Genomic DNA, 57,671 nt, shown 5'->3' on the forward strand with positions numbered 1-57,671 from the left:
AACTAGCTTGGAAGGCTAGCACTCTACCATTGAGTTACACCCGCATGAAATTTGTCCATTCAATATTAAGTGATGCCGTTTTAACAACCATAAAATTAATTTAGCTTTGCCTGAAGTCAAAATTCATACACAGAGCATACTCAATCAATTGAATGGTCGGGGTGACAGGGCTTGAACCTGCGACCTCATGGTCCCAAACCACGCGCGCTCCCATCTGCGCTACACCCCGACAACTAGAAGCCTTTTCAAACTCTCGACAACATTAATTATTCTACACGATATATATGGATTCGTCAATACCCAATTGAAATTTTTTTCATTTTATTTACACTCTTTTGATCTCAGGAGTTATAATTCCATTTTCCAAACTTATTACCGCAACGCTGTTAAACCCATCTCTAGGTACAGATGGGCTCCCTGGATTGACAAACCATATACCACCTTCATGAATTATCGTGGATATATGTGTATGTCCAAATAAAACTACATCAGCTTCTTCTTCTAAAGCTTTATATTTCAACTTGGTAAGTTCATATTTGACATCATATCTGTGCCCATGGGTTATAAAGAATTTTTTGCCCTCCATGATTTCAACTCTTTCACTGGGGACACCTACGGAGAAATCACAATTTCCCTTCACATTAATCACAGGTTTCTTAAAAAATCTCTCAATCCGCAAAACATCCTGAACATTATCCCCCAGGTGAATGATAACATCCATATCGAAAAAAACATTTTTAACCCTGTCAACAAATTTTCTGTCTCTATGAGTATCACTTATTACTCCTATCTGCAAATCTCATACCTTCTTCTCAATGTATTTTCCCAATTCGATTTTCAATTTTTCCAGTGCTTTCGCCCTATGACTTATAGAATTCTTCAGTTTGGCAGGCATTTCTCCAAAGGTCATGCCATACTCCGGTACATAAAATAGAGGGTCATAGCCAAATTTATTGTTTCCTCTTTCCTCCTTGCAAATCACCCCTTTTATTTCTCCCTGCACTTCAATCATCTTATCAGTTTCCAGTATCAGAACCATGGCACATAAAAATTTTGCCATCCTGCTGTCCGTATTTTTATTTTTCAGGAGCCTCAGAAGTTTTTCGTTATTTTTTTCATCATTCCCATGTTCACCTGCAAATCTCGCAGAATGTACTCCCGGATCTCCATCCAGCCCTTTGACCATAAGGCCCGAATCATCCGCCAGTACCATAAATCTCCGCCCCAGAAAATCATATACCGACTTAGCTTTCTTATAGGCATTCTGCATAAATGTAGTTCCATCTTCATCGACATCTATATTCACCCCAATCTCACCCATAGACAAAATTCTCATAGGATATTGGGATAATATCTGTTTGATCTCCCTTATTTTATTAGGGTTATTACTTGCCACTATTAATTCTTTCACTATTCACCACCCGTTCCTATCCACAAGGAGTCCATCTTCAAACTGTTTTTTTGGGCTCGAATCATATTTCTTATGCCTTTCTCTCCCAATGCCATGAGCTCTTTCAAGTCTTCTTTCGTAAACGGGCTCCGTTCTCCAGTACCCTGTATCTCTACAATTTCATCAGAATCCGTCATTACTATGTTCATGTCCACCTTGGCCCTGGAATCTTCCAGATAACATAAATCCAGCATTTTCACATCATCTACAATTCCTACGCTTACGGCACTTACGAAATCTCTTATGGGGTAGATTTTAAAAGGTGATCTCCTGTGCAGTACATTTACAGCATCCACGAGCGACACAAATGCCCCGGATATAGAAGCCGTCCTGGTACCGCCGTCAGCCTGGATCACATCACAGTCAACCCATATGGTCTTTTCTCCTATAGCTTTCAAATCCACTACAGATCTCAGTGCCCTACCTATAAGTCTCTGTATTTCCATAGTCCTTCCGTCAATTTTACCTCTGGTTATGTCTCTTATCTTCCTAACCTGAGTGGCCCTGGGAAGCATATTGTATTCGCAAGTTATCCAGCCCTGACCCTTACCTTTCAGGAAAGGCGGAACCTTATCCTCTATGGATGCAGTACATATAACCTTTGTATCACCGGTTTCCATAAGTACAGAGCCTTCTGCATATTTTGTATATTTTCTCGTTATTTTTATAGGCCTAATTTGATCATATTTTCTACCATCGACTCTCATTTTTCTCCTCCAAAACCAAAACTGTATCTTCTTAGATCAATTATACATCAATTATTTTAATTTTTCTTCCAATACAAATAATTCATCACTCTGGGGGGGCTCCACCTGGTGCTGTACTCCGTCTCTGCCAACCATCATATATGAATTCCCGGTGATTTTACCTATAATGCTGGCCTTAATACCGCAGTTTTCCAGCATGTGAACCAGCTCCCTTCCTCTTTCGGTAGTAATGAGCATGCTGCCTGAAGAAATAAATCTAAGGGGATCTATGGAATATTTTTTGCATATTTTCAATGTGATTTCCCTTAGAGGTACCTTGTCTTCATATATTTTAAAACCAACCTCACTTGCTTTGGCAACCTCCCAGAGTGCACCTAAAAGTCCTCCTTCAGTTATATCATGCATGGAATTTACTCCGAATTTCCCGGACAATACTCCCTCTTTAACCACACTTATATAATTTATATAATTCTTAGCTTCATCTATTTCAGCGGACGTAAGTATGTTTTTAAGTTTCCCTTCAAAATCATTTGCCGCAATACTGGTACCCTCCAGGCACAAATATTTCGTTACAACTATATCGTCACCTTCCCTTGCTCCCGAGGTAGACACAGCTTTTCCCCTGTCTCCCCTTCCTATTACAGTGCAAGAAATAACCATTTTATTTACAGCTTTGGTTACCTCGGTATGTCCGCCCAATATTTCCACATCAAGTTTTCCTGCCTCACTGCTCATTTCTCTCATGATTTGCCTTATATCTTCCAGGCGGGAATCTTCAGGAGCCAGAATTGTAACTAGAATTCCTACCGGCTCCACGCCGCAGGAAGCTATATCATTGCAGTTTATATGTACTGCCAGTCTACCGCTGTTTAAACCGGCACCGGTAATGGGATCCGTTGAAACAATACATTCCTTGTCTCCAAAATTTACAACACTGCAGTCCTCTCCTATGCCGCTCCTTATCCTGACATCCTTCCTTTTAACCGCTCTGTTTTCATCTATTATGGATTTCAAATCCTTCCAATCCAATTTTCCAACTTTCATAAAATTTTCTTCCTTTCTAAAATAAACATTCACTATTTCAAACCTACTTTCATATTATCTATATAGGGATTAATTTATGGTAGGTGTAAATATTTTGAAATATATAGGACCCTTCTTAAAAATCAATAAAATAAAACCCACTAATGTCAAACAACAGCTGTTTTATTTTTCAAAAGAATCTTTAAAAGATATCGTACTACACTCAAAATGCGGAGTTCTCACTTCAGTTAAAGGAATTGCCTCCAATTTTGATATTAACACATTTAAAAATCTTTCTCCACTTTTATGTATTTATAGAAAGGCAAATCCTGTTCTCGTAAATATAAACGACAAGCTGTGTTGGAACGATGATAAATTCAAGAGGGAAATAAACATAGACAGCAATGCATTTATGACTTTATGTTTGATGGAGCTTTCAGATTACTACAATTCCTTTCACAATATAGATAAAAATAAATATAATTTGGGAAAACTCTATACTTCTCTGAGTAAAAAACAACTTGAATTCTATGCATCATATTTCAGAAACAGTGAAGGTATATTCGTAGATAAGAAATGCGAAAGCGGATCAAATCCGGGAGAGATCAAATTCATAGATAAACATAAGAAATTCAAATTTTCATCTCAAGCTCTATTAATGGCCGCATATTACAGGTGCAGCACTTTAATGGACGGTGAGGAAAAAGAGGATTTAAAAAATTTTTCCTTCGACATTCTAGATATGCTTATTGATTCAAGAAATGATCTATACGAATTATCCTTTGAAGAGCTTACAAAATTATGTTTTGCACTAAATATATTCTACGGGTATTCCAGAGACAATAGGTGCAAAGACTTGATACTTGACATATCAGAACTCATTTTTGAAAAATTTTACCACACAAATTCCCAGTCAGGCATGATAAAGGAAACAAATGTGGAAAATGACTCCCTGAATTATATAAATTTTATAATGATATACAAATATACGAATTTCATAAAGTACAAAGACAATGCAGATTTCATATTTGAAAAACTCTTAAAACTTTATGATTCGGAAAAAGGACTGTTTATAAAAAATACATCCAAAAAAAATACGGAATTTACATGTCTCGAGGTCATTCTGTACTTAATGGCTTTTCTGCTAAATGTAGACATATATAAAAATAGAAATAAAAACAGCCTGGTAGTACTGGATATATTCAAGCGCCAACTTATAGATTCAGGTATGATCTTAAGCTGGCCGGAGGCTCCCGACCTAAATAATGTAGAACGATATAGAAATTTTTCTCTCAAATCAGAAGATCTAATAGACGAGCAAAATTTCAGGACGTCTTCAGTTCCATCTCCCGAAGCTTGTGAAATAGCACCCGTTTTCTGCAAATACGTAACTTACAGTATGAAAAAGAAAAGATTCAAATCCATAAAAGTTTCATTTGACGCATATAAAAACATGTTCATATTTTTTACCGTGCTGCACTTTCTAAATCCCAGGATGAAACTTTCATTTTAAAATTCAGAAGGATAAATCTTTTACCTTTGGGATATAATAATATCACTCCAGTACAAGCCAGTTAAACTTAAAGGTTAACCTGATTCTTTATAAGGAAGGTGATAGGCAAATGATGAATATTAACTGCTCTGAAAAATGTATACACGAGAAAAACGGGAAATGTACTCTGAACCACATTACTTCTATTGAAGATATTCCATCCCAAAAGACAAATTGCATGTACTTTTCTCCAAAAGAATCAGGTAAAAAATAAAACAATGAAACTATTCTTAGGTTTAAGCGGAATAAAGAAATATCTTCCTTCACTTAAGCCTAAGAATTTCCATTTATGATAGGCCGGAATAATCAATGAACCAGATAAGCCCTATCCAACTTTATATTACCTAATTTATCCGCATAGACACCTGAGATGTAAGTTTTTGAAACGATAACCGTATTTTCAAAATACAGAGGCACCATCGGCATATCCTGGGCCAAGTCACTTTCTATATCTCTAAATATCTCTATTCTTTGAGAGTTATCTTTTTGGAATACTGCATCCATCAACTCATTATCTATCTTCTCATTTCTGTACCCACATAAACCATAGGCCGAAGAAGAACTCCACATATTCAAAAACGCCAGCGGATAATCATAGTCTCCCCTGTAGTCTATTTCTGCCATATCATAATATCCACCTTTCAACTGCTGATTAAACCTGGACGATTCATATCCACGGCAGTCCACAGTTATTCCAGAAGCCTTCTCAATATTTTCAGCTATGTTCTCACACACTTTTTTATTCTCTACACTATCCACATATATGAATACAAGATGTTTATTCTTGTCATAATTTAAATTCTTAATTGTCTCCACAGCACTTTCCCTCTGTGATGTATTCTGAAAAAACACCCTATTCATGAACCTGCCATTTAGTCCATCGCTTACATAATCCGGTATGTAGGAATCAGCTGCGGAGGCAGTATCATACAATATATTCTTTACTATATTACCCCTGTCAACCACCAGAGACACAAAATTTCTAAATTCAGCTTCCGACGTTACATTTTTCTTTTTCATATTGAATACTATGCCCTTTCCCTCCAGTCTAGGTGAAGTTATGTAATTTACTTTATTTTTTATATTTTTTATTTCACCTAAAGGAGGATTGGTAAACACATTTATCCTGTCCTTCTCGAAAGCCGCCAATGCACTTTCACTGGTATTTAATGATGTAAGCACTATTTTACTGCTCTTTACCCGGGATTTATTCCAGTAGCTGTTATTTTTCTTCAGAATAACACTGCCGTCCTGAGATATCCTATCTATTACAAAACTTCCGGAGTAAAGTATTGATTTATAATTTTTTTTCCAGTTCACAAGCTTGTAATCAATATTCCTGAGGGAATACACAGGTTGTGCAAGTATATTCAAAAAATAATTGCAGGGATAATTCAGCCTTATGCGCAGGGTCCTTGTATCCACGGCATTTACAGCAACATCTTCAAAATTGCATCTGCCCTGCCTGTATTTTTCCGCCCCAAATATACAATTCAACTGTTTGGCATATATATTGTCCATGTCCTTGTTTAATATACTGGAGAAAAAATCCACAAAGTCATGTGCGGTAATAGGGGAACCATCACTCCACCTGGCATCTTTTCTTATCTTAAAAGTATAGCTAGTTCCACTTTCATCTACACTCCAATCCTCTGCCAGTCCAGGAATTATTTTTCCATTTTCATCACTGTCCACAAGGCCTTCGAATGTATTTGCAAGTATATCTTTCTGCCTCACATTGCTGGAATTGAGCATTATCAAATTTTCAGGTAATTTGCCCATATTATATACCAGACTATCTTTATAGTCGCTGCTCCCGGCCTCCTGAACCCTTTTTTTCAGAGAGCCCCCTATCAGTGTTATGGAAATAATCGAAATTATTAATATAATGGACATTATACAGATAAGTTTCTTCATATATATCTCCTTACTTTAATGATAATGGAATACAGTTTAAATTATTGTCAGTTATTATAAAAATAATCAAATTGCATTATATATTTTTTTATATAAATTTTTTATGATATAATGTCTATGTATATTTTAGGCACTTTTATATCCTTGAGATTTTAATTATATGGAGGAGTGTAAAATGTTACTTGTAATAGAAATTTTCGGCATACTGACCATGTGTACCATCATATTCGTTTCAATCTGGGGATTTATAACTGTTAAGCAAGCTCTGTCACAGTTAAAATATAAAAATTACATTCTGGAAAAGCTGGCACAATATATACATATGATTTCAAAAAAATAAGGCAATCTTCCTAAGATTGTCTTATAACCATTTAGAAAACTTTCATATGCATAAAAAACATTGTTACACAGGCTATTACTATACAAGTTATAGGATATACTATATTTCTAAAATTAGTTCTAAAGACTATCATATTAACAGCCCATATTATCATAGTTCCAAATATGCTCCACTGCAGCGTATAATAATCATTAAAATACTTTACATATGTAAAATGATACGTAGTGAGGAGTGTTAATATCAATGCAACGATAGTAAATACAACACCTATCCATCCTAATAAACTTATAGCTTTTTTCATTTTTTCCTCCACAGATTTTACCTGAAGTTTAATTATCCAATATAACAAAACTATTTTTATAATAACTCACTTTAATTGTTTTGTAAATATTTATAGCATATTTTCAAACTGATTTTCATCAATTATCTTGACTCCCAGCTGGACTGCTTTTTCGTACTTGCTTCCAGGGGATTCACCTGCTATAACAAAATCCGTTTTTCTGCTGACACTTCCGGAAACTTTGGCTCCAAGTGATTCCAGTTTTGTCTTTATATCCAATCTTGTATAACCTTTCAAGCTCCCTGTAACCACCACAGTTTTTCCCTTAAATTCGTTTTCCCTTACAGCGGTCTTCTCAAAATGCGGCTTAACACCCAATTCCAATAATTCTTTTATATTCTTTATTATATTATCCTGTTTAAAAAATTCTATTATACCTTTTGCAACTGTTTCTCCTATGTCCTGAATTGACGTAAGATCCTCCAGTTCAGATTTTTGAATGTCTTCCAGCGTATTAAATTTTTTGCAGAGATCAGAAGCAGTTTTTTTGCCCACATTCGGTATTCCCAGGGCATATATAAAAGACGGCAGATCACAGTCCTTGCTCTTCTCTACGGCATCTATCAGATTTTGAGATTTTTTCTCTCCAAATTTATCCAGGGTCATCAAATCTTCTTTTCTAATCCTGTATAAGTCAGGTATGGATTTTATGTTTAATTTTTCAAAAAGCTGTTCCGCCGTTTTTTCACTAAACCCTTCTATATCCATTGCCTCCCTGCTCCCAAAATGGACTATGCTCTTTACCATCTGGGGCTTACAGGAAAGAGTGTTTTCACAAAAATAGTGAACTCCGTCCTTTATTAGCCTGCTGCCGCAATAAGGGCACTCTTCAGGGGCTTCTATCTCTTTAGTCTCATCCGGCTTGCCATCTTCCACTACTGCCGTGATCTCCGGAATTACATCATTTGATCTTCTTACAAACACCCTACAGCCTATTTTTATTCCCTTTCTTCTTATATCGTCCATGTTATTCAAAGTGGCCCTTTTCACTGTAGCCCCACCAAGTTCCACCGGTTTCAGAACAGCAGTAGGTGTCACCCTTCCGCTGCGGCCCACATTCCACTCCACACTTAAAAGCCGTGTAGTAATTTCTTCAGCTTCAAACTTATACGCTATGGCCCACTTTGGAAATTTGACGGTATATCCGAGAACTCTCCTTGTCCTTACATCGTTAATTACTATTACCACTCCATCTATATCGTACTGGAGTTCATCCCTTATACTGTGTATATATTCCAGTTCTTTTTTTATCTCATCCATATTTGTGCACACTTTGAGGTAATCATCCTGGGGCAGCCCCATTTTTCTTATAAAATTCATCATTCCCACATAACTCTTAAAAGGTTTGCCTTCATTATAACCTACGTCATAGAAAAATGCCGAAAGATTTCTCCTTGCAGTCTCTCTTATGTCCAGATTTCTGAGAGCCCCGGCAGCACCATTTCTGAGGTTTTTAAGAGGTACCTTGGCTTTCTCATTATAATGTTCAAAAGCCCTTTTAGTCATAACGGCCTCTCCGTGTATCTCAACCAAACTGTGATTATCTATCTTGAGGGGAAGGGATTTTATGGTTTTTACCTGTGCGGTTATATCTTCCCCTACAATGCCTGTACCTCTAGTTGCCGCTTTTATCAGCATCCCATTTTCATCATAAGTGCAATTTATCGTGAGTCCGTCAAACTTCTTGGTAAGCACATACTCAAGTTTGGGTAATTTATCTTCATGGGTCAAATTATAATTATTTACAATTCTCTCGTTTTTCCTGTGCCATTCCTCTATGGCACTTACACTCTGTGCCTTATCAAGACTCCACAACCTGCCTCTATGTACATACTTCTGGAATTGTGACAGTACCGTATCTCCCACTCTCTGTGTGGGAGAATAGGGGAAAACAATTCCTGTGTCCTTTTCCAGTTTCACAAGTTCGTCATACTTCATATCATATTCTTTGTCTGAAACACTCGGATCATCTTCAACATAGTATTCATAAGCATATTTGTTCAATTCTTTTATAATTTCATTTATCCTGCGTACAATGTCATCGCTCATCATATCACCTCATAAGTAAATTGGGAAAAATATATTTTCATACAGCTTCCAGTGGTACTATCCCGTACATCAAATTCTTTATTCCCATTTTGTCAAAAACTATGGTAAGTTTTATATCGCTCCCATTTCTTGACACGCTTACAATAGTTCCCACACCAAATTTACTGTGTCTAACTTTTATACCTTCTCTTATGCCATCAGGTTTCAAATACCTGTCACTGGAGATATCTTTTTCAGCAGAAACTCCTGAAGGTTCCGATAAATTCCTCGAATTTGATCTCTTCTTCCATAAAAAATCATTATTATTTAAAACATTATTCGGGAAGTTATTGATCCTGCTTTTTCCCACAGTATCATATTCTTTCAATTCTCTGGATATCTCGTCTATAAAATTAGACTGCTCATATGAAACCATTCTTCCAAATACCCGCCTTGTTTCAGCCGAAGTCATATAGAGCTGTTCCTTTGCCCTGGTTATGCCAACATAGCAGAGCCTCCTCGACTCCTCCATTTCCTTGGGATTATCCAGGGACTGCATTCCCGGAAATATGCCGTTTTCCATTCCTACCATGAACACTATCGGAAATTCAAGACCCTTAGCACTGTGCACGGTCATAAGCACAACGGAATCGGCATCTTCATCAAAATTATCTATATCCGAAACCAACGTTACCTTCTCCAAAAATGCAGAAAGGGAAGTGTCCTCGGAAACGGCTTCAAATTCAGATGCAGCCGATACAAGTTCCTTGAGGTTCTCCACCCTGCTTACATTATCCGCTTCCTCACTGTCTTTGAGTCCCTCCAAATATCCCGTTATATCCAATATCTCCTTTATAAGGCTCGAAACAGGCACCTTATCCCTGCTTTTAATAAAACTGTTTATTATACTCACAAATTTCTTTATGGAATTCACACTTCTCTTAGACAAACTAGATACTTCGTCCACGTCCAGAATCACATTGTACAGTGATTCTTCCATGGAGCTGGCAAAATTCTGTATTTTTTGGACTGTAGAATCTCCTATGCTCCTTTTGGGGACATTTATTATCCTCTTTAAGCTTATGTCATCCAGAGGATTATTTATAAATTTCAGGTATGCCATAATATCCTTTATTTCTTTTCTGTCATAGAATTTGAGACCCCCAATTATCCTGTAAGGTATATTGGCCTTCATAAAGGCATCCTCAAAAATACGGGACTGTGCATTTGTCCTGTACAGTACTGCAAAGTCCTTATACTGTTTCCCCTTATCTCTGGCTAATATATCCTTTATCTTGAAAGCCACATACCTTCCCTCGTCCATGTCAGAATAAGCCCTGTATAATTTTATTTTGTCCCCGTTTTCATTTTCAGTCCTAAGCACTTTTTTCTTTCTGTAGGTATTGTTGCTTATAACATCATTGGCCGCTCTCAATATATTGCCCTTTGATCTATAATTCTGCTCTAATTTTATCACCTTTGCATTTGGATAATCCTTCTCAAAATCCAATATATTTTTCACATCCGCCCCTCTCCAGGCGTAGATGCACTGGTCGTCATCTCCAACTACACATATATTCTTATAACCCTGAGCCAGCAACCTGATAAACTCGTACTGAGATCTATTGGTATCCTGGTATTCATCTACCATTATATATTTGAATTTTCTCTGGTAAAACCCCAGCACCTCCGGATAATCCTTAAAAAGCTGGACAGTTTTATATATAAGATCATCAAAGTCCAGGGCATTATTGTCCTTTAATTTTTTTTGATACAACAAATAGACGTCTGCAATCCTATTAGTTCTAAAATTTCCCTCATTTTCCTTTTTGAACTGCTCCGGAGATACAAGAATATCCTTCTGCCCGCTGATTTTATTTATTATCTCTCTGTCCGTTATATCCTTGTCATTTATATCCAGTTCTTCCATACACTGTTTTACAAGTACCTTCTGATCATAACTGTCGTATATGGCAAAATTCTTATTATATCCGAGCTTATCTATTTCTCTCCTCAATATTCTCACACAACTCGAATGAAATGTGGATATCCACATCCCTTCCACTTCATTTCCAACAAGTCCCCTTATCCTGTCCTTCATTTCTCCGGCCGCCTTGTTGGTAAAGGTTATGGCCAGTATCTCCGAGGGATATATGCCTAAATCCTCAATCATGTGAGCTACCCTGTAAGTGAGAACTCTCGTCTTTCCAGATCCCGCCCCAGCTAAAATAAGCAATGGACCATCTATTGTCGTTGCTGCCTCATACTGTTCCCGGTTTAAAAGACTTTTCAAATCCATAAAATTCACTCCTATTTATTGTATTTATACAAAGTACAATAAGCAATTTGCAGTTTAAAATGCACAGCCCGAAATTTATGCCGCTTGCCATGCAGCATACAAACCCGGAGCGCACAAACATATCTGCTTCATGTCTAATATTATAACATTTTAGCGGTACTTTAATCATATAAGGCACAAAAAATGTGCTGAGACAACTTATCAACACATTCAAATTTAACTTATAACGGAAATATTTTATTTTAATCTTCCCAATACTATTTTGTATCCATCGCTTCCATAATTGAGGCATCTATTGACTCTGCTTATAGTAGCCGTACTGGCTCCCGTTGCAGCCGCAATATCCAGATATGTTTTTTTATTGTTCAACATTTTTGCAACCTGGAGCCTCTGTTCCAAAGATTTTATTTCATTTATGGTACATATATCATCAAAAAACCTGTAGCACTCTTCCTTTGTTTTCAAGCACAGTACCGCTTCGCATAAATAATCCATTTCTTTACTTTGTAATTTGGATTTATATTCTCCCATGAACGCCACTCCTTATTCATGTATGTTTATCTAGTGTTCTTATTTAATTTTATCACGTATTAAAACATTAATCCACAAAACTACAAATATTTTTGCAATATAGCATATTGAATTATATTCACTGGTAAAATAAATAAATTCCCCCAATATTGCCGAAATTAATTAAGGAAATTTCATATAAAAACACAATTATAAAATTAAAACAGTCCATTGGGGCATGGACTGTTTGCTCATAAATAAAAAGGGGGCTATTATTCCTTTTATTTATTGTTGCACTTTTATTATAGTAAAACTACAATAAAATATCAAGTTATGAATAAAAAAATTTTATATTTAAATTATCTTTATGCTTTCAATTTCATCTTTAGACAATTCTCTATATTCTCCTTCCTCTAAATTGTCCTCTAATTTTATCGGTCCAAATTGTATTCTTCTCAAATAAAGCACATTTTTTCCTAGAGAATCAAACATTTTTTTGATCTGATGAAATTTTCCTTCCTGTACGGTCACTTCTGCCCTGGAGCCATTTTCTGCAGATTCTATAATGTTCAATTCCGCAGGCATGCACTTATATCCGTCTTTTAACACTATTCCCTTTTTAAATTTATCAACATCAAATTTCCCCAGCGGTTTATCTACTTCGGCATAATATACCTTGTTCACATGATTTCTAGGGGATATAAGTCTGTGATTTAATTTTCCATCATTGGTAATCAAAAGCAGCCCCCTGGTGTCTTTATCCAGCCTTCCCACAGGAAATGGCTTAAAAACTTGATATCTGGGTTCCAAAATATCTATGACCGTCTCATCGAAATTGTCAAATGTTGCAGACACAACTCCACAGGGTTTGTTCATCAAGATGTATATATATTTCTTATATTCCACATCCTTACCTGCTATTTCTATTTTACAGCTGCAGGGATCTACCTTCTTTGAATTGTCTTTCACTGTTGTCCCATCTATTCTGACTCCCCCATTTTTTATTATGGATTTTACTTCCTTTCTCGTACCATATCCTAAATTAGACAGTATTTTATCCAATCTGTCCACTTTAATCCCCTCCTCTCTATATAATAATATAAGTATTTTTCCAGTTTAAATCAAATCATATACAATAAAAAACACCAAGCACAAAGCTTAGTGTTTTCAGTTTATAAATAAATATATAAGCTGAGTTCTGTATTTCACAATTATATAATTTCATTATCCATAGTACTGCATAACTTTCTGGACATAATTTCTCGTTTCATAAGGCAGTTTGGCAATATCCGAGCTGTTTTCCACTCCCCTGCTCTGTAAAGTTCCGGGTCCTGCGTTATATGCCGCAAGGGCAAGTTCTTTGGAATTTCCAAACATATTCAACATATCTTTCAGATATTCTGTTCCCCCATCTACATTCTGATCCACATCATAGGGATTTGTAACTCCCATCTGACTGGCCGTTCCAGGCATAAGCTGCATGAGTCCCATAGCGCCGGCAGAAGATTTGGCCTGCGGGTTGAAACCGGACTCCTGTTTTATAACTGCCATTATCAGGTTTTCATCAACACCGTATTTTCTTGAAGCCTTTTCCACTGCTTCGTCAATGCTTGAATTGCCGCTTTTCACATCGCTTTTCACACTATTGTATACGTTATTCAATCTTTCCCCCGCACCATATCCCAGTTTGCTCAGGTCCCCATCGTCCAGGGATAATTTAGACAGGTCTATGTTTCCGGTGCTGTCAGACAATGCCTTTGTCAGACTTTCCATAACAATTTGAAAGGAATCCTCATCTTTAAGAGCCTCTTTAAATATTTCCGTCATCATCTCCAGCTTCATGACTTTCTGGAGATCTCCATTTTGATTTACAGAATTTATGTTATCTACACCCATCATTATCACCACCTAAAAATATACTACCTTTTTTTTATCGTGATAAAATATTCAAACTTAAGGCTCCCCGCTTACAGTGCTGAAAGAAAATATGCTGTAGTCTTCATAAGGTGATTTATTAAGCTGACTTTTACAAAGAACCAGCACCTTATATTCTCCCTCGTTAAAAGGAATGTACGTATAGTAATTTTTTTTACTATACCCCTGAACCAGATTCCAGTCCCCCCTCTCCATAATATAAAATTCATACACCACATCTTTCCCGCCTTCACTGTGTGCTGTAAAAGTCACGGGCATGTTACACCTGAACTCCAAATTACTGCAGGTTACCCTCGTATCGGTTACAGGAAGTGCTTCCTTTACTTTTACAGAAACTTCCTTTTTACAGTCGAATTCTCTTTTACTTTTAACATTCCTTGCAAAAATTTCCACTTCATATGTGCCGCTGTATTTGGGAATAAATACGTACATTTTTTGAGAAATATAATCTGTTTCTTCTACTTCATGTCCATTTATATTGAGCACATATTTTACAACAACATTTTCAGTGTTTTGAATTATAGAATTCACGGTAATTCTATCGCCTACTAAAAAGAAGTCTTTCACAGGATACAATATGTAATCAATTACAGCAGGAATGTAGTCAAGCACTTCTATATTCCTTATTAGATGACAGTCATATTCTCTATCAGAGTAGCTGTCCTTCACTCTAGCCTCCAGCTCATATCTTCCACTTTTCTCCGGAATAAATTCCATGAAATTATCACTGCTGTAGTCCATAACTTTCAGTCTTGCTTTTTCTCTTCTTATTATAAATCCATACTTAAGATCTGACCCTCCAGAAGCGTTTACCTTCGCCTTAACAGTTTTTCCCCTAAGCACAGGGTTATCCCTATTTAAAATTATACCTTCAATTTTAACCGGTTCCCTACTTCTCTCGTCTATAACATAATTCAAATACTCTATTGCCTCATAATTCCCCTGAAAGGATCTGTCCTTTACCATCAGAATAAGCCTATATCTACCAGGTTGTTTACTTTTCCAGACATAATTGTCGCAGGTGGTATATCCCGAGTCTTCACTTAAAGTTCCCTCAATCACATACCTGTACAGAAGTTCCCTTCCGCCTATTACATCCGCTTTCAGGGTAATATCCACGCCGCACAGCTGTGGGTAATTCATATCCGTAGTAAAATTCTTTATATAGATCTTGTTATATTTTTTTACCTTAAAGTTTAAAACAGCCCTGTCGTCAAATTCATTCATGGAATACATATCCTTCGCAAAACACAAAAGTCTATATTCACCGCTTTGCGTTTCAACATAACTTACCGTCCTCTTAGTAGAGTAATTTTGGATACATTTCATTTCTCCCCTAGAATTTATCTTGAAAAATTTATAAAGTACCGTCCTGTCACTATCGTGCTCCGAATCCACCTGAAATATCAATTCCGAATCTTCTAAAAGATCCAATGTCAAACACCTGAAATCAGTTATTACAATATTCTTTGAAGAATATACATGAAATTCCACACTTTGAAAATCATCAAAATCATTTTTTGAATTGAGATCTTTACACTCTACCAATATTTCACCTTTTCCCTCATTTTTGACTGCCCAGGAAAGTACATTTTCTGCAGAATAATCCTTTACCATCTCCCACTCGTCTTTTATTCTTATCCAATATCTAAACAAAAGGGGAAATTTAGCAGCGTCAACCGTCACACTAAGCTTGTCCCCCAATTTTAACTTGTCCTTGTCCAGATAAACTCTATTTATTAATTTTTCCTCAGATTTTCCTATTATATAATCCATTTTAGATACATAATCAAAGCTCTTATCTCCATCTACCTTTTTACCCTGCACCATCAATATGTACTTTCCATCTTTTCCAGGAATCCATTCTGTCCTTTCATCTTCCGTAAAATCTTTTAAAACATCCCATACTCCGTTGCATCCCACCATATATTTATAAACAAGCTCCTGATTCAAGTTATTATTTACATTGATAATAACCTTTGATTTCTTTTCCTGCGGACTTTCCAAACTACAATTTATAGTCAATTCATTCATCTAAATCATCCCCTACGTAAAATAATTCTTCAGATTGGATTTGCTAATTTATATTATACTATAATTCCATATTTTGTAATAGCATTTTTACGCATTTTCACTATAATTGTAATAAAATCCACTATATCAATTTAAGCAAATTTTCTTCAAGCCTGCAGTCATCTTTTTTTGTCCTCTTTTTAGGATTGCAAGTCCTTCCCCCTGATCTCCTAACTTTGGAAGATATATGTCTTTCAAAAAGAAGTTTGTCTATGTTGCTGTCATCGTATATATAACCTTTGGGGCTTATTGCATAAGCGCCTTTGCCGAGAGCCATAGCCGCTACACCATAATCCTGGCTTACAACTATATCCCCTTTCCGGGTATCATTTATAAGCGACATATCCACACTTTGAAATCCACTGTCCACATATTCCACAGTACTGTAATCTGAATTTAGAACATGATTCAAATCACAGTACATTTTCACCGGGACGTTGTTTTTTTTAGCAACATCTTCTATTATGTCCTTAGCTGGACAAGCATCTGCATCCACCAATATCTTCATATTTGAAATTATTTATTATCTCCTTTTTTATTTTTTACTATTTTTTTTACGTTTTTTATTATCTTTCAACTTTCTCTTATTGCTCTTTAAAAAATTGATCTTGAGCAGGACGGTAAGTCCTGCAAGCGGCAGGGAACACAATATAGAAATGGCCAACATCTTCAATATTGACACAGCACTGTGGCTCGACATATTTAAATAATTCAGCAGGCAAAATAGTATCATAAATACTATTAATGACTTAACAAACATCTTCTTCATAAAATATCCTCCCAATAAGATTTAGTGGGGAAAATACTCCCCACAGGCAAATTCAAACTTAAGAATTGATCTATTTTATCTATTATAGGACATGATATGATTGACTGTCAACGCACCCTGCAAATGTCATAAAATATTGAGAATAGGACATATTAAGATAATTTTTCAGTTTAATATTTCTTCCAATTTCTTTTTTTTATATTCATATCCCGGTTTTCCAAGAAAGGCAAGCATATTTTTTTTGTAAGCTTCAACTCCAGGCTGATTGAATGGATTTATTCCCATCAAATAACCGCTGATTCCACAGGACTTTTCAAAAAAATATACCATATATCCAAAATAATAGGCAGTCAGCTCAGGTACATTCAAAATTATCACGGGAACATTTCCCTTATTATGGGCCAAAACAGCTCCTTTAAAAGCTTGATGGTTTATAAAATCCATAGATTTACCATCTAGAAAATCAATTCCGTCAGGATCTTCAATGTCCTTTTTTATGAGGATCTCTCTCCTGGGCTTCTCGACATTTATAAAGGTCTCGAACATTATTCTAAGGCCCTGCTGTATATACTGTCCCATCGAATGAAGATCCGTAGAAAAATCTACCGAGGCAGGGAATATGCCCTTGTTGTCCTTACCCTGGCTCTCTGCAAAGAGCTGCTTCCACCATTCACCAAAATAGTGTAGGCACGGTTCAAAATTCACTATCATTTCAATGACTTTTCCCTTCCTGTAGAGAATATTTCTAGCCGCTGCATATTGATAGGCAGGATTTTTCTGCAGATCTTCAACTTTATATTCCAAACATGCATCCTCTGCACCTCTCATCATCTCATCTATGTCTATACCTGCAGCTGATATGGGCAAAAGCCCGACCGATGTAAGTACGGAATATCTCCCTCCTACATCATCCGGTATGGAAAAAGTTTCATATTCCTCTCTATCGGCTATTTTTCTCAAGACTCCCTTTTTGCTGTCCGTGGTTACATATATCCTATTTCTGGCTTCTTCCTTCCCATATTTTTCTTCGAGTAATTTCTTGAATATCTTAAATGCAATAGCCGGTTCTGTAGTGGTGCCAGATTTTGAAATAACATTTATGGATAAATCCATTTCCTCCACAGTATGAACCAGATCGTACATATAGGTTGAACTCATGTTATTTCCCGCATAAAAAACAGCTAAATTTTTTCTCTTATCCTTCGACAGCACATTGTTGAAACTATGTGAGAGCATTTCTATAGCTGCCCTGGCTCCTAAATAGGAACCACCCACACCTATGACTATAAGTGCATCAGAATTTTCCTTTATCTTTTGTGCCGCAGCCTTTATTCTGTTAAATTCATCTCTGTCATAATATTTAGGTAGGTCGACCCATCCCAATAAATTATTTCCACTGCCATTTTTATTTTCTATCATGTCATGGGCTATTGAAAGATCGGGCTGCATATCCGCAATTTCCTTTTCCTGTATGTATGGAACAGCTTTGCTTAAATCCAATTTTATACCTCTATTCAACACAGTTGATTTTCCACCTCCAGAATCTATGACTTGGTCTAACAAAAATAATATAATTCCATTATTAAATTCATCTTAAAAATATTAATTTATAACTATAATTTACCCAATATCTTAACATATATTATAGCATTACTATAAGTAAAAAATGGATCCAATTACATCAATTGATAAGTGTTTCACACTTCCTGCTGTCCACCTGGCAAAGAGTGCAATTTATCAACTTTGGACAAAATCACTGCAACGAATATAATTATGCATCCAACAATCATTCTTTTTGTAAACACTTCACCCAGTAAAAGTACAGACAAAAAACATCCAAAAACTGATTCCAGGGACAATATTATGGAAGCATGGGTATCGGATGTATACTTCTGTGCTATATTCTGCACCAAAAATGCAATGGTAGTATTGAATATTACCAGGTACAATACTCCCATTATTCCCTTATTATCTACAGCATGTACCGGAGGTTCAAACATAAGCGCTCCCATAAATGTAAACACACCTGCCGACAATAGTTGTATCGTTGTTAAATGTATGGGGTTTATACCTTTCCTGCCATAAATTCCAATTAAAACTATTTGAAAAGAATACACCACTGTAAAAAGAAGTGTTAAACTGTCTCCAAAACTTATAGATATATTTTGCCGTAAACTTAAAAAACCTATTCCGATTAAAGTTAAAAATCCGGCCAGTACAGCATAAATATTAGGTGTTTTTTTATTTACCAGCCATGAGACAAAAGGAACTATTGCCGCATAGGAAGCAGTTAAAAATGCCTGTTTCCCGGCAGTTGTATATTTAAGTCCAACAGTCTGAAAAGTTTGTCCCGCAAACAAGACCAGTCCCAGGGTGATTCCGGCCACAAGGCTCTTTTTATCTATTCTCATCATCTTTTTAAAAAATATCAGATATAAAATAACTCCGGAACATAAAAATCTAAATGACAGCAGATAAAATGGAGTAATGCTCAGCAGGGCCACTTTAGCAGCTATAAAGCCTCCTCCCCATATCAGCGCAACCATTAGAAGGGAGATATCCGCAATCAGAGACTCTCTTCCCCTTATATTTTTCACCTTTATTATCCCCCTTCATAAAACATTATATTTATTATACAATAGAAAATGACCGTTTCACAGAATATGAAACAGCCATCTTCCTACCTTTATCTATTATTTCAAATACCATCTTGACGCATTAATTTTCATATTCAAATTACCGGCAGACGGCTCAAAACTTTTTATTACCTTATCTTCTTCTTGAAGTTCACATAAAGCGTCATAAATCAGAGAAGTATCCAATTTTAAAAGGAATTTTAAAGTAGCCACCGGACATTCGCTCAACTCACTTATGTAATTATGTTTTCTTAATATGTCTAATATTTGTTGCTTTAAATCTTCTTTATCCATAACATCATTTCCTCCTCAATTTTTATATCTATTAAATTTCTACAAATAATGATAATATCCTGCTGGAATAAGAATATGGTAATATTTACTGGTTGATAATTGTTTTTATAGACCTATTCATAATCCACACATTCCCGCAAAAAGACACCCGTATTCAACCGGCTGTCTTTAAATTGAAATAAAGGTATGTAGGTGAGCAATTACAGAGAAATTGTAAATTCACAAAATCATGTTATACGAGAAAGAACTTATATATAGACAAGCAACTTCTTCCAAAAATTACTTGTTATTTTCTTTTTCAGGTTTATCTATCTTAACTTTAACATCTGTCAAAATTTTGTCTTTTGAAATACCAGCCTTGCTTTCAAAAAACATTTTAAGCTTATCCTGTTTATAGCAGAAAATTGAGATGATGGATAAGCTCAATACTCCGGTAATTGAAAGCACTACAATACACAAAAAGAAAAAGTTCATTCACATTACCCCCTCCCATTGCGCCAATCTATCTTCCCTGTAATCACTCACAAAGTAATGATGGAAAGGGGAAATTCCATATAACATGGTCCATTACTATTAAATACATTATAGCATAATATTGGTAATATTTGAAAGATACCAAATTTACTTATTTTTTATATTTATGTTAACAAACTATACATATTGAATTAGGGTTATATGCAAGGACTATTTTTGTCTACCGGAAGGCAATCGGTGTGCAAAACCATTTATGCTTTCCTTTCGGTTAGTATATAACTATAATGTGTGTACTTGATTAAATTCGCATTTAAAATATAATTATAGTTACAGGTCAATATGTCAATTAAAAACATGAGACCTAAATTTAAAGGGAGGTAATTTTATGAAAAAAATTACACTTAATGCGGCATGCGAACTAACGTCGCCAAATCCGGTAACGCTTGTTTGTACCGAAAAACCAAACGGCAATACCAACCTGGCAACAGTAGCATGGTATACCTATCTGTCCTATGAGCCCCCAATGATTGGCTTTTCAATGGGAAAGAATTCTTATAGTGGTGAAATGGTACGAAAAAACAAAAAGGTAATTTTAGCAATGCCGAGTGCAGAAATTGCGAAAGCTGCTTTTTCCTGCGGCACAGCATCCGGACGTAATACAGATAAAGCAAAAGAGTTCGGTATTAAGCTGACAGATGTTGAAAATAGCAGCATAAAAATACCTGTTGGCACCTATCTTGCCATTGAAAGTACCCTAACTGAAACAGTAGATGTAGGCGGCAGCTATTTTTATGTCTGCACCGTGGATAACATATATGGTGACAACACCAAAGAAGCCATCTTTGCGTGGGATGGTTATAATACTTTACGGCCGGCAAAATAAATAGATCAACAAAAGAAAAAAACGGCGGTTCAACTTCAAAACCACCGCTTTTTCCGTTTAAACAATCAAATCCGATTTGCTGTTCCCCATGCACACATCATATCAAGAATCGGAATCAAGGATTTCCCACGTTCCGATAAACTGTATTCCACCTTAGGAGGAATTTGTGGATATTCATTTCTAATAATGAGCTGATCCGCCTCCATTTTTTTCAACGTACTACTTAATGTTTTGAACGAAATTGTACCCAAACAGCGCTTCAGTTCATTAAATCTCATTACCGGTTTATATTCCGCGAGCCAATACATTATAATCATCTTATACTTTCCATTAATTAGCGATAATGTATATCCAAATCCTGTCTGATTTATATCCACACCAGTAGGACTACAATTTTCTATTGACATTTTCACGCTCTCCTTAAGTTTGGTATATAACTAATATAACATTCTAGATTATAATTAAATAGAAGTCAATATTACATATTTACTCCCACTCTATGGTGGCAGGCGGTTTGCTCGTTATATCATATACAACTCTGTTTACACCCTTGACTTCATTTACTATTCTCCTGGACACTCTATCCAATACAGGATAGGGTATCTTTGCCCAGTCAGAGGTCATGGCATCTGTGGAAACAACAGCTCTAAGGGCAACAGTATAGCAGTAAGTCCTCTCGTCACCCATAACTCCCACAGAACGTATATTGGGAAGACATGCAAAATACTGCCATATGGATTCATCCAATCCTGCACTGGCTATCTCCTCCCTAAAGATGGCATCTGCTTCTCTGGTTATCTCAAGCTTTTCCTCAGTTACCTCTCCCAGAACCCTTATTGCAAGCCCGGGTCCGGGGAATGGCTGCCTCCATACTAATTTATGAGGTAAACCAAGCTTCTCCCCCACTGCCCTGACTTCATCTTTAAACAGCTCCCTTAAAGGTTCTATAAGCTTAAGGTTCATGTTCTTGGGAAGTCCACCTACATTGTGATGGCTTTTTATAGTCGCAGAAGTTCCAAGGCCGCTTTCAACCACATCGGGGTATATGGTTCCCTGAACCAAAAAACCTATCTCACCCAGTTTTTTAGCTTCTTCTTCAAATACCCTTATAAATTCCTCTCCTATTATCTTTCTCTTCTTTTCAGGATCAGATACTCCCTTTAATTTTCTCAGAAATCTGTCTCTGGCATTTACCCTTATAAAATTCATATCAAATTGTCTTTTAAACACATGTTCTACCTGATCTCCCTCGTCTTTTCGAAGAAGTCCGTGATCTACAAAAATACAGGTAAGTTTTTTACCAACAGCTTTATGTACAAGAACTGCTGCTACGGAAGAATCCACTCCGCCGGACATGGCACATATTACCTTTTTGTCCCCAACTTTTTTTCTGATAAGTTTAACTTTGTCTTCTACAAAAGAAGACATGGACCAATCTGCCTTTAAATTACAGATTTTAAATAAAAAATTTGCAATCATTTTTTTACCAAAAGGAGTATGTTGGACTTCGGGATGAAATTGGACCCCATATATTTTTCTGGAGTCATTTCCCACCGCCGCCACTGGACATTCATCCGTAGCAGCTATAATCTTAAAACCTTCCGGTGCACGGGACACCACATCCGTATGACTCATCCAGCAGCTCTGCTTCTCATCTATGCCACTGAACAATATACTGCTGCTGTCCAGAGTCACATCTGCTTTACCATATTCCCTAACCGGAGCACTTTTAACCTCTCCGCCAAGATTTGCACATATGAATTGATGCCCATAACATATTCCCAAAATGGGAATTCCCAGTTTGAAAATACTGCCGCTTATCTTAGGTGCACCTTTGCCATACACACTTTTAGGGCCTCCGGTAAATATTATGCCTCCGGGATTTTTATCTATTATATCCTTTAAAGGACAAGTATATGGAACTATCTCACAATACACATTATTTTCTCTAACTCTTCTGGCTATAAGCTGATTATACTGCCCCCCAAAATCCACTACAACAACTGTCTGCTTATCCATAGATATTTTAATTTCCTCCTAACCGCTTAAAATAATTATCAATATAAAATTATACCATTTAAAAACATATAATGTATATATAAATTCAGCAGGTTATTCCTGCCTTACACTATAGTTGGGTGCTTCTCTGGTCATGGATATATCATGGGGATGACTTTCCCTAAGCCCTGCAGAAGATTGAATTACAAAAGTAGCTTTTTCATACAGATCTTTTAAAGTAGGGGCTCCCAGATATCCCATTCCAGAACGTATTCCTCCTATAAGCTGAAAAATAGTATCTGCTACAGGTCCCTTACAAGGCACCCTACCTTCCACTCCTTCCGGAACCAATTTCTTGTTTCCCTCCTGAAAATATCTGTCTTTGCTTCCACAAGCCATTGCAGCTAATGAACCCATTCCTCTATAAACCTTATAGCTTCTTCCCTTATATATTTCAGTTTCACCTGGAGCTTCATCGCAGCCTGCAAACATAGAGCCCATCATAGCCACTTTTGCACCTGCGGCCAGTGCCTTTACTATGTCTCCTGAATATTTTATACCGCCGTCCGCAATTATAGGGATGCCAAATTTATTTGCTTCCTCCACACAGTCCATTATCGCCGTAAGCTGTGGTACTCCTACTCCCGATATCACTCTCGTGGTACATATGGAACCCGGTCCAATACCCACCTTTACTGAATCTGCTCCAGATTTTATCAGATCTCTAACTGCCTCACCAGTTGCAACATTTCCTGCAATAATCTGCAATTCCGGATATTTTTCCTTTATAGTTTTGACTGCATTTAAAACTCCTTTAGAGTGACCATGGGCCGTATCCACAGTTATGACATCCACCCCGGCCCTAACCAGCTCATCCACTCTATCCATCATGTCTTTGGTAACACCTACCGCCGCACCACAAAGGAGTCTGCCGCTGTCGTCCTTGGCACTTTGAGGAAATCTTTTGACTTTTTCTATGTCTTTTATAGTTATAAGTCCCCTCAGATTATTATTTTCATCCACTAAAGGCAATTTTTCTATTTTATGCGTCTTAAGTATTTTTTTAGCTTCTTCAATAGTAGTATCTTCCGGAGCTGTTATGAGTCCGCTGCTGGTCATAACCCGGGAAATTTTTTTCTCATAATCATCTTCAAAAACTATATCCCTGTTCGTAATTATTCCCACCAGTTTCCCATTTGTAGTTATGGGGATACCCGATATCCTGTATTTGCTCATAAGTGCCAGAGCATCATTTATGCTATTATCTGGCGAAAGATAAAATGGGTTTGTAATTACTCCGTTTTCCTGTCTCTTCACCTTGTCCACTTCTCCGGCCTGCTGCTCTATGGACATATTTTTATGTATTATCCCAATACCGCCTTCTCTTGCCATGGCAATCGCCATTTTTGAATCGGTAACAGTATCCATACTGGCACTCATAAGAGGTATATTCAATTTTATTTTTTTAGTTAAATTGGTCTTAACGGATACCTCTTTTGGTAAAACTTCAGATTTATTTGGTACTAAAAGTACATCGTCAAAAGTATAGGCCTTTTTTAAAATTTTTGCCACTTAAAATCACTCCTAAAATAAATAATATTATTGTTAAAATGCTTTAACAAAAAAGCCCTACTAAATTCACCTGCAATGAATATAATATGGCTTTATTATAACAACTCCATTCATAGTCGGAAATTTACGGCTTCCGGTAGATACTTCCTGCCATATTGAGGAAATATATGAAATGGATAAAAATTTATTCTTGTTACAAATTTAGATATATTTCTATCTGTCTTATTAACTATTTACACTATTTTATTCAATTTTTTCGTTTTTGTCAATATAAATTTGATGTCAAGTCAAAAACAGCATATAAAAAATAACCCCGTATCCAATGATAGGGGTTACTAAAATTCAACAGCCTGGAAATTAATACATTCCGTTCATTCCAGCTCCGCCTGCTCCAGGCGCACCCGGTGCTCCAGGAGTCTGATTATTCTTTTCCGGAATATCTGCTACTGCCGCTTCTGTAGTTAAGAAAGTACTTGCCACAGATGCCGCATTCTGAAGTGCAGATCTTGTAACTTTTGTAGGATCAACTATACCATTTTCTACCATATCTATATATTTATTTGTAAGCACATTATAGCCAATGCCAACTTTGCTGTTTTTAACTTTTTCAATTATTACAGAACCTTCAACACCGGCATTAGCTGCTATCTGTCTGATTGGCTCTTCCAATGCCTTTCTCACTATATCTATGCCAACTTTTACATCCGGTATATCTGAAGTTAATTTCTCAACTTCTGGAATTGCATTGATATAAGCTGTTCCACCGCCGGGGCCCATGCCTTCTTCAACTCCTGCCTTGGTAGCTGCCAGTGCATCTTCTATCCTCATTTTTTTCTCTTTCAGTTCAGTTTCAGTTGCCGCTCCAACATTTATTACAGCTACACCACCTGCAAGTTTTGCAAGTCTTTCCTGTAATTTTTCCTTGTCAAAATCAGAAGTAGTTTCATCTATCTGTACTCTAATCTGAGATACTCTGTCCTTAATAGCCTGTTTATCTCCTCTTCCGTTTACAATAGTGGTATTATCTTTATCTATTTTCACAGATTCAGCTCTTCCTAAATCGTCTAAATCAACGTTTTTCAAGTCTCTTCCAAGTTCTTCAGAAATCACGTGACCGCCCGTAAGTATTGCTATGTCCTGAAGCATTTCCTTTCTTCTGTCCCCAAATCCAGGTGCCTTTACAGCAACACAAGTAAATGTACCTTTCAGTTTATTTACAACCAATGTTGCAAGAGCTTCGCCCTCTACATCATCGGCAATTATAAGTAATTTTCTTCCCTGTTGAACTATCTTTTCAAGCAGTGGAAGTATTTCCTGAATATTCGATATCTTTTTATCAGTTATCAATATATAGGGATCATCTAATGAAGCTTCCATTTTTTCCGTATCCGTAACCATATATGCACTTAAATAGCCTCTGTCAAATTGCATTCCTTCAACTACACTCAGGTCAGTTCCCATAGTCTTAGATTCTTCAACAGTTATAACGCCCTCATGACCAACCTTTTCCATGGCATCAGCTATCAATTCACCTATTTTTTCATCAGAAGCCGATATAGATGCAATTCTTGCTATGTCTTCTTTACCCTTCACAGCTTTTGAAATCTTTTTTATTTCCTCTACAGCTTTATCTACAGCCATATTTATGCCCTGTCTTATAAGCATTGGATTTGCTCCGGCTGCAACATTTTTCAATCCTTCTCTTATTATAGCCTGGGCCAATAAAGTTGCTGTAGTAGTTCCATCACCTGCTACATCATTTGTCTTTGTAGCCACTTCCTTTACAAGCTGTGCTCCCATATTCTCGTAAGGATCTTCCAGTTCTATTTCCTTTGCTATAGTAACACCATCATTAGTAATAAGTGGTGAGCCAAATTTTTTATCAAGTACTACATTTCTTCCCTTGGGTCCAAGGGTAATTTTTACCGTGTCTGCTAATTTATTGACGCCGTCCTGCATTTTTGCCCTTGCGTCTTCACCGAATAAAATACTTTTTGCCATAAAAAAACCTCCCTACAACATACATTTTTATAATAAAAACTTTTTTGTTCTTGAATTTAATATTTTTACTCGATTACAGCCAATATGTCATCCTGTTTTAAGATAGTATAATCCTTATTGTCTATTTTTACTTCATTTCCGGCATATTTGGAAAATAATACTCTTTGCCCTACCTTAACCTCCATATTAACTTGTTTTCCATCAACCATTCCGCCAGGTCCTACTGCTACGATTTCAGCTTCTTGTGGTTTTTCCTTGGCAGTACCCGGTAAAACAATACCACTTTTAGTAGTTTCCTCCACTTCTATTTTTTTAATTACAACTCTGTCTCCAAGTGGTCTAATTTTCATCTAAACCCCTCCTTAAAATACTTTAGATTTATTTAAATTTAATTTTTAACTTTTTCTTGTTAGCACTCATTAATTATGAGTGCTAATACAATTATTATAATAATGAATACTATTTATATTATCAAATTTAAATTCAGTATATATTATACTAAATTTCCCAAAAAATGTTCAATATCCTTTAATTAAATAGATATTTCAGCTTATTTCTATCGATTTCACTAATATCCTATTATAAAAAGTAACGTGCAAAAGATACACTACTATTGTTTTCCAAATACATATATCTATATACAAAAAAAGTAATAAATAATATTTTAAACTTACTTATTACTTCCAGATTGAGAACCGCCTCTTACCATTTTGGATATTATCTTCTCCCCTTTGAGTACACCTACAACAAACAAAGAAATCATGAGAAGCGCTATGACTATAAGTTCTATCTTGTTCCCCGAATATATTTTTGATCCAAAATATGTGGAAATAACTATTCCAGGCAGTCTCCCCAATGTAGAATACATTATGAAATTTTTAAGGTTTATATCCGATATCCCACATATATAGGCCAGCACATCCTTCGGTATGCCCGGAATCAAATACAACAAAAACACTACAGAATTTATGCTTCCCAAACGCAATATTTTATCGAAAAATTTCAAATGCCTCTTGGATATCATTTTATTTACCAAAGGCTTGCCGTAAATTTGCGATATTCCATAACAAATTATACTCCCAACGGTTATACCTATAATGGACAGTATGCTTCCAAACACAGTGCCATATATATATCCACCTGACATCTGAACGATCTCCCCTGGTATAAAAAAAGCTATTACCTGTAAAATCTGAATGAGCAAAAATACCGAGACACCGTATTTCCCGTAAGAGGTTATTATATATCTTATTTTGTCAGGATCTCTAAATATATAAATATATCTGTGATAATATTCATAGGCTGCAACGAGCAGTACAAGTCCTATTACACTTAAGGCTATATAAGGTTTATATTCTATTAATTTTTTTTTAATTTTTTCTTTCAATGAAATCACCTTAAAATATACTTAACTTTAATATTAATTATATCCACTTAATTTTGCCATATACTTTTATTTTGGAACAAACATATCCGCTTATAAAGATTTTATCATAATAATAGCTGCAGATACATTAATTTTCGATTAAATTTTAAAATGCAAAGAGCCCCGACAATCCATGACAAATTATCGGGGTGTTTCATAATTATCTGCTCAAATTTACTTTTTTAAATTTTTCCAGATTTTCATTGGAAAGTACGGATTTTTTACTGGACTTTCTGCTGAATTTAATCAATTGGGGTCTGGATTTCATCAAGCTGACCATTGTACCAGGGCCTCCAATACAGCCTCCCTGACACATCATTCCCTCTATAAAATTTCCATGGAGTCTTTTTAATCTGGCAATAACCATGGCCTTTTTTATTTCGTCTCTTCCACTTGCCTTCACAGGTTTAAAATCAATTTTGTCCTTTTTATCACCTATGCAATTTTCTACAGCAGCTGTAAGGCCTCCCTGCTGGGCAAAGCCCCTTCCATAAAGAGAGGCATCATCCACAGGTATGTCATCACAACTTTCAGGTTTCACGCCAAATGCACCCATAAGTGCAAATATTTCCTCAAATGTCAGTACATAATCCACTGCACCTCTTACAGAATCCCTGTTAATTTCACTTTTTTTAGCGGTACAGGGTCCTACAAAAACTACCACTGCATTTTTATCCTCTTCTTTTATCATCCTGGCAACAGCAACCATAGGTGAAACGGTACTGGATATTTTAGAAACCTCACTTGGAAATTTAGTTTCAATATAACTTACAAATCCCGGGCAGCAGGAACTTGTCATGTATTTGTCCCCGGAATTCATTCTATTTACAAATTCATCGGATTCATTTACAGTAACTGCATCTGCGCCACAGGCAACTTCAACCATATTCTTAAAGCCAATTTTTTTAAATGCACTCTTAAGCTGCCCAACTGTGACTTTCGGTCCAAATTGCCCAGTTATAGCAGGAGCTGCCACAGCATATATGTCTTTTTTTTCACATAAGGCACCTGTAACTTCTGCAATATAACTTCTATCAGCTACAGCTCCAAATGGACATGCAGCCATGCAGGCACCGCAGTTGATGCATTTCTCCTTGTCTATCTGTGCTTTTTTACTATCCGGATTTATCTCCAGAGCCCCAGTAGGACAAGACTTTTTACAAGGTCTCATCACTTCCGCTATGGCATTATAGGGACATACTTTTTTACACATACCACATTCCTTACAGACATCATGATCTATGTGTGATCTCCCGTTAACTCTAGTTATGGCATTAGCAGGACACACTTCCATACATTTATGTTGTATGCATCCTCTGCAGGCTTCCGTTACACTGTATTTGTATATAGGACATCTATCGCAGGCAGCCGAAAGAACATACATCATATGATCCCTGTCATCAATTTTTTTTAAATCCAAAGTTATATTATCAGTAGGTATGAACCCAGATGCCAGTAAAGCTCTTTCATATAAAACCGCTCTTTCTTTGTACACACAGCACCTATATTCTGCCTTGTCCTTACCCTTAATTATCTTATAGGGTATTTTTATCAGCTCTTCCTTGTTCAATTTATTCTTCATGACCAGAGAAGCAACTTCCCTTAGAACCAAAAATTTCAATCTTTTTAATGGAGTCTCAAAATTCACCATTTTATCCATCCCCCATGACATCTAATAATATATCTTCCCTTGTTTAAATTATAACAGATTATAATTTTAATTGTAACAACTTTTATAAAATCAGAAAATATTTTTTGATTCCTTATTTAACAGTAATCTACAACCAATCAATTTTTAATCTAATCAGTATCAATTTGATCGTGAAAGTGGTACAGGGATTCTACAGTTGACAATGGACAATTGACAATGAATGATGGACAACATTTTCACTACTTTCCCAATGACACAATAAATCTGCCCAGACACATGACCATAAAAGCTATTATACAAACTGCAGCATACATTTTGGATTTATCTTTAAATGCGCTCATGCCGTTAAAAAGTACAAAAGGTGCCGCAAAGAAAAGTAAAAACAGCCCCCAATTGGGTATAAGTGCTATAGAACAAGTTACATAATAAGCTGCAGCAATTAACATTTTAGATTTTTCCCCTGTCCTAAATCCAGGTATGTACTTTAATATATTCTTCAATTTTTCTTCTCCCCTAACTTTCTATATCTTCACATTGTTTTCTCTTGCGTAGTAGAAGAGGTACTGCTGTGCAAACCCTGACAGCTGGCCAAACTTATTTATCCCAAAATCTCTTATTTTTTTCAAGGATACATCCGGTGCCAGATAAAAGTGCTCCATAGCCCTTTTAACCCAGACATCTACAGGAAATGCAGAATACTTCTGCATGGAAAAAAGCATGATGCAGTCAGCTACTTTTGGTCCTATACCCATAAACTTCTGCAGTCCTTTATGACATATTTCATCTTTCTGCATTTTAATCCAGTTTATATCATAGGATTTGTCATAATTTTGTCGATTCTCAATTCCCCTGTAATAAATTTTCCTTACAGTATCCATTATATATTTGTTCCTAAATCCGGTACCGCAGGATGCAAGTTCTTCCATAGTGGCATCCTTCAATTTTTCTATCTTTGGAAAAGCATAATAGGTTTCTCCTCTGTATTTTATAGGTTCACCCCATCTCTGGCTGATCTTTTTCAACGCCCTTTTTATCATAGGTATTCTGTTGTTTGCAGATATTATAAAAGAAACAATGAGTTCAAAAGGATCCTGTTTCAAGAGCCTTATTCCACTTCCAAATTCCACTGCCTTTTTTAAAATCGGGTCTTTCTTGAGAATCTTTTTTATTTCATCATAGTCCCTGTACAGATCAAAATAATCTGCCCATATCTCTTTAAAATCCTGGGGAGATGTATTGTACAGCAATACATCATTATCTCTTTTTTCCACCTCAATAACTCTCCTGAAAGCCACACCTATATAATTGCCATTTTCCTTCCTATCCCATCTGAAACATTGTCCGCAATCAAATATATGGGGCAGCTCAAAATTCCGCACATTTTTTATTACAATTCCACCTTCAAAACTTTCTATATAGTTAAAATCCATATATGTACTCCTTATTTTCATAATTTAAAAGGCTGTACCAGAACAACTCCAGTACAGTCTTTTCCCTATCATTTCTTTAGATATTCATCTATAGCCTTTGCCGCTCTTTTACCTGCCCCCATGGCAAGTATTACCGTGGCAGCTCCAGTAACTGCATCTCCTCCAGCGTATATTCCCTCTCTCGTAGTCAGTCCGGTATCATCCTGTACCACCAGGCATCTGCGCTTGTTAATTTCAAGTCCCTTCGTTGTAGAAGCTATAAGTGGATTCGGTGAAGTTCCAAGTGCCATAATAACTGTATCTACAGCCAGATCAAATTCCGAGCCCTCTATTTTAATAGGTCTTCTCCTGCCAGATTCATCCGGCTCGCCTAATTTCATCTTTACACATTTCATTCCCTTGACCCAACCTTTTTCATCTCCCAATATCTCTACAGGATTAGTCAAAAGATTGAATTTTATCCCCTCTTCCTCGGCATGATGAACTTCTTCAGCCCTTGCCGGAAGTTCCGCACGGGATCTTCTATACACTATACATACCTCTGCACCAAGTCTAAGTGCCGTCCTAGCAGAGTCCATTGCCACATTTCCTCCGCCTACTACGGCAACTTTTTTGCCAACTTTTATAGGCGTGTCGTAGTCCTTCTTAAACGCCTTCATGAGGTTATTTCTTGTTAAAAATTCATTGGCTGAAAATACTCCGTTTAAATTTTCCCCAGGTATTCCCATAAACCTTGGAAGACCTGCACCAGAACCTATGAATACTGCCTCAAAACCTTCCTTATCCAGGAGCTCATCTATGGTAATAGTTCTGCCTACTATCATATCAGTTTCTATCTTAACTCCTAATTTCTTCACATTTTCAACTTCATGCTGCACTACTTTCTCCTTCGGAAGCCTGAATTCAGGAATTCCATATACTAAAACTCCACCTGCCTTATGTAAAGCTTCAAATATGGTAACATCATACCCAAGTTTTGCCAAGTCTCCGGCACATGTGAGCCCTGAAGGTCCACTGCCGATTACAGCTACTTTTCTGCCGTTCTTGGGTGAAGTTTCAGACAAATCAATGTTATTTTCACGGGACCAATCCGCCACAAATCTCTCCAGCTTGCCTATGGCAACAGCATCCCCCTTTTTCCCAAGAACACATTTTCCTTCACACTGGTTTTCCTGAGGACACACCCTTCCGCAAACTGCAGGAAGTGCACTGGATTCAGCTATTATTCTGGCAGCTTTTTCAAAGTCTCTGTTTTTAACCTGTTCTATAAATTTGGGTATTCTTATAGAAACAGGGCATTGAGTCACACACATGGGTTTTTTACAATTCAGACATCTGGATGCTTCTTTCACAGCCTCATCTTCGGTATACCCAAGACACACCTCATCAAAATTAGTGGCCCTTACTTTAGGATCCTGTTCACTTATTGGGACTCTCCTCATCCTATTAAATTTTTCCTCTGCCCTACATTCACGGCCTTTTCTGTCAAAGGTATCCCCTTCTTCTTTTTTCAATATCTTTTTTCCCTCTTCAGTCTTGTACATGGCCTGTCTTCTCATAGCCTCGTCAAAATTTACAAGATGACCGTCAAACTCAGGTCCGTCCACACAGGCAAATTTAACTTTTCCACCTATGGTAACCCTGCAGGCTCCACACATTCCAGTACCATCTACCATTATCGGGTTCAAACTCACTATTGTCTTGATGCCGTATTTTTTAGTAAGCTGTGCTATGAATTTCATCATTATCATCGGCCCTATGGCAACTACATAATTATAGTCCTTATTAGTTTTCTTATCAATAAGTTCCTTCAAAAGGTCCGTAACAAAACCCTTATATCCATAACTGCCGTCATCAGTAGCTATATAAAGGTTATCACAAATGGGCTTTAATTCATCTTCAAAAAGAAGATAATTTTTAGATTTACATCCAACTATGACATCAGCCTTTATCCCATGGCTGTAAAGCCATTTTACCTGAGGGTAAACCGGTGCAGTGCCAACTCCTCCTGCTACAAATATTATATTTTTCCCCTTGAGTTCTTCCAAACTCATATTCATAAGATCGGAATGCTGTCCCAGTGGGCCAACAAAATCTTCAAAATAATCTCCTGTTTTATATTCAGCCATTCTCTTGGTTGAATCTCCTGATGTCTGAAATACTATTGTAACCGTGCCCGCTTTTGAATCATAATCACAGACAGTTAAAGGTATCCTCTCCCCTTTTTCATCCATTTTAACAATGACAAATTGACCAGGTAAGCAAGATGATGCAACTCTCGGTGCATCTATATCCATTAAAAAAATTTTGGGTGCCAGTTCTTTTTTTCGTACTATTTTATACATGATATCACGCCAATAAATGTTTTATTCCCTTTTCATAGTGCATATGGTCATTCACTCCAAGGGTGTAAATTCGGATAAAAATTACCCTATGCATAATTTTGACGATTTCAACTCCCCTCTATTTATACTTGACCCATAGTAATCCTTTATAATTATATCACATAATTACAAAAAGTGCATAATTTATTAATTAGCAAAAGGATCATCAAACCATATTTACAATTTGTTATAAAATGGTTTAATGATCCTTTAAAATTTTGATTTAATTCGAACAATTATTTTTTATAGTCATAGAATCCTTTTCCGGTCTTTCTTCCAAGCCACCCGGCTCTTACATATTTCCTGAGCAGCGGATGAGCCCTGTATTTGGAATCACCAGTCTCTGTATAAAGTACATCCATTACGGCAAGACATACATCAAGTCCTATAAGATCTCCCAATTCCAAAGGTCCCATCGGATGATTTGCACCTAACTTCATGGCCTTATCTATGTCTTCCTTCGAAGCTACACTTTCAGCCAGTATACCTACGCCTTCATTTATCATAGGTATTAATATCCTATTTACAATAAAGCCCGGAGCTTCAGCTACCTCTACAGGGTCTTTGCCTATGCTTATGGCAACTTTTTTAACCTCATCAAAAGTATCCTGTGACGTAGCCATTCCCTTTGTTATTTCAATCAATTTCATAACAGGTGCAGGGTTAAAGAAGTGCATACCTATAACCTTGTCAGGCCTGTTTGTAGCGGATGCTATTTCAGTTATAGATAATGAAGAAGTATTGGAAGCCAAAATGGTACTAGGCTTACATATTTTATCCAGTTCAGAAAAAATCTGCTTCTTTATTTCCATGTTCTCTACTGCCGCTTCTACTACTAGATCGCAATCAGCTGCCAGTTTAAGGTCAACTGTTCCTTTTATTCTAGAAAGTATGCCGTCAGCATCTGCCTGTGTCATCTTTCCCTTGGCCACTCTTTTTCCCAGGGTCTTTTTTATTCCTGAAATTCCTCTTTCAACAAATTCATCTTTTATATCTCTTACTATAACTTCCACACCTTTTGATGCAAAAGCCTGAGTTATGCCGGAACCCATTGTCCCTGCACCAAGAACACATACTTTTTTCATCTATATCCCTCCCCTAAATTTACCTGATCTATTTCATAGCTTTAATCTGGGATACCATTTCAGGTACAATCTTTCTGTAATCCCCAACTAAAGCAAGATCTGCTACTTTCATTATTGCAGCGCTTTCATCCTTATTTATAGCTACAATAAAATCACTATCCTGCATTCCTGCCAGATGCTGTATAGCTCCGGATATTCCACAAGCTATATACATTTTAGGCCTTACGGTCTTCCCCGTCTGTCCTACTTGATATGCCTTGTCTATCCATCCATTATCAACAGTTGCACGGGAACCTGCTATAGTTCCTCCCAGGAGATCCGCCAGTTCTTTCAGGACTTTGAAACCTTCCTGGCTGCCAAGTCCTCTTCCTCCAGACACTATGACATCTGCTTCCCCTATATCCATTACATTTTTTGCAACTTTTATCACCTGGTCTATCTTAATCTTAACATCAGAAGAGCTTACATCTGCCTTGAATTTATCTATGTCTGCAGTCCTGCTGTCATCTTTTCCAAGTTTTTCAAAAACTCCCGGCCTCACAGTTGACATCTGGGGCCTGTGATCGGCACACTCTATAGTTGCCATAAGATTTCCACCAAATGCCGGCCTCGTCATAAGCAAATTTTTTGACTCCATGTCAACATCAAGTCCCGTACAATCTGCCGTAAGTCCTGTTCTGAGTCTGGCCGCTATCCTCGGTCCCAGATCTCTTCCTATATATGTTGCACCTATGAGAAATACCTCTGGTTTTCTATCATTTATCAATTCACAGATGACTTTGGCATAAGCATCTGTGGTATAATGCCTCAAAAGCGGGCTGTCCGCATAGATCACCTTGTCAGCTCCATAAGCAACCAGCTCTTTAGCTGCATTGTCCATATCACTTCCAAGCAATACAGCAGTTAATTCAACCCCTAATTTGCCTGCCAGATCCTTGCCTTTTCCAAGCAATTCCAGTGCAACTTTCTGCAGCTCTCCGTCTCTCTGTTCTGCAAATACCCATACACCTTTGTAATCTGCTATGTTCATTATAAATCCCCCCTAATTAAATTAAGTGTTTTTCCTTTAATTTTGAAAGTGCATATGTTACAGCTTCCTTATATGGCTTATTAACTATTTCTCCTTTTCCTCTTGCCTCTTTCGTAGCAGTTCTTCTAACTCTTGTTGGAGAACCTGAAAGTCCAAGAAGGGATTTATCTACATCTATGTCGTCCGCATGCCATACCTTTATATCCTGCTTGAATATCTTAAATATGTTCTTCATATGCATATATCTAGGTTTATTCAGCTCTTTTATAGCTGTAAGAAGCACCGGAGTCTTCACGGTCACAGTCTCATAACCGTCCTCCAGGGCCTTTTTCACTTTTAACGTATTTTTGTCTTTAACTTCAACTTCTTCCACATAAGTCACCTGAGGTATGTGAAGAAATTCAGCTATCTCAGGACCAACCTGGGCGGTATCACCATCTATAGCCTGCCTGCCGGCAAATATAATATCATAGTCCAGCTTCTTCAGAGCACCCGACAGCGCATATCCTGTGGCACAGGTATCCGCACCTGCAAAAGCCCTGTCTGTTATAAGTATTGCATCGTCAGCACCCATTGCCAGGGCTTCCCTCAGTGCAACTTCTGCCTGGGGCGGTCCCATGCTTATTACTGTGACTTTTCCCCCTTCTTTTTCTTTTATAACCAGCGCCTCTTCGAGGGCATTTTTATCGTCCGGATTTATTATTGACGGAACACCTTCTCTTATCAATGTTCCTTTTTTAGGATCTATCTTAACTTCATTGGTATCTGGTACCTGTTTTAAACAAACAACTATATTCATTATAAGTTCCCCTCCTATCTAAATAACTTTCCTGAAATAACCATCTTCTGAACTTCTGAAGTTCCCTCGTATATTTCAGTTATTTTAGCATCTCTCATCATTCTCTCTACAGGATAGTCCTTAGTATATCCATATCCACCAAATATCTGAACCACTTTAGTAGTAACTTCCATGGCTACGTTGGCTGCTATCAGTTTAGCCCTTGCTGCATCCACGGTGTAATTAACTCCCCTGTCCTTATTTACAGCCGCCTTATAGACCAAAAATCTGGCAGCTTCTATCTCGGTATCCAAATCTGCTACTGTCCAGCCCAAACCCTGAAATTTAAAAAGCGGCCTTCCAAATTGTTTTCTCTCTTTCATGTATTCAATAGCTTCATCCAAAGCACCTTCTGCGATGCCGAGAGCCTGTGCGGCTATGCCGATTCTTCCACCGTCAAGAGTCTTCATTGCTATCGGGAAACCTCTTCCCTCTTTTCCTACCAGGTTCTCTTTTGGAATTATGCAGTCCTCAAATATCAACTCGGTAGTGGAAGAAGCTCTTATGCCCATCTTGTTTTCCCTTTTACCTATGGAAAAACCCGGTGTTCCCTTTTCAAGTATAAATGCAGATATTCCATGGGTGCCCTTGCTCCTATCCGTCATAGCAAATACTATGAAGGTATCTGCAACTCCTCCGTTTGTAATGAATATTTTTTGTCCGTTTAAAACATAATGATCTCCGTCAAGGATAGCCTGGCTTTGCTGGCCCGAGGCATCAGTACCTGCATTGGGCTCTGTCAAGCCGAAAGCGCCAAGTTTTTCTCCCTTTGCCAGAGGTACCAAATATTTTTGTTTTTGTTCTTCTGTACCAAATTGTTCAAGCAGTGAAGCACAAAGCGAAGTATGTCCTGACAATATGACTCCTGTAGTGGCACAAGCTTTGGAAACCTCTTCAACAGCCAATATATAAGACAGCGTATCTCCACCTGCTCCGCCATATTTAACTGGAAAAGGGATTCCCAGCATACCGTATTTAGCCATTTTATCCACTGTTTCCTGAGGAAATCTCTCGGTTTCATCTATTTCAGCAGCTATCGGCTTAACTTCGTTTTCGGTAAATTCATCTACCATCTGTTTTACAAATTGTTGTTCCCTTGTTAATGTAAAATCCATTTATTTTACCCCCTAATATAGTTTCATACTATAAAATATAGCCTCCAAATTATTTATTCTTAAAATTTTTCTCTCTTTTTTCTACAAAAGCCGTCATTCCCTCTTTTTGATCTTCTGTAGAAAAGCATTCACCAAATACTTCTGATTCGTAAGCTGTAGCTGTATCTATGTCACATTGAATTCCCCTATTTATGGCAACTTTGCTCATTCTAACAGCTATAGGTGCATTGGCCACTATTGTATTTGCCAGTTTTTTTGCTTCTTCCAGCAAATTTTCAGGTTCATATACACCGTTTACCAGACCTATTCTAAAAGCCTCATCAGCCTTTATCATTTTTGCAGTATATATGAGTTCTTTGGCCATGCCCAGTCCAACTACTCTTGCAAGCCTTTGAGTTCCTCCAAAACCCGGAGTAATTCCCAGTCCTACTTCTGGTTGTCCAAATTTAGCTTTTGTAGAAGCCAACCTTATATCGCAAGCCAAGGAAAGTTCACATCCACCGCCTAGAGCAAAACCATTTACCGCTGCTATAACGGGTTTTTCCAAATTCTCAAGTTTTCTGAAAACTTTATTGCCAAGTCTGCCGAATTTTCTTCCTTCAACAGAATTGAAATCTTTCATCTCAGTTATATCTGCCCCAGCTACAAAAGATTTCCCTGAACCAGTAACTATTACAGCCAGCACAGTATCATCTGCTGCAATCTCATCCAGAGCGCCATTTATTTCGGTTACTGTCTCCGAATTCAAAGCATTGAGTGCCTTAGGCCTATTTATTGTAAGCAGTGCCAGTTTCCCCTCTTTTTTCAGAATAATATTCTTATATTCCATATTGACCCTCCCCAAAGTTTTAATAATTTTAATAAATTTATGATAAAATTATATGATAAAATTAAATGTTTTATCGCAACAATTGTTAATAATATCACAAATATATGCAATAATAGTCAAAGTAAAATCCTTTGCTTTAACTATTATTATATACTTTGAAGTTACATATTTCAATATAAATAGTATAATTATTGCTACTTTTATCTAAAATTCAGAATTTTATACTGTACAGCTGTATTTGTTAAACAAATTTTTATTCCATATCATTTAACAGACAACTTAAAATCAGCAAGCTGTCACTTAAATGTACACCTTCTACTTTCACATCATCCGGAACTACCAGATCCACCGGCGCAAAATTCCAAATACCCTTTACTCCATTTTTTACCAGTATATCACAAACTTTCTGTGCATTAATGCTCGGAACACATATTATACCTATATCTATAGTATTCTCCTTTAAAAAATCAGGCAGATAGTCAATATCTTTTATTTCAATATCTCTTATCCTAAGGCCAATGAGTTTAGGGTTTACATCAAATATAGATTTTAATTCAAACCCCAATTTTTCAAAGCCGGTATAATTAGCTATAGCCTGACCTATATTCCCTGCACCTATTATCACTGTTTTATACAATTTCACAAGGCCAAGTATATTGCATATCTGGCTATATAATTCACTTACATTATACCCGTAACCCTGCTGTCCAAAATCTCCAAAACAATTCAAGTCCTGTCTTATTTGGGAGGCTGTAAACCCTATTTTTTCACTCAATTCTTTTGAAGATATTCTATCTACGTCGTTTTTCATCAGATCGCCTAAATATCTATGATATTTGGGCAATCTCCTTATCACAGCCATCGATATATTTTTTTTCTTATCCATAAAGCACCTCGTATTTATAAAATTTATTATCTTATCTATTATTATATTTATATAATTTATACTATTATTTAATTATATCATATGTCAATAGCTTCTTTTTCTATTATCTAATACAATATTTCAAATTAGGACTACAAAAAAGTTATCACCAATAGTAAAATATTAATGGTTAAGGAAGGTGTTATTTACTCATGGTAGTTTTAAGTTGTAAGAACATCCATAAAAGCTATGGAATAAAAGTTGTACTTGAAAATGTAACTTTCAATATAAATGAAGGAGACAAAATAGGTCTCATAGGTCCAAATGGAGCTGGTAAATCCACTTTATTCAATATTTTGACCAATAAATCCAGTTATGACAGCGGAGATCTATATATAGACAAATCAAAAAACCTGGGATACCTAACTCAGCATTTGTCTTTAAATTCCTCAAATACAATATATAAAGAAATGTACACTGTATTTAAGGATCTCGTAAATCTGGAAAAAAAATTGGGCAAACTGGAAACTCTGATGAGTGAGCCCTATGACTCACATAATGAAGAGTATCATAATAAATTGATAAATGATTACACTACTTTCTCTGAAATCTATAAAAACAGGGGAGGATATACCTACAAGGCAGAGATAAATAAAACTTTAAAGGGTCTGGGATTTTCCGAAGAAGAATACAGCACACCCATAGATGTACTGAGCGGCGGCAAAAAAACACGTGTTGCACTTTGTAAACTCCTTCTTATAAAACCAGACATACTCTTGCTTGACGAACCGACAAACCACCTGGATTTAGATGCCATAGAATGGCTCGAGGACTATTTAAAATCCTACAAAGGTACTGTAATATCAATATCCCACGACAGATACTTTTTAGATGCCATAACCAGTTCAACTATAGAGCTTATAAATGGCCATATAAATTGCTACAACGGCAATTATACCAAATACCTGGAGCTTAAAAAGAAAAATTATGAAGTCCAGCTAAAAGCATACAATATACAGCAGGAGGAAATAAAAAAGCAGGAGGAAATCATTAAAAAATACAGATCTTTCAACAGAGAAAAAAGTATAAAAGCAGCAGAAAGCAGGGAAAAAAGGTTAAACAAACTAAAAAGAATATCCCCTCCTGACAAAGATAAAAAAATAAAAAATGTTACATTTGAAACCCGGCTAAACAGCGGAAATGATGTACTACAAGTAGAAAATTTAAGCAAGGGTTTCGACAGCAATACTCTATTTCAAAATTTAAATTTTAAAATAGAAAGAGGTGAAAAAACAGCAATTATTGGTGAAAATGGCTGTGGAAAAACCACACTTTTTAAAATAATTATGGGAAAAATCAAACCTGATACAGGAAAATGTCTATTGGGCAAGAATGTAAAAATAGGGTATTATGATCAGGAACAGTCCGATTTGGATCCTGAAAACACAATTCTGGAAGAAGTATGGAATAAATTTCCCAAATTAACTGATACAGAAATACGAAATTCATTAGCAAGCTTTCTTTTCACCGGAGATACAGTATTTAAAAAAATTTCTTCTCTAAGCGGAGGTGAAAAATGCAGGATAAACCTACTAAAATTAATTTTATCTAAATCAAACTTTCTGCTTTTAGATGAACCTACAAACCATCTGGATATAAATTCAAGAGAAGCTCTGGAAAATGCACTGTTAAACTACAGCGGTACTTTGCTTGTAATTTCCCATGATAGATATTTTTTGAATAAATCTGTAAACAGGATATATGAATTAAGTAAAGATGGCATGAAAGAATATTTGGGAAATTACTCTTATTATGTCGAAAAGAAAAAAAACCCCTCGAGATTTGAAAATCAGGAAAAAATCAGCGGGAAAACCAAAACTCAGATGCAGCATGACAGAAGGAAGAAAAGGGATCTTGAAAAAAAACAGCATGAAAAAAAAGCTGAAATAGAAAATATCGAGCAGGAAATATCAACTTTAGAAAATTCTCTGACAGAGTTACAAAAAAAATTGTGCCTAAAAGAAATCTATTCCAACCCTAAAAAAAGCAGTGAAATAAACAAAAAAGTTTCAGACACACAACATAAAATAGATGGGTTATACAATAAGTGGGAAAAGATGCTGTAAACAAACGTGCGGCAGTATTTTTCCAAAGTCCTACCGCACTCAATACTATTTCCTATATTTTCCTATTTTTTCTTCCATGGTAATCCCGGAGGGCTTATAGTCTATTTTTACTACGGATGCCACTCTAGAGGCCCCGTATTTAACACATATATTCTGGGCCTTTTCCACTATTTTCAAAAGCCGGCTTAATTCCCCCTCCATCGTAGTCTCCATAGGTCCTACTTCATATTTAACTCCACAGGAATCTATGTACTCAATTACCTTATCAACTACTCCATAAAGCTCCTTTTCATCAACTAAAGGCAAAACCTGCAGACTCACGTTTGCCAGTGCCATAATATCAACCTCCTAACTACATTTTGAGAAGCTTCTTTAATTTTTTTACATTATTTCGGCTTATCGGCACCTCTGATTCTTCTTCATCATCCATAACCAACTTGTAAGTGCCGTTAAACCATGAATATAATTCTTTGATATTATCTATATTCACCAAAAAACTTCTATGAGATCTGAAAAAATTAGTTCTTTCTTCTATCTGGGCCAGGGTGTATCCTACCAGGTAACTGTCATCTTTCACCTTGACATACGTTTTATCATCTTTTATATAACAGTAATAGATATCATTCACATCTACCAGTATTATCTTTCCATGCCTTTCACAAGGTATTTTTTTTACAAGTTTCTTTTCTCTGTCCATCTTGTCTATCAATTCATTCAAAATATCCTTAGGTATTTTCTCATATTCCACATTCTTATTATTTTTTTGCATAAGCCTGTCTATAGTAACTGCTATTCTGCTTTCATCAAATGGCTTTAGCACATAATCCAGTGCATTTAGTTCAAATGCCTTTACTGCATGCTCTTCATAAGCAGTGACAAATATTATATCGATATTATCGTCAAACTTTTTGATATTTTTAGCTACTTCCATACCATTTTTTGCTGGCATATTTATATCTAAAAATACCGCATCAGGCTTTTTTGATTTTATAAGCTCCATGCCGGTTTTGCCGTCATATGCAATTCCCTCTACAGATATGCCTTCATGCTGTGATATTATATAGCTCAGTTCTTCTGCAGCAGGTATCTCATCTTCTACAATAACACATCTCAATTTATCCATCTACCGATGAAACCTCCCTCATTGATATTGAAAAACTAACCTTGGTTCCATTATTTACAGACGTCTTTATATCAAGTCCATGATCTTCCCCATACAATAGTTTCAATCTTTCATTTACATTCTTAAGCCCTATGCCCGGCCATTTAGTTAATACTTCCTTTAATCTCTTTTGATCCATTCCCACTCCCGTATCTCTTACGCAAAAACGTATTTCACCGTCTTCAAAAAATGCCTTGAGATACACCTCCCCGCCTTCCGGTTTAGGCAGTATGCCGTGCTTTACAGCGTTTTCAACAATGGGCTGAAGCACAAATACAGGTACTTTCTTATCCATCATTTCCTCCGGTACATCAATAATTAAACGAAGTCTGTCACCAAATCTGGCCGTTTCAATAGAAAGATAGGATTGGATAAATTCAATTTCATCTTTTAAATAGACAAAATCCTCCTGCCTTTTTAAAGTCTGTCTAAAATAATTAGATAAATCTATTATGAGTTCCCTAGCTTTTAGAGGATTTGTCCTGCAAAAAGATGCTATGGTATTTAGTGCGTTAAACAAAAAATGAGGTTCAATTTGAGCCCTTAAAGCCCTGAATTCTGCCGTAGATGCTTCTTTAGCCAATTTGTTTAACTTATACAACTCGATCTGGTTTGACAAGAGATCACTTAGTTCTTTCCCAAATTGCACGAAATAGGGATTGATGTTTTTCTTCGATCTCACCCCCAATCCAAGCACTCCTTCAAAACCTGAGTTAGGTATTTTAAAAGGGGCACATACAAAAAACATTGATCTGTCACTGTTTATCAATTCAATAACTCTGTAATCGGGCGACTTATTATAATTTTTTACCTCCTTTTTTAACTTGTCTTCACATATGTCAATTCCTGAATAGGCTAAGAATCCATTTTTATCTCCTATAAATATACCATCTGCATCAGTCATTTCATATATTATTTCAGAAACATTTTTTGCCGTCTTTCTGTCAAGTCCCTTTCTCATATAATTCATCGTTTTCTTTGCAATATTTAAAGCTCTCTGTGCCTCTATGGCACCAATTCTATTATATTCCTCCTTGGCACTTTTTATTATATTTATAAAAATCACCGATCCAAGTGAATTTATCAGTATCATAGGCACTGCTATGATATCCACCAGTTTAAGTGCAGCACTAAATGGCCTGGAAAGCAATAAAATTATAATCATCTGGCAGCATTCCGCCGATACTGCCCCTATAAATACGTGCTTTAAATTAAAATCTTCATCTTTTGAATACTTCTTTATAAGCCCTCCGATAAATCCCTCCGCCAAAGTGGCAACTCCACAGGAAAGGGCAGTAAATCCCCCTAAAAAATACCTATGGGTTCCAGCTATAATTCCAATTATTATTCCAAATATGGGTCCCCCTATATATCCTCCCACTATAGCTGCTATGGGACGGGTATTGGCTATGGCATCATGCAGCCCTATATAGCCTGCCTGAATGGAACCCATCGGCTTAATACTGTTCATGGCATATGGTTCCACATTCACACCTGTATAATTGCCTATAATGCCTAATATCCCAAAAAATGCTATAAGTGCAACCTTATCTATAAATTTCAGCTCACCCTTGATCATATTTTTCAAGACATGCGACTGGTTGTATATATATGCAGATATAGCTATAAGAGCCATGCTTTCAAGCAATTGAATATATATCAAAATTTACCACTCCTAGAAAAACCACTTTGCTTACTTTCTATCTCTATTAATAAATTATATAACATTATATAACAAAATTAAACTTATAACGAATAAAAAAATGTCAATTGGCCTTCTATTTTGACTTTTTAATGTACCTTTTCATCAATTCAGCGATTTTAGATAGAAAAATTAATACATTCATACTATCATTATGGATGTAAACCATTAAGTATCATATGTAAACCATTAAGCATTACTTGTATTTATTTATAAAATTTTAAGGGAGGTTGTTTTATGAACTCAATAGTGCTTGTAATTGTAGGAGCTCTTGTATTAGTTCTGGGTTACAGATTTTACGGCTCCTGGATTGCAGCTAAAGTACTGGTTTTAGACGAAACCAGAGAAGTTCCATCTAAAAAATTCGAGGATGGCCATGACTACGTTCCAACCAACAAATGGATACTTCTGGGCCATCACTTTGCCGCAATTGCAGGTGCAGGACCATTAATTGGACCTGTACTGGCAGCCCAATTTGGTTATCTACCAGGTGCACTGTGGATTTTAATAGGTGGTGTATTAGCTGGTGGAGTTCACGATATGGTAATTTTATTTGCTTCAGTCAGACAAGATGGACAATCCATTGCAGAGATCGCCAGAAAAAATTTAGGTGAAAAAATGGGTTTCATCACATCGATTTCAGTTATATTTATATTGATAATTACTATGGCAGGTCTTGGACTTCCAATAGTAAACTCACTCTACAACAGCCCCTGGGGTACTTTCACAGTTGGTTTTACCATTCCAGTAGCAATTTTTGTAGGTATTTATCTTAAATTCATAAGGCCTGGTAAAATAGCTGAAGGTACTGTCATAGGTATGGGACTCATCATTCTCGGAGTTGCCCTGGGACCTGTTATCCAGCACACGGCTATAGCTCCATATTTAACTTTCAATGTTAAACAGATGTCACTTATACTGGCTATATACGGTTTCTGCGCTGCGGTTCTTCCTGTATGGCTGCTGATGCTGCCAAGAGATTACTTAAGCACATATATGAAACTGGGTGTTATAGCACTGCTGGTAGTAGGTATCATATTGGTTAGGCCAACCCTTCAGATGCCGGCAATCACCAAATTTGTAGCAGGTGGAGGACCTATAGTTCCAGGCAAGGTGTTTCCGTTTGTATTCATAACCATAGCCTGTGGTGCACTGTCAGGTTTCCATTCATTAATCGGGTCAGGTACAACTCCTAAACTCATCGCAAATGAAAAGGACATACTGCCCATAGGTTTCGGTTCAATGCTTATAGAATCCTTTATAGCACTTATGGCACTGATAGCCGCAACCTGTCTTCCAACAGCCGATTACTTCGCCATAAACTCTGCACCAGCTGTATTTGCAAAACTTGGAATGATTCCAAAAGAGCTTCCCATGCTGTCACAGATGGTGGGTGAAAACCTGGCAGGCAGGCCTGGTGGAGGTGTATCCCTTGCAGTAGGTATGTCCTATGTATTTTATAAAATACCAGGCATGGAGGGACTGATGTCCTACTGGTATCATTTCTGCATAATGTTTGAAGCGCTGTTTATCTTGACTACAATAGATGCAGGCACCAGAATAGGAAGATACCTAATACAGGATTTGATAGGTAAAGTTTCCAAGCCTCTTGCAAAAAAGGATTCCTGGTTCAATATAGTTTTCTTCAGTTTTCTTATGTCATTTGCCTGGGGGTACTTGCTGTACACCGGTAATATATCAACCATCTGGCCGCTGTTTGGTGTAGCCAACCAGAGTTTGGCAGCCATAGCTTTTGCAATTGGTACTTCGGTTCTAATAAGAATGGGCAAGAAAAAATATATACCAATTACAGTAATACCTATGGTTTTCATAAGTGTGGCAACCTTAACGGCATCTGTTGAAAATATAACCGGAAACTACATTCCAAATCATAAGACTTTGCTTACAGTATTATCCGTCATATTGATAGTCATACTGGTAGTCATACTTTACGAAAGTATCAGACATTGGATTACAGATTTGAAATCCGGGAAATTTGATAAAGAAACAGAAAACAATGCCATTTAATAACAGTAAATACTTTTGATAAAAATTGCCTCAAAACATTTTGAGGCAATTTTTTTGTACTTTTTATTTATTGAATTCCATTTACATTTGAATTAATACCGTTTACATGTCATTTTTAACATTTCACATATTATTTGCTGAATTTAAAGAATATTCATGTTATAATGTCATTGACATATTATGTTAATAATTTATAGGGGGAATTCATATGAACTCATTAGTATTGGTAATCATAGGAGCTCTTGTATTAGTTCTGGGCTACAGATTTTACGGCTCCTGGATTGCGGCCAAAGTACTGGTTTTAGATGAAACCAGGGAAGTTCCGTCTAAAAAATTCGAGGACGGTCATGACTACGTTCCAACCAACAAATGGATACTTCTGGGCCATCACTTTGCCGCAATTGCAGGTGCAGGACCATTAATTGGGCCTGTACTGGCAGCCCAATTCGGCTACCTGCCCGGTGCACTGTGGATTTTAATAGGCGGTGTATTTGCTGGTGCCGTACACGATATGGTGATTCTATTTGCTTCAGTCAGACAAAACGGGGAATCCATTGCTGAAATTGCCAGAAAAAACCTGGGAAAAAGAATGGGTTTTATAACTTCTATTGCAGTCATATTTATACTTATAATAAGCTTGGCAGGTCTTGGACTCCCAGTTGTCAATTCACTCTACAACAGCCCCTGGGGTACTTTCACAGTTGGTTTTACCATTCCAGTAGCAATTTTCATAGGTATTTATCTTAGATTTATAAGGCCTGGTAAAATAGCTGAAGGTACCATTATAGGTATGGCACTCATCATTCTCGGAGTTGCCCTGGGACCTTTTATCCAGCACACGGCTATAGCTCCTTTCCTGACTTTCAACACCAAACAGATGTCAGTTATTCTAGCTGTATACGGTTTCTGCGCTGCAGTTCTTCCTGTATGGCTGCTGCTTCTCCCAAGAGATTACTTAAGCACATATATGAAACTGGGTGTTATAGCACTGCTGGTAGTAGGTATCATATTTGTCAGACCAACTCTCCAGATGCCGGCACTTACCAAATTCACAGCAGGCGGAGGACCTATTATTCCGGGGAAAGTGTTCCCATTCCTATTCATAACCATAGCCTGTGGTGCACTGTCGGGGTTCCATTCTCTCATAAGTTCCGGAACTACGCCCAAACTCATTTCAAATGAAAAGGATATACTGCCCATAGGTTTCGGTTCAATGCTCATAGAATCCTTTATAGCACTTATGGCACTGATAGCCGCAACCTGTCTTCCAACAGCCGATTACTTCGCCATAAACTCTGCACCAGCTGTATTGGCCAACCGTGGACTGATTCCAACAGAGCTACCCATGCTGTCACAGCTGGTGGGTGAAAACCTGGCAGGCACGCCTGCTGGGGACTTATCTCTTGCAGTAGGTATGTCCTATGTATTTTATAAAATACCAGGCATGGAGGGACTGATGTCCTACTGGTATCATTTCTGCATAATGTTTGAAGCGCTGTTCATCTTGACCACAATAGATGCAGGTACCAGAATAGGCAGATATCTGCTTCAGGATCTTTTCGGTAAAATATACAAGCCTTTCTCAAAGAGAAATTCCTGGGCAAATATAGTGTTTTTCAGCGTTCTTATGTCTTTTACCTGGGGATATTTGCTCTATACAGGCAATGTAAGCACCATCTGGCCAATGTTCGGCACTGCAAATCAGATGCTTGCAGCTATAGCTTTTGCTATTGGTACAACCATAATCATAAAAATGAAAAAACAAAAGTATGCTATGATAACCATAATACCTATGGTGGCCATATCCATAATAACCATTACAGCTGCTATCTCAAACGTATTTGGCAACTACCTGCCAAAAGGCGAGATGCTTTTAGCCGTACTTTCCATAGTACTTCTGGTACTGCTCGTAATCATAATATATGAGAGTGTCAAAGTGTGGATAAGGGATTTGAAGAATATAAAAGCTGCAAATAAAGACACTGTAATATAAAAATTAATCCACAATGTGGATAAGTTCTCTTCCGCATTGTGGATATTTATATCTGATTTATTCAAATAAATTCACTAAATTTTTGAACATGTTTTTGTTTCCCTTTATTTTCTGTTCATTGCCCAGAACACATATATTATTTTTACCCATTGCATCAGAAATAAGTTTTGAACATTTCCTTATATCCTCAACTTTGGTGTTTAGTATTTCTCTTCTCTCTTTTTGCAGATCTTCATAAGTTATGTGTTTTATATAATTCTCCACAGCACTTTCACCTTCCATGGAAGGTGAAAGTGGAAAATCCAAATTGGATATAGTTCCTATTATATATTTAACCATCTGTCTGTCATCTGCATTGAAATTTTCAAAGAATTTTCCAGCTTCATCATACACTTCAACGGTATTCTTCAAGTTTGGATCCCTATAGGATGTAAAAAACATATTTCCATTTCTCTGGAAGGAGGCAAAACTTCCATATGCACCGCCCTGAACTCTCACCTGATTCCACAGATATTCATAATTTGCTATGGATTTTAACACCTGCAAACATCCGCTGTAAGAATAACCAAGCTCTATATAATTATAAGCTTTAGCTACATATTGTATCTTGGAAGACGTCATAAGTCCTTCATTTTTAGCTTTCAAATCAAATTTATACGGGATTTTAGAAACACCGTTATTTTTAAATTCAGATAAAAGTTTCCCTGCACTGCTTTCAAAATTATCATAGTCATTTTTATCGCAAGTAACATTTAAAATCAAATTTTTACTGGTAAATATACTGCTGGCAACTTTTTCTAAATTTTGCCTTATTTCTTCCGTTTTACTTTCAAAATTATTTTCCAAATCAGATATGAATTTATAAAATTCCAGTCCGCTCAACATATCTTCATATTTACTTGCAGGTGAAAAATACGAGGATACGTGATTTGCAACCACTATATGACCTCTTTCAAAAATATTCATTTCAATTCTCGATTTAGTCTCTTGAATTATTTCCTTCAATCTCTTTTTTTCATCAAACCTGGTATAATTTATCACTTCATTTAATAAAGAAAGTAATTTTTCTAAATTATTTACAAGAACTTTTGACTTCACTATGAATTTAGGATAAAATTCCCTGCTGTCACCGTTCTTTGTAAAGGGCTGAGAATAATAATCTATTCCTCCAGTATATATATTTATTTCCTTTGACAGCTCATCATAATGATAATTCCTCGTACTTATTTTTCCGAGAACAGTACCTAAAAGTGATATATACGGAATAAGTTTCTCTTCTACTCCCCCCGTATCGAAATAAAGATTTATGTAATATATTCCATTGGTGGGCACAGGATAAAAGAGTGTCTTTATATTCTGTATCCTTTTCTCCACAAATTGAAGTTTTTTGGCATTGGGTTCTATATCCTCTATGGACAAAAGAGGTATCTTCATCAGATCCTCCCTGCTGTCTCGAGTCATCTGCCTTTTTTTCAACCTCGATGTATTTTGAATTATACCTTGAATTTCATCTTCTGAAAGACTGTTTTTAAAATTTCTCAGTTTTTTCTTCAATAATTCGTCTTTTTTTTCTTCAAGTCCTCTTTTAGGTTTAACTGTCAGTATGGAACTGTGACCATTTTTTAAAATATATCTGTCAATAAGGTTTTCAAAATAATTATTGTCCAGTTGAGATTTTATCTTGTTCAGTACGGGTTCATAGCCAAGATGAAGCCACGGCTTTCTGTCGTACAGCCATCCATCCATACATCTCATGCCATATATAAGCCCCTTTGGATATCCCTTATAATCCGCTTCTCTCAGCTGAAACTCCTTTATGTTTATGGATGCCTCCATCAACTCCCTGTCAACACCGTTATTTACAATATCTTTTAATGTATCTTCAACTATTTTTTGAAATCTGGCTTTTTCCCTTTCATTGGACCCTTTTACCACTATTCCAAACATGGGCTGAAGTATTCCGGATTCAAATACGCCAAATACATCTTTTCCTACCTTGGCATCAATCAAGGCCTTTTTAAGCGGGGAGTACGGAGTTTCCAAAAGCATATGCTCAAGTATATCAAAAGCCAGATACAATTCATTATCCACGGCTGTCCCAACAGAATAATTCAAACTTAAGAAGGTCTTATTTTCCTCTTTCTCAGCACTTGAAATAGGATATTCCGTTGTCACATCATTTCTATTCTGAAAGGGTCTTTGTTTCAGTACAGCAGAATCTATATATCTTTTAGTAAAATGACTCAAGTATTCACTATCCAAAAACTTAAGCTTTTCCTCTATATCCATATTACCATACAAATATATATAGCTGTTAGACGGATGATAATATTTACTGTGAAAATCCAGGAACTGCTGCTGGGTAAGCTGCGGTATTATATCCGGATCTCCCCCCGATTCCACTCCATATTGTGTATTCGGGTAAAGGGATTCAAGCATCTTTCTAAACAATATGGATTCCGGAGATGAGAAAGCTCCCTTCATTTCATTGTAAACCACACCTTTATAAGTTATATCATCCTCTTTACTGTTTAATTCATAGTGCCATCCTTCCTGCATCATTATTTCAGGATATTTATATATATTGGGATGAAAAACCGCATCAAGGTAAACATCCATAAGATTCTCGAAATCCCTGTCATTTACACTTGCAACCGGATACATGGTTTTATCAGGAAAAGTCATTGCATTCAAAAAAGTATTGAGAGAACCCTTTACCAATTCCACAAAGGGCTCTTTAACAGGAAATTTTTCCGAACCGCAGAGTACAGAATGTTCAAGTATATGGGGCACCCCCCTGCTGTCATCCGGCGGAGTCCTGAAACTTATAGAAAACACCTTGTTGTCGTCTTTATTTTTCAAGAAGAACAACCTCGCCCCGCTTTTTTCATGATAAAAAAGCATTCCAATAGAATTTATATCCTCCAATTTTTTCTGTTCCATCAACTTAAAGCCGCTGTAAGTTTTCCCTACTTGCATATAATTAATTCTCCTTTCTCTGTTTTTTAATCCAGCTTTCCAATTCATCATAACATCCAAGTGCTTCCCTATATCCTTGATTATACAATTCTATAAGCTTATACTTATTTTTTTCTATTCTTCTAACTCTCAAAGGCTTTTCAGGCCGGATTACAAAAGCATCTCCTTTTTTTCTGAGCCTCTCTATATAGCTTAAAGTAAGGTTATATCTTCTATACCTATTTATCATAGCTTCTACCAGCCCATTATATTCAGGATATATCTTTTTAGCCAGAAATTTCATTTTAAAAGGTTTTTTTATGTAATCTCTATTTCTAGTCAAAATAATTATATTTTTCCTATTACCATCCCTTATGGATTTTTTTATGGGAATAGGATCGGAAATCCCTCCATCAAGCAAATCCATCCCTTTAAATTTAACTATTGGAGCCATAAAAGGCAAACTGCTGGAAGCCCTTACCGCCTTAAATATTTCTTCTCCCCTGCATTTATCCTTTTCGAAATATACGGGTTTTCCACTGCGGCAATCCGTGGCACCAACTATGAACTTTTCTTTTGCATTGCTAAAAGCGTCTACGTCAAATATTTCTAATTTATTGGGTATTTCATTGAAGATAAAATCCGCCCCGAAAATTCCCTTTTTAAATATAAGATTTCTATAGCTCAAATACCTGGGATCATCTACATAGTTTATATTTATTTTCTTGTTTCTTCCCTTCTGTCTGGAAATATAGGAGCAAGCATTACAAGCCCCCATGGAAACTCCTATAATATAAGGTAAATATAAATTCTTTTCCATAAATAGATCAAGTACTCCGGCAGTATACAGGCCTCTCATTCCTCCGCCCTCTAAAACCAATCCTATGTTCTCCATTATCTTGCCCCTCTTTCACCTATATATTTATTATATTTCCCAGGTAAAATTTTATCATTAATATATTATTTTAACATATATAAATAACTTAGTGAAGATGCACAATTTAACTTTAAAAGCAATGGACACCACTAAATTTTTTAGCAGTGTCCATATATAATCCATGTAAAATCATGTCTATTTCAGTTTTAGCAAGAGTTCTCCGGTTTTAACCCTCTGTCCTTCTTTTACAAATATTCCTTCAACTGCTCCTGAAACATTGGCTGTAACATTTGTCTCCATTTTCATAGCCTCTATTACAATTAAATTCTGGCCCTCTTTAACTTCATCTCCAGTTTTCACAAGCACTTTAACAATATTTCCCGGTATACTTGCCCCTATTTCCTGGTCATTGTTGGGATCTGCCATTACAGACGAATTTTCCTGAACTGCAGCACCTCTGGAAAATGACTTATCCTTCATTCTTATGTCTCTCTTGTTACCATTTATCTCAAATACCAAGAATCTGTATCCTTCAGAGTCGGCTTCCGTGATCTCAAGAAGCTGTACATATAAACTGCGGCCTTCTCCTACTTCAACTTCACAAAGTTCACCTACGGAAAGTCCATAGAAAAATGTACTGCTCTCCATATGGCTGAGATCTCCAAACTCATCCACAAACTTCAGATAATCTTCAAATACGTCGGGGTAAAGAGCATAACTGATAATCTCTTTTTCATCAAATTTTCTCTTGTATTTCCCGCTCAAATAATCTTCTATCTTTGAGAAATCTTCAGGCGGCAAAAATTCTCCCGGTCTTCCGGCTAATGGTTTTTCCCCTTTCAATACAAGCTTCTGGAGCTTTTCAGGGAATCCTCCCATGGGTTGGCCCATCATGCCCTTAAAATAAGAAACTGTGGAGTCAGGGAAGTTTAAATTCTTTCCTTTTTCATATATATTCTTTTCGTCCAAATTGTTTTGCACCATGAATATGGCCAGATCGCCCACAACTTTTGAAGACGGAGTCACTTTAACTATGTTTCCAAGCATCTTGTTTACCCTGGTGTACATATTTTTTACATCCTCAAAACGATCTCCCAATCCAAAACTTTCAACCTGCGGTTTTAAATTGGAATACTGACCTCCTGGAATTTCGTATTTGTATATCTCAGCAGTGCTGGACTTGAGGCCCGATTCAAACTGACTGTATACCGGCCTCACATCCTGCCAATAATCTGACATTTTCTGGATATTATCCAAATCAAGTCCCGTATCTCTCTCTGTATGCTGTAATGCCGCTACCAAAGAGTTGAGTGACGGCTGGCTTGTAAGTCCCGACATACTACTGAAGGCGGTATCCACAACATCAACTCCTGCCTGAGAAGCCATAATAAGTGTAGCAACTCCATTTCCCGTAGTGTCATGGGTATGAAGGTGGATTGGTATGGATATTTCATTCTTAAGAGCTTTTATAAGCTTATACGCTGCATAAGGTTTCAAGAGAGAGGACATATCCTTTATTCCCAAAATGTGAGCACCGGCTTTTTCTATGCTTTTAGCCAGATCAACATAATATTTCAACGTATATTTATCTTTTTTGTCATCGAGGACATCTCCCGTATAACACATGCAGGCTTCGGCTATCTTACCCTGGTTTGCCACTTCATCTATGGCAACTTCCATACCTTTAAGCCAATTCAGGGAATCAAATATCCTAAATACATCAATACCTGATTTAGCAGACTGTTTTATAAATTCCCTTATGACATTGTCAGGATAATTCTTATATCCTACAGCATTTGCACCTCTCAGGAGCATTTGGAATAATATATTAGGTATTTTTTCTCTCAATTTCTCAAGTCTCTCCCATGGAGATTCCTTCAAAAATCTATAGGCTACATCAAATGTGGCTCCTCCCCACATTTCCATAGAAAACAGATCTTTGGTCAGCACGGACTGGGCATCTGCTATTTTTAGCATATCCCTGGTCCTCATTCTAGTAGCCATAAGAGACTGATGTGCATCCCTCATGGTAGTGTCCGTAATCAAAAGTTTCTTCTGGGATTTTATCCAATCCACAAGGCCATCCGGTCCCTTTTGATCCAATATCTGTTTGGTTCCTGACAAATTTGCTTCCTTTTTAACCTCCGGTACAACTGGAACATTGAAATCTGGTTTTTTGCCGTGAGTTTCGTTTATCACCTTTTCTCCTATAAATTTCATTATTCTCAGTTCTTCATCCGGCTTGGGCTTTATATCAAACAGTTCAGGGGTATCCTCTATGAAATTAGTGTCACATTGTCCTCTCCTGAACTTCTCACTGCTCAATACATTTATCAAGAATTGGGCATTTGTCTTTACTCCCGAGATAACAGTCTCTTTCAGGGAACGTATTGATTTTCTTATTGCATCTTCAAAAGTCCTAGACCATGATATATCTTTTACAAGCAGGCTGTCATAATAAGGACTTATAACCGCCCCCGTAAATCCGTTGCCGCCGTCAAGTCTTATTCCAAAACCGGATCCTGTCCTGTACATATCAATTCTTCCAGTGTCCGGTGCAAAATTATTAAGTGGATCTTCCGTAGTAACCCTGCACTGTATGGCATAACCATTTAATTTAATATCACTTTGAGAATTTATTCCTATTTCCTTTGAATTAAGTGGATAACCTTCTGCTATGAGTATCTGGGCCTGAACAATATCTATTCCCGTAACCATTTCACTTACTGTATGTTCCACTTGAATTCTCGTATTCATCTCTATAAAATAGTGATTTCCACTTTTGTCAACTAAAAACTCCAGTGTTCCCGCACTTCTATAACCTATACTTCTAGCAATTTTCAGTGCGTCTTCACATATTTCATTTCTCTTTTCCTTCGAAAGAGCTATGGCCGGAGTAAATTCTATTACCTTTTGATGTCTTCTCTGGATAGAACAATCTCTTTCATATAAATGAACCATGTTGCCATATTTATCACCAAGTACTTGAACTTCAATATGTTTGGGGTTTTCAATATATTTCTCTATGAATATGTCTCCGGATCCAAAGGCCTTTTGGGATTCGTTCTTTGCACTATTGTATGCGTCTATAAGCTCCTCTTCTTTTCTCACTATCCTCATGCCTCTGCCGCCGCCGCCAGCTGCTGCTTTAATCATAACCGGGTATCCGCAAAATCTTGCAGATTCCAGCGCTTCCTGCTCTGTCCGTATAGGTTTTTGAACCCCCGGTATTGTCGGTACTTTGACTTTCTTTGCGGCGATTTTTGATTTTATTTTATCACCAAGCATTTCCATCATATTTGAAGTAGGCCCGATAAATTCTATACCTGTTTCTTCACATTTTCTCGCGAATTCAGGATTTTCTGCAAGGAATCCATATCCAGGATGTATTGCATCTGCATTCTTCTCCAATGCTACATTTATTATCTCGTCAATATCCAGGTATGCTCCCACAGGATCTTTGTCTTTTCCTATCAAATAGGACTCGTCAGCTTTAGTTCTAAAAAGAGATCTTTTATCTTCATTAGAATATATAGCTATAGTAGTTATTCCTAATTCTTGACAGGCTCTGATTATTCTTATGGCAATTTCTCCTCTATTTGCCACAAGCACTCTTTTAAATTTTCTCATAGATCACTCATCCCCCTTAATAAAAATTAAAAATGCTGCATATTTATTAATTTATATAGTTAAATCTAAATGACATAACACTATTATATATAAGTAACAAAATTATTTCAATTGAATTTTATTTATTTTTTGTATTCATTTATTAAATTCATTTAAACTACATATAATAAATATTTCATCATAGATACTTCTATTTACAGGAAAACTCCTTTTCCCCCATAAACCGAGTACCGCCCTGCAATTTCTATAAGTTCAAAAAATCAATATCAATACAAATCATTATATATCCTACTAATACTTTTGTAAATAGTATATTACATATATTATTTATGTTACCTTATACTATGATAAAATATCCAATAGTATGTCACATTAGTAACTCCGCCTCCCTTTGGTCCGGCGGAGTAAGCGACTCGCACCAAATCCAAGATTTGGGCTCCCAACCTAGGTAACTCCACCTCCCTTTGGTCCGGCGGAGTAAGCGACTCGCACCAAATCCAAGATTTGGGCTCCCAACCTAGGTAACTCCACCTCCCTTTGGTCCGGCGGAGTAAGCGACTCGCACCAAATCCAAGCTTTGGGCTCCCAACCTTCGTAACTCCACCTCCCTTTGGTCCGGCGGTGTAAGCGACTCGCACCAAATCCAAGCTTTGGGCTCCCAACCTTCGTAACTCCACCTCCCTTTGGTCCGGCGGAGTAAGCGACTCGCACCAAATCCAAGATTTGGGCTCCCTGCTTATCTTTCTCCCAATTTTAAATTGGGAACTGCATTTAGACTCAGCGGGCTGGTAACACCTTTCATATACTCAAAATAAGCGGCACTCCCTATCATGGCTGCATTGTCGGTACAGAGTACAAAATCGGGAAACATCACATTTATGTCATTGTCATGCCCTCTCCCAATCAAAGTATCCCTGAGACATGTATTGGCCGCCACTCCTCCTGCTACAGCCATTTTGTCAGCGTGTTTCAACTTACACGCCTTCATTGAATTGTCAACTAAAACGCTGACAACAGCTTTTTGAAAGGAAGCCGCCACATCTGCCCTGTTTATGGATTCTCCCTTCATTTTTTTCTGATTCAGATAATTCAGCACAGAAGATTTTAATCCGCTGAAAGAAAAATCAAGAGAACTGCTGTCATGAAAATTGGCCCTGGGGAATTGAATAATATCCGGATTGCCTTTCTTGGCCAGCTTATCGATTTTTGGGCCCCCAGGATATCCAAGTCCAATGGCCCTTGCCACTTTGTCGTAGGCTTCTCCCGCAGCATCATCCCTGGTTTGGCCCATAACTTCAAATTTCCCATAATCTTTCATATAAACCAAATAGGTATGACCTCCAGATACTATCAGGCAGACAAAAGGCGGCCTTAAATTCTTATACTGTATAAAATTAGCACTTACATGACCCTCTATGTGATTCACTCCAATCATAGGCTTATGAAGGGCATAGGAAAGTCCCTTCGCATATTGGAGTCCCACAAGAAGTGCGCCTACAAGCCCCGGCCCATATGTAACCCCCACAGCATCTATGTCACTGAGATTTACCTTAGCCTCTTCCAGTGCCTCTTTTACCACTATGCTTATAACTTCTATATGTTTTCTTGACGCCACTTCCGGTACTACGCCGCCAAATTTTTTGTGAATATTTATCTGTGAAGATATTATATTGGACAGTACTTGTCTTCCATTAACTACAACAGCTGCAGAAGTTTCATCACAGCTGCTTTCAATACCTAA

The 57,671-nt window shown here is 36.8% G+C and carries 48 protein-coding genes, 1 tRNA gene and 1 riboswitch (1 of these 50 running past the window's edge); of the genes, 7 read left to right on the forward strand and 42 right to left on the reverse strand.

Annotated features, from left to right (window positions below):
- Nucleotides 1-153: 153 nt before the first annotated feature.
- The 5 genes from AB8S09_RS10770 to AB8S09_RS10790 all read right to left on the reverse strand — a co-directional run bounded on the left by AB8S09_RS10770 (nucleotide 154) and on the right by AB8S09_RS10790 (nucleotide 3,201).
- A tRNA-Pro gene (locus AB8S09_RS10770) sits at nucleotides 154-229 on the reverse strand.
- 96 nt (nucleotides 230-325) lie between these two features.
- Entirely contained in the window at nucleotides 326-796 is a 471-nt protein-coding gene (locus tag AB8S09_RS10775) for a metallophosphoesterase (RefSeq protein ID WP_294180230.1), read from the reverse strand.
- 3 nt (nucleotides 797-799) lie between these two features.
- Nucleotides 800-1,414: an XTP/dITP diphosphatase gene (locus AB8S09_RS10780; RefSeq protein ID WP_294180324.1), complete on the reverse strand. Its 615-nt coding sequence runs from the start codon at nucleotides 1,412-1,414 to the stop codon at nucleotides 800-802.
- Nucleotides 1,411-2,157 carry a ribonuclease PH gene (rph, locus tag AB8S09_RS10785; protein WP_294180228.1) on the reverse strand — a complete coding sequence of 249 codons (747 nt, stop codon included), beginning with the start codon at nucleotides 2,155-2,157 and terminating at the stop codon, nucleotides 1,411-1,413. The genes AB8S09_RS10780 and rph overlap by 4 nt, the downstream gene beginning before the upstream one ends.
- A 51-nt stretch (nucleotides 2,158-2,208) precedes the next feature.
- A complete protein-coding gene (locus tag AB8S09_RS10790) occupies nucleotides 2,209-3,201 on the reverse strand; it encodes an AIR synthase family protein (RefSeq protein WP_294180226.1) in 993 nt (330 codons plus the stop codon).
- 94 nt (nucleotides 3,202-3,295) lie between these two features.
- Between AB8S09_RS10790 and AB8S09_RS10795 the strand changes: the two genes are divergently transcribed.
- Both AB8S09_RS10795 and AB8S09_RS10800 read left to right on the forward strand, forming a co-directional pair.
- Nucleotides 3,296-4,693, forward strand: coding sequence for a hypothetical protein (locus AB8S09_RS10795; protein ID WP_369869105.1), 1,398 nt, complete (start codon nucleotides 3,296-3,298; stop codon nucleotides 4,691-4,693).
- A gap of 109 nt (nucleotides 4,694-4,802) precedes the next feature.
- Nucleotides 4,803-4,946, forward strand: a complete 144-nt coding sequence (locus AB8S09_RS10800; protein ID WP_294180223.1) for a hydroxymyristoyl-ACP dehydratase — start codon at nucleotides 4,803-4,805, stop codon at nucleotides 4,944-4,946.
- Between the two features lie 92 nt (nucleotides 4,947-5,038).
- Here AB8S09_RS10800 and AB8S09_RS10805 read toward each other — a convergent pair whose 3' ends face one another.
- Entirely contained in the window at nucleotides 5,039-6,649 is a 1,611-nt protein-coding gene (locus AB8S09_RS10805; protein ID WP_369869106.1) for a peptide ABC transporter substrate-binding protein, read from the reverse strand.
- A gap of 175 nt (nucleotides 6,650-6,824) precedes the next feature.
- Here AB8S09_RS10805 and AB8S09_RS10810 point away from each other — a divergent pair, with 175 nt between their 5' ends.
- Nucleotides 6,825-6,989, forward strand: a complete 165-nt coding sequence (locus AB8S09_RS10810) for a hypothetical protein (RefSeq protein WP_294180216.1) — start codon at nucleotides 6,825-6,827, stop codon at nucleotides 6,987-6,989.
- A 31-nt stretch (nucleotides 6,990-7,020) separates the two neighbouring features.
- On the opposite strand, the gene AB8S09_RS10815 is transcribed toward AB8S09_RS10810, so the two are convergent.
- From AB8S09_RS10815 to AB8S09_RS10875, 13 genes are all read right to left on the reverse strand, one after another.
- The gene (locus AB8S09_RS10815) at nucleotides 7,021-7,290 is read right to left on the reverse strand and encodes a hypothetical protein (RefSeq protein ID WP_294180215.1); all 270 of its coding nucleotides are present in this window, start codon (nucleotides 7,288-7,290) and stop codon (nucleotides 7,021-7,023) included.
- Nucleotides 7,291-7,380: 90 nt separating this feature from the next.
- Nucleotides 7,381-9,378, reverse strand: coding sequence for an NAD-dependent DNA ligase LigA (gene ligA / locus AB8S09_RS10820; protein ID WP_369869118.1), 1,998 nt, complete (start codon nucleotides 9,376-9,378; stop codon nucleotides 7,381-7,383).
- 37 nt (nucleotides 9,379-9,415) lie between these two features.
- Complete coding sequence (gene pcrA, locus AB8S09_RS10825; protein ID WP_294180213.1) at nucleotides 9,416-11,656, reverse strand: DNA helicase PcrA; 2,241 nt, start codon at nucleotides 11,654-11,656, stop codon at nucleotides 9,416-9,418.
- A gap of 237 nt (nucleotides 11,657-11,893) precedes the next feature.
- Nucleotides 11,894-12,187 (reverse strand): YerC/YecD family TrpR-related protein, encoded by a 294-nt coding sequence (locus AB8S09_RS10830; RefSeq protein WP_294180212.1) that lies wholly within the window; start codon nucleotides 12,185-12,187, stop codon nucleotides 11,894-11,896.
- A gap of 333 nt (nucleotides 12,188-12,520) precedes the next feature.
- On the reverse strand, nucleotides 12,521-13,237 hold the full coding sequence (locus tag AB8S09_RS10835) for a pseudouridine synthase (RefSeq protein ID WP_294180210.1): 717 nt from the start codon (nucleotides 13,235-13,237) through the stop codon (nucleotides 12,521-12,523).
- A 153-nt stretch (nucleotides 13,238-13,390) separates the two neighbouring features.
- The gene (locus AB8S09_RS10840; RefSeq protein WP_369869119.1) at nucleotides 13,391-14,062 is read right to left on the reverse strand and encodes a lytic transglycosylase domain-containing protein; all 672 of its coding nucleotides are present in this window, start codon (nucleotides 14,060-14,062) and stop codon (nucleotides 13,391-13,393) included.
- A gap of 57 nt (nucleotides 14,063-14,119) precedes the next feature.
- Nucleotides 14,120-16,135 carry a triple tyrosine motif-containing protein gene (locus AB8S09_RS10845; RefSeq protein ID WP_294180208.1) on the reverse strand — a complete coding sequence of 672 codons (2,016 nt, stop codon included), beginning with the start codon at nucleotides 16,133-16,135 and terminating at the stop codon, nucleotides 14,120-14,122.
- 121 nt (nucleotides 16,136-16,256) lie between these two features.
- Complete coding sequence (locus AB8S09_RS10850; protein WP_294180206.1) at nucleotides 16,257-16,682, reverse strand: YaiI/YqxD family protein; 426 nt, start codon at nucleotides 16,680-16,682, stop codon at nucleotides 16,257-16,259.
- Nucleotides 16,683-16,709: 27 nt separating this feature from the next.
- Entirely contained in the window at nucleotides 16,710-16,943 is a 234-nt protein-coding gene (locus AB8S09_RS10855) for a hypothetical protein (protein WP_294180204.1), read from the reverse strand.
- A gap of 165 nt (nucleotides 16,944-17,108) precedes the next feature.
- Nucleotides 17,109-18,461, reverse strand: a complete 1,353-nt coding sequence (locus AB8S09_RS10860) for a glucose-6-phosphate isomerase (protein ID WP_294180202.1) — start codon at nucleotides 18,459-18,461, stop codon at nucleotides 17,109-17,111.
- A gap of 179 nt (nucleotides 18,462-18,640) precedes the next feature.
- Nucleotides 18,641-19,540, reverse strand: a complete 900-nt coding sequence (locus AB8S09_RS10865) for a DMT family transporter (RefSeq protein WP_294180200.1) — start codon at nucleotides 19,538-19,540, stop codon at nucleotides 18,641-18,643.
- 96 nt (nucleotides 19,541-19,636) lie between these two features.
- Nucleotides 19,637-19,873, reverse strand: coding sequence for a hypothetical protein (locus AB8S09_RS10870; RefSeq protein ID WP_369869107.1), 237 nt, complete (start codon nucleotides 19,871-19,873; stop codon nucleotides 19,637-19,639).
- A 279-nt stretch (nucleotides 19,874-20,152) separates the two neighbouring features.
- Nucleotides 20,153-20,347, reverse strand: a complete 195-nt coding sequence (locus tag AB8S09_RS10875) for a hypothetical protein (RefSeq protein ID WP_294180196.1) — start codon at nucleotides 20,345-20,347, stop codon at nucleotides 20,153-20,155.
- Nucleotides 20,348-20,732: 385 nt separating this feature from the next.
- Between AB8S09_RS10875 and AB8S09_RS10880 the strand changes: the two genes are divergently transcribed.
- On the forward strand, nucleotides 20,733-21,230 hold the full coding sequence (locus AB8S09_RS10880; RefSeq protein ID WP_294180194.1) for a flavin reductase family protein: 498 nt from the start codon (nucleotides 20,733-20,735) through the stop codon (nucleotides 21,228-21,230).
- A gap of 65 nt (nucleotides 21,231-21,295) precedes the next feature.
- Here the strand turns inward: AB8S09_RS10880 and AB8S09_RS10885 are convergent, their stop codons facing one another.
- The 16 genes from AB8S09_RS10885 to AB8S09_RS10960 form a co-directional block, all read right to left on the reverse strand.
- Nucleotides 21,296-21,637: a winged helix-turn-helix transcriptional regulator gene (locus AB8S09_RS10885; RefSeq protein WP_294180193.1), complete on the reverse strand. Its 342-nt coding sequence runs from the start codon at nucleotides 21,635-21,637 to the stop codon at nucleotides 21,296-21,298.
- A 79-nt stretch (nucleotides 21,638-21,716) separates the two neighbouring features.
- A complete protein-coding gene (guaA, locus tag AB8S09_RS10890) occupies nucleotides 21,717-23,249 on the reverse strand; it encodes a glutamine-hydrolyzing GMP synthase (RefSeq protein ID WP_369869108.1) in 1,533 nt (510 codons plus the stop codon).
- Nucleotides 23,250-23,342: 93 nt separating this feature from the next.
- Entirely contained in the window at nucleotides 23,343-24,800 is a 1,458-nt protein-coding gene (gene guaB, locus AB8S09_RS10895) for an IMP dehydrogenase (RefSeq protein WP_294180187.1), read from the reverse strand.
- Nucleotides 24,801-24,893: 93 nt separating this feature from the next.
- Nucleotides 24,894-24,991: riboswitch (purine riboswitch) on the reverse strand.
- 166 nt (nucleotides 24,992-25,157) lie between these two features.
- Nucleotides 25,158-26,801, reverse strand: coding sequence for a chaperonin GroEL (gene groL / locus AB8S09_RS10900; RefSeq protein ID WP_294180185.1), 1,644 nt, complete (start codon nucleotides 26,799-26,801; stop codon nucleotides 25,158-25,160).
- Nucleotides 26,802-26,866: 65 nt separating this feature from the next.
- Nucleotides 26,867-27,151 carry a co-chaperone GroES gene (gene groES, locus AB8S09_RS10905; protein WP_294180182.1) on the reverse strand — a complete coding sequence of 95 codons (285 nt, stop codon included), beginning with the start codon at nucleotides 27,149-27,151 and terminating at the stop codon, nucleotides 26,867-26,869.
- A 320-nt stretch (nucleotides 27,152-27,471) separates the two neighbouring features.
- A complete protein-coding gene (locus AB8S09_RS10910) occupies nucleotides 27,472-28,188 on the reverse strand; it encodes a TVP38/TMEM64 family protein (protein ID WP_294180180.1) in 717 nt (238 codons plus the stop codon).
- A gap of 199 nt (nucleotides 28,189-28,387) precedes the next feature.
- Complete coding sequence (locus AB8S09_RS10915; RefSeq protein WP_369869109.1) at nucleotides 28,388-29,878, reverse strand: 4Fe-4S dicluster domain-containing protein; 1,491 nt, start codon at nucleotides 29,876-29,878, stop codon at nucleotides 28,388-28,390.
- A 239-nt stretch (nucleotides 29,879-30,117) separates the two neighbouring features.
- Nucleotides 30,118-30,378, reverse strand: a complete 261-nt coding sequence (locus tag AB8S09_RS10920) for a hypothetical protein (RefSeq protein ID WP_294180175.1) — start codon at nucleotides 30,376-30,378, stop codon at nucleotides 30,118-30,120.
- Between the two features lie 21 nt (nucleotides 30,379-30,399).
- Nucleotides 30,400-31,308 (reverse strand): DNA-3-methyladenine glycosylase family protein, encoded by a 909-nt coding sequence (locus AB8S09_RS10925; RefSeq protein ID WP_294180174.1) that lies wholly within the window; start codon nucleotides 31,306-31,308, stop codon nucleotides 30,400-30,402.
- Between the two features lie 68 nt (nucleotides 31,309-31,376).
- Complete coding sequence (locus AB8S09_RS10930; protein ID WP_294180173.1) at nucleotides 31,377-33,653, reverse strand: bifunctional dihydroorotate dehydrogenase B NAD binding subunit/NADPH-dependent glutamate synthase; 2,277 nt, start codon at nucleotides 33,651-33,653, stop codon at nucleotides 31,377-31,379.
- 275 nt (nucleotides 33,654-33,928) lie between these two features.
- Nucleotides 33,929-34,777 (reverse strand): 3-hydroxybutyryl-CoA dehydrogenase, encoded by an 849-nt coding sequence (locus tag AB8S09_RS10935; RefSeq protein WP_294180172.1) that lies wholly within the window; start codon nucleotides 34,775-34,777, stop codon nucleotides 33,929-33,931.
- Nucleotides 34,778-34,805: 28 nt separating this feature from the next.
- Nucleotides 34,806-35,807 carry an electron transfer flavoprotein subunit alpha/FixB family protein gene (locus AB8S09_RS10940; RefSeq protein ID WP_369869110.1) on the reverse strand — a complete coding sequence of 334 codons (1,002 nt, stop codon included), beginning with the start codon at nucleotides 35,805-35,807 and terminating at the stop codon, nucleotides 34,806-34,808.
- A gap of 16 nt (nucleotides 35,808-35,823) precedes the next feature.
- Nucleotides 35,824-36,606: an electron transfer flavoprotein subunit beta/FixA family protein gene (locus AB8S09_RS10945; protein ID WP_294180168.1), complete on the reverse strand. Its 783-nt coding sequence runs from the start codon at nucleotides 36,604-36,606 to the stop codon at nucleotides 35,824-35,826.
- A 14-nt stretch (nucleotides 36,607-36,620) separates the two neighbouring features.
- The gene (locus tag AB8S09_RS10950) at nucleotides 36,621-37,760 is read right to left on the reverse strand and encodes an acyl-CoA dehydrogenase (protein ID WP_294180166.1); all 1,140 of its coding nucleotides are present in this window, start codon (nucleotides 37,758-37,760) and stop codon (nucleotides 36,621-36,623) included.
- Between the two features lie 49 nt (nucleotides 37,761-37,809).
- Nucleotides 37,810-38,589 (reverse strand): short-chain-enoyl-CoA hydratase, encoded by a 780-nt coding sequence (locus AB8S09_RS10955; protein ID WP_294180164.1) that lies wholly within the window; start codon nucleotides 38,587-38,589, stop codon nucleotides 37,810-37,812.
- Between the two features lie 253 nt (nucleotides 38,590-38,842).
- Entirely contained in the window at nucleotides 38,843-39,475 is a 633-nt protein-coding gene (locus AB8S09_RS10960; protein WP_294180161.1) for a redox-sensing transcriptional repressor Rex, read from the reverse strand.
- Nucleotides 39,476-39,666: 191 nt separating this feature from the next.
- Here AB8S09_RS10960 and AB8S09_RS10965 point away from each other — a divergent pair, with 191 nt between their 5' ends.
- On the forward strand, nucleotides 39,667-41,580 hold the full coding sequence (locus tag AB8S09_RS10965; RefSeq protein ID WP_294180158.1) for an ABC-F family ATP-binding cassette domain-containing protein: 1,914 nt from the start codon (nucleotides 39,667-39,669) through the stop codon (nucleotides 41,578-41,580).
- Nucleotides 41,581-41,625: 45 nt separating this feature from the next.
- Here the strand turns inward: AB8S09_RS10965 and AB8S09_RS10970 are convergent, their stop codons facing one another.
- Genes AB8S09_RS10970 through AB8S09_RS10980 form a run of 3 tightly spaced genes read right to left on the reverse strand, consistent with a single transcriptional unit; the run spans nucleotide 41,626 to nucleotide 44,405 of the window.
- Nucleotides 41,626-41,916, reverse strand: a complete 291-nt coding sequence (locus AB8S09_RS10970; RefSeq protein ID WP_294180156.1) for a thiamine-binding protein — start codon at nucleotides 41,914-41,916, stop codon at nucleotides 41,626-41,628.
- 16 nt (nucleotides 41,917-41,932) lie between these two features.
- Nucleotides 41,933-42,703: a LytR/AlgR family response regulator transcription factor gene (locus AB8S09_RS10975; RefSeq protein ID WP_294180154.1), complete on the reverse strand. Its 771-nt coding sequence runs from the start codon at nucleotides 42,701-42,703 to the stop codon at nucleotides 41,933-41,935.
- Nucleotides 42,696-44,405 carry a LytS/YhcK type 5TM receptor domain-containing protein gene (locus AB8S09_RS10980; protein WP_294180152.1) on the reverse strand — a complete coding sequence of 570 codons (1,710 nt, stop codon included), beginning with the start codon at nucleotides 44,403-44,405 and terminating at the stop codon, nucleotides 42,696-42,698. Before AB8S09_RS10980 ends, AB8S09_RS10975 begins: the two co-directional genes overlap by 8 nt.
- Before the next feature lie 276 nt (nucleotides 44,406-44,681).
- Between AB8S09_RS10980 and AB8S09_RS10985 the strand changes: the two genes are divergently transcribed.
- Complete coding sequence (locus AB8S09_RS10985; protein WP_369869111.1) at nucleotides 44,682-46,472, forward strand: carbon starvation CstA family protein; 1,791 nt, start codon at nucleotides 44,682-44,684, stop codon at nucleotides 46,470-46,472.
- A 208-nt stretch (nucleotides 46,473-46,680) separates the two neighbouring features.
- Nucleotides 46,681-48,465 (forward strand): carbon starvation CstA family protein, encoded by a 1,785-nt coding sequence (locus AB8S09_RS10990; RefSeq protein ID WP_369869112.1) that lies wholly within the window; start codon nucleotides 46,681-46,683, stop codon nucleotides 48,463-48,465.
- 57 nt (nucleotides 48,466-48,522) lie between these two features.
- Here the strand turns inward: AB8S09_RS10990 and AB8S09_RS10995 are convergent, their stop codons facing one another.
- The 4 genes from AB8S09_RS10995 to tsaD all read right to left on the reverse strand — a co-directional run.
- Nucleotides 48,523-51,444, reverse strand: coding sequence for an insulinase family protein (locus AB8S09_RS10995; RefSeq protein WP_294180144.1), 2,922 nt, complete (start codon nucleotides 51,442-51,444; stop codon nucleotides 48,523-48,525).
- 4 nt (nucleotides 51,445-51,448) lie between these two features.
- A complete protein-coding gene (locus AB8S09_RS11000; protein ID WP_294180142.1) occupies nucleotides 51,449-52,318 on the reverse strand; it encodes a patatin-like phospholipase family protein in 870 nt (289 codons plus the stop codon).
- A 177-nt stretch (nucleotides 52,319-52,495) separates the two neighbouring features.
- Nucleotides 52,496-55,930, reverse strand: a complete 3,435-nt coding sequence (locus AB8S09_RS11005) for a pyruvate carboxylase (RefSeq protein WP_369869113.1) — start codon at nucleotides 55,928-55,930, stop codon at nucleotides 52,496-52,498.
- Nucleotides 55,931-56,666: 736 nt separating this feature from the next.
- On the reverse strand, nucleotides 56,667-57,671 hold the 3' portion of the coding sequence (gene tsaD / locus AB8S09_RS11010) for a tRNA (adenosine(37)-N6)-threonylcarbamoyltransferase complex transferase subunit TsaD (protein ID WP_369869120.1). 21 nt of this gene lie beyond the right edge of the window; 1,005 of the gene's 1,026 nt are visible here — the last part of the coding sequence; its start codon lies off the right edge, out of view; the stop codon is at nucleotides 56,667-56,669.

The organism is Clostridium lapidicellarium (assembly GCF_041224415.1).
Taxonomy (GTDB): Bacteria; Bacillota; Clostridia; order Clostridiales; family Clostridiaceae; genus Clostridium_B; species Clostridium_B lapidicellarium.

Coding starts and splice junctions, on each gene's coding strand:
- AB8S09_RS10995 (WP_294180144.1), bottom strand. CDS start 51,444: ATGCAAGTAGGGAAAACTTACAGCGGCTTTAAGTTGATGGAACAGAAA.
- AB8S09_RS10800 (WP_294180223.1), top strand. CDS start 4,803: ATGATGAATATTAACTGCTCTGAAAAATGTATACACGAGAAAAACGGG.
- AB8S09_RS10855 (WP_294180204.1), bottom strand. CDS start 16,943: ATGAAGAAGATGTTTGTTAAGTCATTAATAGTATTTATGATACTATTT.
- AB8S09_RS10975 (WP_294180154.1), bottom strand. CDS start 42,703: ATGGATAAATTGAGATGTGTTATTGTAGAAGATGAGATACCTGCTGCA.
- AB8S09_RS10810 (WP_294180216.1), top strand. CDS start 6,825: ATGTTACTTGTAATAGAAATTTTCGGCATACTGACCATGTGTACCATC.
- AB8S09_RS10965 (WP_294180158.1), top strand. CDS start 39,667: ATGGTAGTTTTAAGTTGTAAGAACATCCATAAAAGCTATGGAATAAAA.
- AB8S09_RS10815 (WP_294180215.1), bottom strand. CDS start 7,290: ATGAAAAAAGCTATAAGTTTATTAGGATGGATAGGTGTTGTATTTACT.
- AB8S09_RS10830 (WP_294180212.1), bottom strand. CDS start 12,187: ATGGGAGAATATAAATCCAAATTACAAAGTAAAGAAATGGATTATTTA.
- groL (WP_294180185.1), bottom strand. CDS start 26,801: ATGGCAAAAAGTATTTTATTCGGTGAAGACGCAAGGGCAAAAATGCAG.
- AB8S09_RS10915 (WP_369869109.1), bottom strand. CDS start 29,878: ATGGTGAATTTTGAGACTCCATTAAAAAGATTGAAATTTTTGGTTCTA.
- AB8S09_RS10880 (WP_294180194.1), top strand. CDS start 20,733: ATGAAAAAAATTACACTTAATGCGGCATGCGAACTAACGTCGCCAAAT.
- AB8S09_RS10870 (WP_369869107.1), bottom strand. CDS start 19,873: ATGGATAAAGAAGATTTAAAGCAACAAATATTAGACATATTAAGAAAA.
- AB8S09_RS10925 (WP_294180174.1), bottom strand. CDS start 31,308: ATGGATTTTAACTATATAGAAAGTTTTGAAGGTGGAATTGTAATAAAA.
- AB8S09_RS10845 (WP_294180208.1), bottom strand. CDS start 16,135: ATGAATGAATTGACTATAAATTGTAGTTTGGAAAGTCCGCAGGAAAAG.
- AB8S09_RS10850 (WP_294180206.1), bottom strand. CDS start 16,682: ATGAAGATATTGGTGGATGCAGATGCTTGTCCAGCTAAGGACATAATA.
- AB8S09_RS10945 (WP_294180168.1), bottom strand. CDS start 36,606: ATGAATATAGTTGTTTGTTTAAAACAGGTACCAGATACCAATGAAGTT.
- AB8S09_RS10960 (WP_294180161.1), bottom strand. CDS start 39,475: ATGGATAAGAAAAAAAATATATCGATGGCTGTGATAAGGAGATTGCCC.
- AB8S09_RS10990 (WP_369869112.1), top strand. CDS start 46,681: ATGAACTCATTAGTATTGGTAATCATAGGAGCTCTTGTATTAGTTCTG.
- AB8S09_RS11005 (WP_369869113.1), bottom strand. CDS start 55,930: ATGAGAAAATTTAAAAGAGTGCTTGTGGCAAATAGAGGAGAAATTGCC.
- AB8S09_RS10935 (WP_294180172.1), bottom strand. CDS start 34,777: ATGAAAAAAGTATGTGTTCTTGGTGCAGGGACAATGGGTTCCGGCATA.
- AB8S09_RS10875 (WP_294180196.1), bottom strand. CDS start 20,347: ATGAACTTTTTCTTTTTGTGTATTGTAGTGCTTTCAATTACCGGAGTA.
- AB8S09_RS10940 (WP_369869110.1), bottom strand. CDS start 35,807: ATGAACATAGCAGATTACAAAGGTGTATGGGTATTTGCAGAACAGAGA.
- AB8S09_RS10950 (WP_294180166.1), bottom strand. CDS start 37,760: ATGGATTTTACATTAACAAGGGAACAACAATTTGTAAAACAGATGGTA.
- AB8S09_RS10790 (WP_294180226.1), bottom strand. CDS start 3,201: ATGAAAGTTGGAAAATTGGATTGGAAGGATTTGAAATCCATAATAGAT.
- AB8S09_RS10955 (WP_294180164.1), bottom strand. CDS start 38,589: ATGGAATATAAGAATATTATTCTGAAAAAAGAGGGGAAACTGGCACTG.
- pcrA (WP_294180213.1), bottom strand. CDS start 11,656: ATGGATTTGAAAAGTCTTTTAAACCGGGAACAGTATGAGGCAGCAACG.
- AB8S09_RS10885 (WP_294180193.1), bottom strand. CDS start 21,637: ATGTCAATAGAAAATTGTAGTCCTACTGGTGTGGATATAAATCAGACA.
- AB8S09_RS10970 (WP_294180156.1), bottom strand. CDS start 41,916: ATGGCACTGGCAAACGTGAGTCTGCAGGTTTTGCCTTTAGTTGATGAA.
- AB8S09_RS10930 (WP_294180173.1), bottom strand. CDS start 33,653: ATGTATAAAATAGTACGAAAAAAAGAACTGGCACCCAAAATTTTTTTA.
- rph (WP_294180228.1), bottom strand. CDS start 2,157: ATGAGAGTCGATGGTAGAAAATATGATCAAATTAGGCCTATAAAAATA.
- AB8S09_RS10840 (WP_369869119.1), bottom strand. CDS start 14,062: ATGGGTGTAGATAACATAAATTCTGTAAATCAAAATGGAGATCTCCAG.
- guaA (WP_369869108.1), bottom strand. CDS start 23,249: ATGGATAAGCAGACAGTTGTTGTAGTGGATTTTGGGGGGCAGTATAAT.
- ligA (WP_369869118.1), bottom strand. CDS start 9,378: ATGAGCGATGACATTGTACGCAGGATAAATGAAATTATAAAAGAATTG.
- AB8S09_RS10805 (WP_369869106.1), bottom strand. CDS start 6,649: ATGAAGAAACTTATCTGTATAATGTCCATTATATTAATAATTTCGATT.
- AB8S09_RS11000 (WP_294180142.1), bottom strand. CDS start 52,318: ATGGAGAACATAGGATTGGTTTTAGAGGGCGGAGGAATGAGAGGCCTG.
- AB8S09_RS10985 (WP_369869111.1), top strand. CDS start 44,682: ATGAACTCAATAGTGCTTGTAATTGTAGGAGCTCTTGTATTAGTTCTG.
- groES (WP_294180182.1), bottom strand. CDS start 27,151: ATGAAAATTAGACCACTTGGAGACAGAGTTGTAATTAAAAAAATAGAA.